General features: G+C 60.0%; 57 protein-coding genes and 2 pseudogenes (2 of these 59 only partly in view). 31 read left to right on the top strand and 28 right to left on the bottom strand.

Annotated elements, in window-relative coordinates; all coding sequences use genetic code 11:
- On the bottom strand, positions 1–529 hold the beginning of the coding sequence (locus AC0L3D_RS01325) for a class I SAM-dependent methyltransferase (protein WP_287061278.1). 725 nt of this gene lie to the left of the window's left edge; only the first 529 of its 1,254 coding nucleotides appear in the window; the start codon lies at positions 527–529; its stop codon lies off the left edge, out of view.
- 90 nt (positions 530–619) lie between these two features.
- Positions 620–805: a hypothetical protein gene (locus tag AC0L3D_RS01320; RefSeq protein WP_287050109.1), complete on the bottom strand. Its 186-nt coding sequence runs from the start codon at positions 803–805 to the stop codon at positions 620–622.
- Between the two features lie 107 nt (positions 806–912).
- Here AC0L3D_RS01320 and AC0L3D_RS01315 point away from each other — a divergent pair, with 107 nt between their 5' ends.
- Complete coding sequence (locus AC0L3D_RS01315) at positions 913–1,137, top strand: PIG-L deacetylase family protein (protein ID WP_473642756.1); 225 nt, start codon at positions 913–915, stop codon at positions 1,135–1,137.
- Positions 1,028–3,922, top strand: coding sequence for an FG-GAP-like repeat-containing protein (locus AC0L3D_RS01310; RefSeq protein WP_473642754.1), 2,895 nt, complete (start codon positions 1,028–1,030; stop codon positions 3,920–3,922). Before AC0L3D_RS01315 ends, AC0L3D_RS01310 begins: the two co-directional genes overlap by 110 nt.
- Before the next feature lie 203 nt (positions 3,923–4,125).
- Here the strand turns inward: AC0L3D_RS01310 and AC0L3D_RS01305 are convergent.
- A pseudogene (locus AC0L3D_RS01305) lies at positions 4,126–5,465 on the bottom strand (nucleotide sugar dehydrogenase).
- 325 nt (positions 5,466–5,790) lie between these two features.
- Here AC0L3D_RS01305 and AC0L3D_RS01300 point away from each other — a divergent pair.
- Positions 5,791–6,753 (top strand): NAD-dependent epimerase/dehydratase family protein, encoded by a 963-nt coding sequence (locus AC0L3D_RS01300; protein WP_128245266.1) that lies wholly within the window; start codon positions 5,791–5,793, stop codon positions 6,751–6,753.
- 23 nt (positions 6,754–6,776) lie between these two features.
- On the top strand, positions 6,777–8,066 hold the full coding sequence (locus AC0L3D_RS01295; protein WP_473642752.1) for a glycosyltransferase family 4 protein: 1,290 nt from the start codon (positions 6,777–6,779) through the stop codon (positions 8,064–8,066).
- 800 nt (positions 8,067–8,866) lie between these two features.
- On the opposite strand, the gene AC0L3D_RS01290 is transcribed toward AC0L3D_RS01295, so the two are convergent.
- From AC0L3D_RS01290 to rfbF, 5 genes and pseudogenes are all read right to left on the bottom strand, one after another.
- Entirely contained in the window at positions 8,867–9,922 is a 1,056-nt protein-coding gene (locus AC0L3D_RS01290; RefSeq protein ID WP_473530622.1) for an acyltransferase family protein, read from the bottom strand.
- 167 nt (positions 9,923–10,089) lie between these two features.
- Positions 10,090–10,335 (bottom strand): annotated as a pseudogene (locus AC0L3D_RS01285) (IS630 family transposase); the annotation flags it as partial.
- Positions 10,336–10,615: 280 nt separating this feature from the next.
- Positions 10,616–10,792, bottom strand: coding sequence for a hypothetical protein (locus AC0L3D_RS01280; protein WP_128245269.1), 177 nt, complete (start codon positions 10,790–10,792; stop codon positions 10,616–10,618).
- A gap of 25 nt (positions 10,793–10,817) precedes the next feature.
- Positions 10,818–11,861, bottom strand: a complete 1,044-nt coding sequence (locus tag AC0L3D_RS01275; RefSeq protein WP_473627441.1) for an NAD-dependent epimerase/dehydratase family protein — start codon at positions 11,859–11,861, stop codon at positions 10,818–10,820.
- Positions 11,797–12,636, bottom strand: a complete 840-nt coding sequence (gene rfbF, locus AC0L3D_RS01270; protein ID WP_077381112.1) for a glucose-1-phosphate cytidylyltransferase — start codon at positions 12,634–12,636, stop codon at positions 11,797–11,799. The genes AC0L3D_RS01275 and rfbF overlap by 65 nt, the downstream gene beginning before the upstream one ends.
- An 89-nt stretch (positions 12,637–12,725) precedes the next feature.
- On the opposite strand from rfbF, the gene AC0L3D_RS01265 reads away from it, so the two are divergent.
- The 4 genes from AC0L3D_RS01265 to AC0L3D_RS01250 all read left to right on the top strand — a co-directional run bounded on the left by AC0L3D_RS01265 (position 12,726) and on the right by AC0L3D_RS01250 (position 17,841).
- Positions 12,726–13,550, top strand: coding sequence for a PIG-L deacetylase family protein (locus AC0L3D_RS01265; RefSeq protein ID WP_473642750.1), 825 nt, complete (start codon positions 12,726–12,728; stop codon positions 13,548–13,550).
- Between the two features lie 548 nt (positions 13,551–14,098).
- The gene (locus AC0L3D_RS01260) at positions 14,099–14,710 is read left to right on the top strand and encodes an FG-GAP repeat domain-containing protein (RefSeq protein ID WP_473627450.1); all 612 of its coding nucleotides are present in this window, start codon (positions 14,099–14,101) and stop codon (positions 14,708–14,710) included.
- A 155-nt stretch (positions 14,711–14,865) separates the two neighbouring features.
- A complete protein-coding gene (locus AC0L3D_RS01255; RefSeq protein ID WP_473530626.1) occupies positions 14,866–15,618 on the top strand; it encodes an FkbM family methyltransferase in 753 nt (250 codons plus the stop codon).
- Between the two features lie 138 nt (positions 15,619–15,756).
- Complete coding sequence (locus AC0L3D_RS01250) at positions 15,757–17,841, top strand: oxidoreductase (RefSeq protein ID WP_473627439.1); 2,085 nt, start codon at positions 15,757–15,759, stop codon at positions 17,839–17,841.
- A 155-nt stretch (positions 17,842–17,996) separates the two neighbouring features.
- Here AC0L3D_RS01250 and AC0L3D_RS01245 read toward each other — a convergent pair whose 3' ends face one another.
- The 3 genes from AC0L3D_RS01245 to AC0L3D_RS01235 form a co-directional block, all read right to left on the bottom strand.
- Positions 17,997–18,131 carry a glycosyltransferase gene (locus AC0L3D_RS01245; protein ID WP_473627449.1) on the bottom strand — a complete coding sequence of 45 codons (135 nt, stop codon included), beginning with the start codon at positions 18,129–18,131 and terminating at the stop codon, positions 17,997–17,999.
- A gap of 945 nt (positions 18,132–19,076) precedes the next feature.
- Entirely contained in the window at positions 19,077–19,271 is a 195-nt protein-coding gene (locus AC0L3D_RS01240) for a hypothetical protein (protein WP_287327481.1), read from the bottom strand.
- An 11-nt stretch (positions 19,272–19,282) separates the two neighbouring features.
- Entirely contained in the window at positions 19,283–20,863 is a 1,581-nt protein-coding gene (locus tag AC0L3D_RS01235; RefSeq protein WP_473627438.1) for a DUF4214 domain-containing protein, read from the bottom strand.
- A 272-nt stretch (positions 20,864–21,135) separates the two neighbouring features.
- Between AC0L3D_RS01235 and AC0L3D_RS01230 the strand changes: the two genes are divergently transcribed.
- Positions 21,136–22,302: a glycosyltransferase family 4 protein gene (locus AC0L3D_RS01230; RefSeq protein WP_084833738.1), complete on the top strand. Its 1,167-nt coding sequence runs from the start codon at positions 21,136–21,138 to the stop codon at positions 22,300–22,302.
- A gap of 93 nt (positions 22,303–22,395) precedes the next feature.
- Positions 22,396–22,851, top strand: coding sequence for an NUDIX hydrolase (locus tag AC0L3D_RS01225; RefSeq protein ID WP_023799568.1), 456 nt, complete (start codon positions 22,396–22,398; stop codon positions 22,849–22,851).
- 58 nt (positions 22,852–22,909) lie between these two features.
- Here AC0L3D_RS01225 and phnF read toward each other — a convergent pair whose 3' ends face one another.
- Complete coding sequence (gene phnF, locus AC0L3D_RS01220; protein ID WP_023799567.1) at positions 22,910–23,695, bottom strand: phosphonate metabolism transcriptional regulator PhnF; 786 nt, start codon at positions 23,693–23,695, stop codon at positions 22,910–22,912.
- The gene (locus AC0L3D_RS01215; RefSeq protein ID WP_287227135.1) at positions 23,692–24,873 is read right to left on the bottom strand and encodes an alpha-D-ribose 1-methylphosphonate 5-triphosphate diphosphatase; all 1,182 of its coding nucleotides are present in this window, start codon (positions 24,871–24,873) and stop codon (positions 23,692–23,694) included. The genes phnF and AC0L3D_RS01215 overlap by 4 nt, the downstream gene beginning before the upstream one ends.
- A gap of 120 nt (positions 24,874–24,993) precedes the next feature.
- On the opposite strand from AC0L3D_RS01215, the gene AC0L3D_RS01210 reads away from it, so the two are divergent.
- From AC0L3D_RS01210 to phnE, 3 genes are all read left to right on the top strand, one after another.
- The gene (locus AC0L3D_RS01210; protein WP_473627437.1) at positions 24,994–25,851 is read left to right on the top strand and encodes a PhnD/SsuA/transferrin family substrate-binding protein; all 858 of its coding nucleotides are present in this window, start codon (positions 24,994–24,996) and stop codon (positions 25,849–25,851) included.
- Positions 25,852–25,930: 79 nt separating this feature from the next.
- Positions 25,931–26,680 (top strand): phosphonate ABC transporter ATP-binding protein, encoded by a 750-nt coding sequence (locus AC0L3D_RS01205; RefSeq protein ID WP_023799564.1) that lies wholly within the window; start codon positions 25,931–25,933, stop codon positions 26,678–26,680.
- Complete coding sequence (gene phnE / locus AC0L3D_RS01200) at positions 26,673–27,467, top strand: phosphonate ABC transporter, permease protein PhnE (RefSeq protein WP_287227132.1); 795 nt, start codon at positions 26,673–26,675, stop codon at positions 27,465–27,467. The genes AC0L3D_RS01205 and phnE overlap by 8 nt, the downstream gene beginning before the upstream one ends.
- 69 nt (positions 27,468–27,536) lie before the next feature.
- Here the strand turns inward: phnE and AC0L3D_RS01195 are convergent, their stop codons facing one another.
- On the bottom strand, positions 27,537–28,646 hold the full coding sequence (locus AC0L3D_RS01195; RefSeq protein ID WP_473642748.1) for a calcium:cation antiporter: 1,110 nt from the start codon (positions 28,644–28,646) through the stop codon (positions 27,537–27,539).
- Between the two features lie 395 nt (positions 28,647–29,041).
- Here AC0L3D_RS01195 and AC0L3D_RS01190 point away from each other — a divergent pair, with 395 nt between their 5' ends.
- Positions 29,042–29,698 (top strand): TerC family protein, encoded by a 657-nt coding sequence (locus AC0L3D_RS01190; protein ID WP_128167821.1) that lies wholly within the window; start codon positions 29,042–29,044, stop codon positions 29,696–29,698.
- Between the two features lie 110 nt (positions 29,699–29,808).
- Here AC0L3D_RS01190 and AC0L3D_RS01185 read toward each other — a convergent pair whose 3' ends face one another.
- A complete protein-coding gene (locus AC0L3D_RS01185) occupies positions 29,809–30,939 on the bottom strand; it encodes a site-2 protease family protein (RefSeq protein ID WP_128167820.1) in 1,131 nt (376 codons plus the stop codon).
- A 446-nt stretch (positions 30,940–31,385) separates the two neighbouring features.
- Entirely contained in the window at positions 31,386–31,823 is a 438-nt protein-coding gene (locus AC0L3D_RS01180; RefSeq protein WP_287138799.1) for a CBS domain-containing protein, read from the bottom strand.
- A 220-nt stretch (positions 31,824–32,043) separates the two neighbouring features.
- Here AC0L3D_RS01180 and AC0L3D_RS01175 point away from each other — a divergent pair, with 220 nt between their 5' ends.
- The gene (locus tag AC0L3D_RS01175; protein WP_473627435.1) at positions 32,044–32,454 is read left to right on the top strand and encodes a DUF427 domain-containing protein; all 411 of its coding nucleotides are present in this window, start codon (positions 32,044–32,046) and stop codon (positions 32,452–32,454) included.
- A 59-nt stretch (positions 32,455–32,513) separates the two neighbouring features.
- Here the strand turns inward: AC0L3D_RS01175 and AC0L3D_RS01170 are convergent, their stop codons facing one another.
- Both AC0L3D_RS01170 and AC0L3D_RS01165 read right to left on the bottom strand, forming a co-directional pair.
- On the bottom strand, positions 32,514–32,927 hold the full coding sequence (locus AC0L3D_RS01170; RefSeq protein ID WP_287244669.1) for an HD domain-containing protein: 414 nt from the start codon (positions 32,925–32,927) through the stop codon (positions 32,514–32,516).
- 149 nt (positions 32,928–33,076) lie between these two features.
- On the bottom strand, positions 33,077–33,331 hold the full coding sequence (locus tag AC0L3D_RS01165; protein WP_023799556.1) for a hypothetical protein: 255 nt from the start codon (positions 33,329–33,331) through the stop codon (positions 33,077–33,079).
- Between the two features lie 251 nt (positions 33,332–33,582).
- On the opposite strand from AC0L3D_RS01165, the gene AC0L3D_RS01160 reads away from it, so the two are divergent.
- Positions 33,583–33,924, top strand: a complete 342-nt coding sequence (locus AC0L3D_RS01160) for a hypothetical protein (RefSeq protein WP_128167818.1) — start codon at positions 33,583–33,585, stop codon at positions 33,922–33,924.
- Positions 33,925–33,986: 62 nt separating this feature from the next.
- On the opposite strand, the gene AC0L3D_RS01155 is transcribed toward AC0L3D_RS01160, so the two are convergent.
- The 4 genes from AC0L3D_RS01155 to AC0L3D_RS01140 form a co-directional block, all read right to left on the bottom strand.
- Positions 33,987–35,393, bottom strand: a complete 1,407-nt coding sequence (locus AC0L3D_RS01155) for a PAS domain S-box protein (protein ID WP_473642746.1) — start codon at positions 35,391–35,393, stop codon at positions 33,987–33,989.
- Positions 35,394–35,562: 169 nt separating this feature from the next.
- On the bottom strand, positions 35,563–35,727 hold the full coding sequence (locus tag AC0L3D_RS01150) for a DUF3309 family protein (protein WP_023799553.1): 165 nt from the start codon (positions 35,725–35,727) through the stop codon (positions 35,563–35,565).
- Positions 35,728–36,089: 362 nt separating this feature from the next.
- Positions 36,090–36,311, bottom strand: coding sequence for a hypothetical protein (locus AC0L3D_RS01145; protein ID WP_023799552.1), 222 nt, complete (start codon positions 36,309–36,311; stop codon positions 36,090–36,092).
- 8 nt (positions 36,312–36,319) lie between these two features.
- Positions 36,320–36,502 (bottom strand): hypothetical protein, encoded by a 183-nt coding sequence (locus AC0L3D_RS01140; RefSeq protein ID WP_084646754.1) that lies wholly within the window; start codon positions 36,500–36,502, stop codon positions 36,320–36,322.
- A gap of 170 nt (positions 36,503–36,672) precedes the next feature.
- Between AC0L3D_RS01140 and AC0L3D_RS01135 the strand changes: the two genes are divergently transcribed.
- The 5 genes from AC0L3D_RS01135 (at position 36,673) to AC0L3D_RS01115 (ending at position 40,245) form a co-directional block, all read left to right on the top strand.
- The gene (locus AC0L3D_RS01135) at positions 36,673–37,104 is read left to right on the top strand and encodes a hypothetical protein (protein WP_023799551.1); all 432 of its coding nucleotides are present in this window, start codon (positions 36,673–36,675) and stop codon (positions 37,102–37,104) included.
- Positions 37,105–37,441: 337 nt separating this feature from the next.
- A complete protein-coding gene (locus AC0L3D_RS01130; RefSeq protein WP_023799550.1) occupies positions 37,442–37,648 on the top strand; it encodes a hypothetical protein in 207 nt (68 codons plus the stop codon).
- A 63-nt stretch (positions 37,649–37,711) separates the two neighbouring features.
- Entirely contained in the window at positions 37,712–39,118 is a 1,407-nt protein-coding gene (locus tag AC0L3D_RS01125) for a Do family serine endopeptidase (protein WP_473627434.1), read from the top strand.
- 174 nt (positions 39,119–39,292) lie between these two features.
- Positions 39,293–39,730, top strand: coding sequence for a DUF2267 domain-containing protein (locus AC0L3D_RS01120; RefSeq protein WP_287171980.1), 438 nt, complete (start codon positions 39,293–39,295; stop codon positions 39,728–39,730).
- Positions 39,731–39,780: 50 nt separating this feature from the next.
- A complete protein-coding gene (locus tag AC0L3D_RS01115; protein WP_287227103.1) occupies positions 39,781–40,245 on the top strand; it encodes a YbhB/YbcL family Raf kinase inhibitor-like protein in 465 nt (154 codons plus the stop codon).
- Between the two features lie 26 nt (positions 40,246–40,271).
- Here the strand turns inward: AC0L3D_RS01115 and AC0L3D_RS01110 are convergent, their stop codons facing one another.
- Entirely contained in the window at positions 40,272–41,747 is a 1,476-nt protein-coding gene (locus tag AC0L3D_RS01110) for an FAD-dependent oxidoreductase (RefSeq protein WP_473642744.1), read from the bottom strand.
- A 79-nt stretch (positions 41,748–41,826) separates the two neighbouring features.
- Positions 41,827–42,036 carry a hypothetical protein gene (locus tag AC0L3D_RS01105; RefSeq protein WP_473642742.1) on the bottom strand — a complete coding sequence of 70 codons (210 nt, stop codon included), beginning with the start codon at positions 42,034–42,036 and terminating at the stop codon, positions 41,827–41,829.
- A 65-nt stretch (positions 42,037–42,101) separates the two neighbouring features.
- Here AC0L3D_RS01105 and AC0L3D_RS01100 point away from each other — a divergent pair, with 65 nt between their 5' ends.
- Positions 42,102–42,746, top strand: a complete 645-nt coding sequence (locus tag AC0L3D_RS01100) for a hypothetical protein (protein WP_473627431.1) — start codon at positions 42,102–42,104, stop codon at positions 42,744–42,746.
- A 143-nt stretch (positions 42,747–42,889) separates the two neighbouring features.
- Here the strand turns inward: AC0L3D_RS01100 and AC0L3D_RS01095 are convergent, their stop codons facing one another.
- Complete coding sequence (locus AC0L3D_RS01095; RefSeq protein ID WP_128167811.1) at positions 42,890–43,948, bottom strand: LacI family DNA-binding transcriptional regulator; 1,059 nt, start codon at positions 43,946–43,948, stop codon at positions 42,890–42,892.
- 211 nt (positions 43,949–44,159) lie between these two features.
- Between AC0L3D_RS01095 and AC0L3D_RS01090 the strand changes: the two genes are divergently transcribed.
- The 7 genes from AC0L3D_RS01090 (at position 44,160) to AC0L3D_RS01060 (ending at position 51,747) form a co-directional block, all read left to right on the top strand.
- The gene (locus AC0L3D_RS01090; protein WP_023799541.1) at positions 44,160–45,149 is read left to right on the top strand and encodes an autoinducer 2 ABC transporter substrate-binding protein; all 990 of its coding nucleotides are present in this window, start codon (positions 44,160–44,162) and stop codon (positions 45,147–45,149) included.
- 89 nt (positions 45,150–45,238) lie between these two features.
- Entirely contained in the window at positions 45,239–46,753 is a 1,515-nt protein-coding gene (locus AC0L3D_RS01085) for a sugar ABC transporter ATP-binding protein (RefSeq protein WP_473627429.1), read from the top strand.
- Entirely contained in the window at positions 46,746–47,747 is a 1,002-nt protein-coding gene (locus tag AC0L3D_RS01080; RefSeq protein WP_023799539.1) for an ABC transporter permease, read from the top strand. Before AC0L3D_RS01085 ends, AC0L3D_RS01080 begins: the two co-directional genes overlap by 8 nt.
- The gene (locus tag AC0L3D_RS01075; protein WP_473627427.1) at positions 47,744–48,739 is read left to right on the top strand and encodes an ABC transporter permease; all 996 of its coding nucleotides are present in this window, start codon (positions 47,744–47,746) and stop codon (positions 48,737–48,739) included. The genes AC0L3D_RS01080 and AC0L3D_RS01075 overlap by 4 nt, the downstream gene beginning before the upstream one ends.
- A 5-nt stretch (positions 48,740–48,744) precedes the next feature.
- Complete coding sequence (locus AC0L3D_RS01070) at positions 48,745–49,593, top strand: sugar phosphate isomerase/epimerase family protein (protein WP_128172184.1); 849 nt, start codon at positions 48,745–48,747, stop codon at positions 49,591–49,593.
- A 4-nt stretch (positions 49,594–49,597) separates the two neighbouring features.
- The gene (locus tag AC0L3D_RS01065; RefSeq protein ID WP_473642740.1) at positions 49,598–51,058 is read left to right on the top strand and encodes an FGGY family carbohydrate kinase; all 1,461 of its coding nucleotides are present in this window, start codon (positions 49,598–49,600) and stop codon (positions 51,056–51,058) included.
- Positions 51,055–51,747, top strand: coding sequence for a class II aldolase/adducin family protein (locus AC0L3D_RS01060; RefSeq protein ID WP_287175330.1), 693 nt, complete (start codon positions 51,055–51,057; stop codon positions 51,745–51,747). The genes AC0L3D_RS01065 and AC0L3D_RS01060 overlap by 4 nt, the downstream gene beginning before the upstream one ends.
- Positions 51,748–51,821: 74 nt before the next feature.
- Here the strand turns inward: AC0L3D_RS01060 and AC0L3D_RS01055 are convergent, their stop codons facing one another.
- Entirely contained in the window at positions 51,822–52,295 is a 474-nt protein-coding gene (locus tag AC0L3D_RS01055) for a phosphatidylglycerophosphatase A family protein (RefSeq protein WP_287175328.1), read from the bottom strand.
- Between the two features lie 325 nt (positions 52,296–52,620).
- On the opposite strand from AC0L3D_RS01055, the gene AC0L3D_RS01050 reads away from it, so the two are divergent.
- Positions 52,621–53,247: a CDP-alcohol phosphatidyltransferase family protein gene (locus tag AC0L3D_RS01050; RefSeq protein WP_353682297.1), complete on the top strand. Its 627-nt coding sequence runs from the start codon at positions 52,621–52,623 to the stop codon at positions 53,245–53,247.
- Between the two features lie 66 nt (positions 53,248–53,313).
- Here the strand turns inward: AC0L3D_RS01050 and AC0L3D_RS01045 are convergent, their stop codons facing one another.
- Entirely contained in the window at positions 53,314–53,988 is a 675-nt protein-coding gene (locus AC0L3D_RS01045; RefSeq protein WP_473627424.1) for a protein-L-isoaspartate(D-aspartate) O-methyltransferase, read from the bottom strand.
- Positions 53,989–54,557: 569 nt separating this feature from the next.
- On the opposite strand from AC0L3D_RS01045, the gene AC0L3D_RS01040 reads away from it, so the two are divergent.
- Positions 54,558–55,550: a glycosyltransferase family 2 protein gene (locus AC0L3D_RS01040; protein WP_473627423.1), complete on the top strand. Its 993-nt coding sequence runs from the start codon at positions 54,558–54,560 to the stop codon at positions 55,548–55,550.
- Between the two features lie 176 nt (positions 55,551–55,726).
- Here AC0L3D_RS01040 and AC0L3D_RS01035 read toward each other — a convergent pair whose 3' ends face one another.
- Positions 55,727–55,914, bottom strand: partial view of a polysaccharide biosynthesis/export family protein gene (locus tag AC0L3D_RS01035; RefSeq protein ID WP_287279774.1) — the end only. The gene runs 1,111 nt beyond the window's last position; only the last 188 of its 1,299 coding nucleotides appear in the window; the start codon falls outside the window, past its right edge; its stop codon occupies positions 55,727–55,729.

Genomic DNA, 55,914 nt, shown 5'->3' with positions numbered 1-55,914 from the left:
TGTCCGCGCGCATGCCTTGCGCGCGCAGCGTTTCAGCGAGATCGCGGGTGAAGAACGCACAGCGCGTGGGCACGCCGACCCTCTCGGCAGCGGCGGCAGGTCCGTCGGCGGGATCAATTCCGAGCACCCGGATTCCCGCTTCGACGTAGTTCTTCAGCAGATAACCATCATTGCTCGCCAATTCGATGACAAGGCTCTCCGGGCCAAGACCGCGACGGTTGATCAGATCAAGCGCATTCGCACGCGAATGCTTCAAGAGAGCAGGGGAGAAAGAAGAATAATATGGATAAGAATCGGCAAAAAGGATTATCGGATTCACCGTCTCGGTGATCTGGACGAGGCTGCAGTCTTTGCAGAACGCGACGCGCAGCGGAAAAATGGGCTCCGGTTCGCTGATGTCGCTGCTGGTGAGAAGGCGATCGGCCAGTGGCGTTTTACCGAACTCGAGAAACGTCTCAATGCCACTTCCACCGCAAGATCGGCAGGCCCGCTCGGTCACCGACTTCGCATCTAGGCACATCATGTCCATATCGTCCCCCTTAGCCCGGCTCAGTCTGCTTTGGCTAGAACGGGAACGAGACCAGGTGCTCGTCCAGTTCGCAATCGCGGATCAGCTTTTTCACGTGGGCGATGCGCTTGAAGCGCTCCCCTCGAACTCTTCAAGCAAAAGACCAACAGTGCCGAATGCCTCGTGGAGCTGCGCGACGCCGCGTCGGGCCGTCCATTGCGGCTTGAACGCGTGCAGGCTCTCGGTTTCCTCGGCCAGCCGTGTCCCAAATCCTCCCGCGAGGGTACCCACTTTCATAAAAGTCTTCCCCACCAACAAACACAGGCCTCGAACGCCAGTGAGTTCTGTTACCATGGGCGATCGGCGTTCAACAATGCGAGCGAACGGATGATGGAAGCGCACCAATGTGGATTAGGCGGACCTTCAGCACCATGCTTGCTAGTCAATTCCGACTGCGACTTAGGCCGTTTGAGGTAGGCGACTGGTCAGCGTCGGCTGACGTTGTTGTGCCGCATCCGGATGATGAGATGCTGGGTTGCGGTGGCGTTGCGGCCAAAAAGATTGCCTCGGGTGCCCAGGTCCGTTTGTTTTTTGTCACCGATGGCGCCGTCTCCTCACCGCGACCTTAGGCATCCTGAAACCTTGCGGACACGCGAGGCCGGAGCCATAGAAGCAGTGCATCGTCTGGGCGCATCCGAAAGTATTACATTCTTACGCCTTCCAGGCGGGGCGGCCAATCATCACGTTCATGAGATAACAAATGCGGTCGTGTCGATGTTCAAATCATGGCGGCCGCGGAGCGTTTTCGTGAACTATGCAAAGGATCCGACTTCTGATCATGTCGCCGTCAATGCAGCAGTTCGCGCGGCGCTTCGTGCTTATGGTCGCCCTGTTGCGGTATTAGAGTATCCAGTCTGGATTGGTACCATTGCGTCGTCCACCTTCAATAGCCTCGCCTGTCTTGGCGACGTTATCGGCGTAACGCGGGAAGCGCTGGCGGCGCATGCGCGCAGATGCAGCGCCTGGAGAACCAAGATGAATGGCGGACGCTGTCGGACTTGTCAGGGGGAGATTTCGTCGGGCGGTCGCTGGCCGACTACGAAATGTTCACACGCTGCGAAATCAACATTTAGCATGTTCGGCCGCCTGATCGCGGTCCTGGTGATCGGGTACACCCTCGCAAGTTGCGAGGCCGCTCGGGGACAGGGGCCTCCCGAAGAAATTCTACAGTCGGGTCTTGTTTTTGAACGCAAAGAGATTGCCCCCTATTCAGGAGACGTAAAGCTTGTTGGCGATATAGACGGCGACAGTCGACTAGATTTCGTCCTTGGCGGCTTCCCCGAGGATGCGATGTCTTGGTGGCGGTGGCCCGATCTGGTTCACACCGTAATCGCGAGGCCTCGCGTCGAGTTCACCACCGACGGAGTGCTTGCCGACATCGACGGGGACGGTGATCCCGACATCGTCACGGCCGATGGGCCCGATGCTGTCAATCTCGTCTGGTTCGAGAACCCGCGGCCGAATGGTAACCCGACCCACGGTCCCAGCTGGAATCGTCGGGAAATCGGTGCAGTCGGCAGCTGGGGCAAAGACATTAAGGCGGCTGATTTCGACGAGGACGGCCTCGTTGATATCGTCGTTCGGGCGCCTGGCCAAGTGATGATTTTCTTCCAAGAAAGCCCCAACTCCTGGGCCCGCGTGGGCTTTTTCTTCAACCTTGGCGAAGAGGGAATGGCAATTGGTGATATTGACGGCGATGCTGATGTCGATCTCGTCCTGCACGGAGTATGGGCGTCGAATCCGGGCGCAGCGGCAGCACGCGATGCAGCACTATGGCGCAGCTATGAGCTTGGTCCGTTCAATCCTGCATTCAAGGCGCTCGTCACCGACCTTGACCAGGACGGCCGCGCCGACATTCTGACTTCAAGTTCAGAGCACACTGACGACGTCGCCTGGTTCCAGCCCCTCGCCGGACCGACGGGCCGCTGGATCCGCCATGTCATTCAGCCTTCTGTCGCGGGCGCCCATACGCTGCAGGCCGCCGACATGGACGGAGACGGGGACAACGATGTCGTTGTCGGGCAGATGCATACGACTGAGGAGCGCAAGCTCGCGATTCATTACAATGTCGACGGGCGAGGAACGCGCTGGGCCCGTCAAGTGATCGACGATGTGGGTCTCCACAACGGCGTCGTCGCCGATGTCGACAGGGACGGCGATTTTGACATCTATGGGGCGAACTGGGTGGGCAACCCGCCTGTCAGAGTGTGGATCAATCGGCTGGATCCGCCTGCATCGGTCCGCCTCGACCGCTGGACCTATCATCGTATCACGAACGGGCACGTCCGCTCCTTTGGGGTCGCTTTTTCCGCCATGGATGGTGATGATCTCACTGACATCATCTCGGGTCCGTTCTGGTACCGTCAACCGTCCGAAGCCTGGAACACAGAATGGGAACGGACACCGCTTGCCGAGGGTGTGGACGCGGTCGCAGCCCTGGATCTCGACGGTGACGGGCGCGGGGAGGTCATAGCACAGCGCGGCGAAGGCAGGGCTCTGCACCTGGTGTGGCTCCATGCCGAGGACATTGAAGCGCACCGCTTTGAAGAGCACGAGATCGGAGAGGTTCCCGCCGCCAGTCATGAGCTCGGCTCTCAGGGCCATGCCCTAGCCCAGGTCGTAAAAGGTGGGAAGCCGGAGCTGGCGGTCTCGAGTGGGGGTGGGGTTTTCTATTTTAAGATTCCTGACGATCCAACAGTCGAGCCATGGCCGCGCACCCGCATCTGCGCCGAAGCGTCTGATGAAGGGATCGCATTCGCCGATATCGATGGCGACGGTCTACTTGACCTTGTCGCCACGACCGGCGATGCAAAGACGGCCGCATGGTGGCGCAATCCAGGTGACGGCTCGCCAGACTGGGAGCTTCGGCATGTTGGAAAAGTTCCTGAAATGGTCTATCCCGACCGCGTCGCGGCCGCCGATCTTGATGGCGATGGACGTGCGGACATCGTCGTGACCGAGGAAAATGGCAATGCCGACAGCGCTAAGGCGTATTGGTGGCAAAACCCCGGCGACAGCTCCTCCGACTGGGAGCAACACGAAATCACCTCGCGCGGTTCCCTTAATAGCCTTTCAGTGTCCGATATGACTGGGGACGGCAGGGCGGATCTTATCATGGGCGAGCATCGCGGCGCACTTCGCCTCTCGAGCTGGCATAATCTGGGTGGGGGACGGTTCATCGAGCAGCTGGTCGGCGAAGGGATGGAAAGCCATCTCGGAGCAAGGACGGTCGACCTCGACGGTGACGGGGATCTCGACATTGTGTCGATCGCATGGGACGCATTCGAAGCGATCCATGTCTGGCGGAATGACGCGGTCGGCAAGGATGCTGATGGCGACCAAAAGGCCCGCTGACGGTGGGAGCATCGGCCGGCGCAGCATGAACCGTAGCGAGCTCGGCCGGCTCCACCTGTTTACACGGCTGCGCCGGCGCTCATGCCTCGACGCTCAAGTCCGGGAAAATTGCGCTGCGCTGAATGAATTCATTCGCTCGGCGTGTTAAACTATTCGACGTTGTCGCTAGCAGGTTGACCAAGCCAGTGCGCAAGTCGGGACGCTCATGCCTTTACGACGTTGTCGGTGCGTGACTGACTGCGCGCACAAGCATTTCTGGTATCGAGCACCAGCTTTGCGTGCTTGGTGATGTTGTGCCAATCAATCGCATCATGATCTGTCGAGATGACAACGGCATCATACGATGCCAAACTGCTAGCGCAGATGTCCACAGAGGGGCGACCTGCCAGGTTGGCGTACTCTCTTGTTCCGGGTATCTCCGGTACGTAGGGGTCGTGGTAATCAACGACTGCCCCGCGTCGCTCCATGATGTCGATCAGCTTCAACGATGGGCTTTCTCGTGTGTCACCCACGTTTTTCTTGTAGGACATCCCGATCACCAAGATCCGCGAACCGCTCAGGCCGCGGCTCGCTCGCCGGTCCAAGGCCTCCACAAGGCGGTCAACCACATAATGCGGCATGTTCGTGTGATTTCACCGGCAAGCTCAATGAAGCGTGTTGTTACTTCGTACTCTCTTGCCTTCCAGGTCAGGTAGAATGGGTCGATCGGGATGCAGTGCCCGCCGAGGCCGGGGCCTGGATAAAACGCCATATATCCGAACGGCTTGGTCTTGGCGGCTTCGATGACCTCCCAGACGTCGATGCCCATCCTGTCAAAAATCACCTTTAGCTCATTGACCAACGCAATGTTCACAGAGCGGAATATGTTCTCGGTCAGCTTCACAGCCTCTGCCGTTGCGGTGGAGGCAACGGGAACGGTTTGCACGATGATCTGATCATACAGTTCCTTTGCAACTTGTAGGGACGATGGATCGTCGGCGCCTATCACCTTTGCAACTGTGGCGGTGGTGTGTACGTCGTTGCCTGGGTCCACCCGTTCGGGCGAATAGGCGAGGAAAAAGTCCTTTCCCAGAGAAAGATTCGTCGCCTCGAGCAACGGCTGCACGACCTCCCGCGTCGTTCCTGGCCAGGTCGTCGACTCCAGAACGACAAGTTGACCAGGGCGCAGCCGCTCCGCGATCGCACGTGCGCTGTTTTCGACGAACGACAGGTTCGGCTCCCGGTTTTTGGTAAGCGGCGTTGGCACCGCTATCAAGATCGCGTCAGGTTCGCTTAGGTCGGCGAAATCGCTGGTGGCGCGAAACCGCTTGCTGTCGACAGCCACTTTGATGGCAGCACCAGGCAAATGATCTATGCCTGTTTCTCCGCGGTTAAGAAGTGCAACCCGAGACGCGTCGATGTCGAAACCGATGACTTTGAACCCCGCGTCCAGCGAGATCATGGCGAGCGGCAGGCCAACGTAGCCAAGGCCCATGATGCCAATGGTATAGTCCCGCGTTCGGATGCGGTTAACCAGTTCCTGAAGATCTGGAGCAGTTTGCATGAGATGCTGGCAACTTTCGCTTCAATGTCGACAATAAAGGATCGCCTCAATTACCGCGGGGAAGCAGTTCACAGCAATCAGCAAAATGTATGTGCTTAGCCAGCCCCAGAGCTGAAAATAGCATGGATTGCACCATTGGGAGAACAGCCGAAATGCTTACCCCAAGCCACGTTGTCAAATAAACCTGGCGCTGCCACATTTAACTTTCAAGCGACGTCCTAAAGGATCTAGGAGCCACCTTCGCTCGCGAGATCGAAGATGTCGCGTTTGGCGAAGGGACGCACACTGCGTCAGACGATTAAACTGTTCTGTTGAGGTGGGGAATATGATGCAATCGATCCTGGTAACTGGTGGAGCGGGCAATATCGGCAGCGCCCTCACTCGCGCGTTGGTCAAGCTACCTCAGACCCAGGTGGTCGTCGCTGACAACCTGTCGACCGGAAGTCGAGACAAGGTACAAATAGACGCGGGCAATCTGACCGTAGTAAAGGCGGATGCGAACGATTTCGACGACATCTCGTCGTTGTTCTACCGTTTCCATTTCACCCACGTCTTCCACTTCGCAGCCGTGGTCGGTGTGCAGCGGACTTTGGCAAATCCGTTGCTCGTGCTGCGCGACATCACCGGTATCGAGAACGTGCTGAGGCTATGCAAGAACACCGGCGCCGAGCGTGTCTACTTCGCTTCGTCATCGGAGGTATATGGCGAGCCTTTCGAGATTCCTCAAAACGAGAGCACCACGCCGCTTAACTCTCGTCTGCCATATGCAGTGGTGAAGAATCTTGGAGAGGTCTATCTGCGCACTTTTCAGCGTGAGTTTGGACTGCCATTTACCATTTTTCGCTTCTTCAACACCTACGGACCACGTCAGAGCGAGGATTTCGTTCTGCCGCGATTTGTGCGTGCCGCCCAGCGCGGCGAGCCCCTGACGATTTACGGGGACGGTTCGCAGACCCGCACCTTCTGCTATGTCGACGACACGGTTGACGCTTGCATCGCGGTTCATCGAACGCGCGCGCACGAGAACGAAGTGATCAACGTGGGCAGCGACGTGGAAATGAGCATTCGACAGCTGGCCGAGTTTGTCATCGAAGTGCTGGGCTCGTCATCGAAGTTGGAATTCCGACCGCCCCTTGCGGAGGGCGACATGACGCGCCGCTGTCCTGACACGAACAAGATGAAGGCCATATTGAACCGTCCCCTGGTGCCGCTCGAAGAGGGCATTCGCCGCCTCGCCGACCACCTCTCCCGACCCGAAGACCGCCCTGCACTTAGAAGAGTCGCCTGAACGAGCTGACGGTGGGGAGTGACATGAAGCTCGTATACGTCGGTCAGCCGTACGATAGACTTTTTCCGCCTGTTCAAAACTCAATCGGTCTGATCGTCTACAATACGGCGCTGCGGCTCGGCGAAGGCCTGCAGATTACGCTCTATGGCAAGCATTATCGAGACGATACGGTGCCCGCGGACCTGCCGTTCGCGGTGCGGCGGGCTGCGGCGCGGCGCGACCGCGCGCTGCAGCGGATCATCCACCAGTTTCCGCGCCTGGCGCGCTGGCTGCGGCTGGATCGGAAGGCCGATGACCACTCGCAATATCGTAACAAGGTTCGTCGCTACCTCGCCGTCGATCAACCAGATATCGTCCATTTGATGAATTACTGGGCATGGTGCCGGGAACTGAAAGCAGCCAGCTCATCTCATCGGCTCGTGCTTGAGATGCAGTGTGAGTGGCTGTCACAGCGTGACCGCGATCAGGTGGCCCGTCAGCTCAAGGTGGTGGATGCTGTGGTCGCCGTCAGCGACCACATCGCAAGCACCTTTCGTTCTGCATTCCCGGACTATCCTGGCGTCGTTGCCACTGTCGGTAATGGCGTGGACGTTTCTTACTTTCGGCCGAGCGAGCAGCGGGCTTCCGCATCCACCAGAACCCGACATGTCATCCTGTTCGTTGGGCGGGTGTCGCCAGAGAAGGGGCTACACACACTGATCGAGGCCTTCAGTGAGGTTGCGACCAGGTTCGCGGACGTGGAACTTCGGATCGCAGGGCCGCATTCTCCGCTCCCGGCGGACTTCCTGACCAGCCTCTCGTCGGATCCGCGGGTTACCGCGTTGAGCCGTTTCTACGATCGCTGGGGCAATTGCAAATATCGGGAACACTTAGAAGAACTTATCGAGAGCCACGGGTTACGTGATCGAGTTCACTTCGTGGGCAACGTGCCCCACAAGGACCTCGTAGCGACGTACCATGAGGCCAACATTGTGGTGAATCCGTCACTCAGCGAGAGCTTCGGAATATCGGTCGTGGAGGGCATGGCCTGCGGGATACCGGTGGTTGGAACGCGCGTGGGCGGGATGTGTGAATCCATTCTAGCTGGCAGCACCGGGATGCTGGTCGAAGTCGATGCTCCTGGCGAACTCGCCCAGGCATTGATCACGATGCTGGAGGATACCGTCCGGGCAAGCGAAATGGGAAACGAGGGGCGCAAGCGTGCCGTCGAGCTGTATTCGTGGGAGGCGCGCGCAGAACGGCTCAAGTCCGTCTATCAGAAACTGCGCCCAGGCACGCCGGTCCATGTTTCCACAAAGATCGTGAGCCATTGAGCCTTAGCGGTGGGCGGCGATCGCCAAGTGCCTCGCAGCTTGTAGGCCGATGTGATGCTCATGCGGCGACCCTCAGTGTAGCGCTCAACCCAGTGAGCGTATCGGTCTACGGCCAACCCATGTCGGATTGAAATAGGCCCGTCAGGCCCCGCCGTTCTCTTCCGTAACGGGCGTCAGGGGCACCCAGCCCAAAGGGCGGAGAGAGGCCGAGTGAACCTGGCTGTAACGCTCCGCAATCTGTTCTCCAAATCGCAACGCATTGCTGGTGGCGAGGCGGGTGGCCTCAGGATCGTAACGAGAGGCGGCGACCCAGATTTTGCGCGGGGCGCCTACGAGCCGCCGGTCCAGCAGCTACTTGCATCGAACCTGAACGCAGGTGACGTTGTCTACGACATCGATTGCGGCGCGCCCGCGTGGGGGGCGGCAGGGCGCGCCTACGCATCTGAACCGGTGCGCAAAGCGCTGCCGCGATTGAGCAGAGCGCTCGGCCCAACAGGTCGACACCATCTGCGTGTTCGCCGAAGCGGTCGGTCCTAAGTGCGCACCGCCCACAGGTGATCTATGAACTCGACGACGCCAGGCGCGAGGGGCTTCAGCTGAAGGTCCCGGGCGATCGCGTCGTTTATGGCATCGATGGACTATGAGTAACCATTCTGCCCGCCTCCTACGCCAATGGGAACCGGCACGTCGAGCATGTGATGGCGGTCCGGCGAGCGAAACCGCGTCTATCCGACGGGCGGAGCCGTCGCCTTCGACCGAGGTCGTCTTCAAACATGGGCACCGGCCCAACGACAGCCGAACTATGCAGTGCGGAGGATCGGCAGCCGCATATGGATCGCGCGTTTCTCAACAAGATGCCAGCTGAGAAAGCCCGCGCAGACTGCTATAGGCAAGGTCAAGATCGTTAGCTGCGTAGGCGTGATTGCCGGAACATACATGATCAGTAGCTTCTGAATCGGCCATGCGTAGAGATACACGCCGTACGATATATCATTCCTTCGGTTAATCGAATTTAAGACGCTGTTCTCGTTTAGAAACGCCAAATACAGGACCAGATAACCTCCAAACACGCCCACTGCGAGTGGCGCTAGCCGTTCCGAGCACATCCCGCCTATGAGAAGGAAACAGCACAAAAGCGCTACCCGATTGCTCCTCCTCACATTCTCCTTGAGCAGCTGAAACAACGCCCCAATGGAAAATATCATCGTAAAACGTACGGCATCGTCCACGTTACCGATGGGCTCAAAGTTTCCAAGGTCGTAGCGAAAGTAAACACCCTGCGAAATGGAACTAACAAGGATTATGGCCAGTGACATTGACATGATCGAAAAGACAAGCGTAACGCGACCGAGACAGAATACCACAATTGCCACAAGCACATAACAGCGAAACTCGTATGCAATAGTCCATAGTGATCCATTAACATCTGGTGCATGGGACCCGGCAAACGCCGATCCTACCTGCGCCGGATTCAGCAAGAGCGCCATTTTGGAAAGCTTAGCCGCCCACTGGCTCGGAGATAGTTCATCAAAGTCACCGCCTCCCAGCCAGAATACCAGACTAATGCTGATCAAGTATGCCACAACAAATCCAGGAACTATACGAAGTACACGTCTGGACATGAAGGCGTAGATGCTGCTTCGCATCGCGCTGTCGAGCACGAGGAATCCACTAATGAAGAAAAATCCGTAAACAGCTACCTGGCCGGAGGTCAATGTACCGAAGATGTTCTTCAGCACCTCGCGATTCGAGTTCCCATCTATAAGTTCCGGCGAGTGGGATATAATAACAAGCGACGCAAAGAATAGCCGGAAGAAGCTCAGAGTGTTGGGCCTTCGTAAGTCGAAATCACTCATTTGATAGCCTTCGAGAAGTGATCTCTTGCGTCGGGCATTGCGATCTCAGCAAGGAGACCAGTTTTTGGGCAGAGCGCGTCAAAGTGAGCTTAGAGGCCGCCGATGGGCATTGTAAGTTCGTCCTTTGAGAGCCGAATTCATCCTTTCGAAGGTACGTGCCTCACGACCTAGTGGATTGATTCCAACGTTTGGAACCTGCGGTTTCGGGCGGCGATGATGTCATCGGGGTTGGCTTTCCAGATGAATGGTCGCGGGTTCTCGGCATTGTATTCGCAGATGAAGCGGTTAATGGCGGCCTGAAGATCGACAACGGAATGGAAGACGCCGTGCTTGAGCCTGCGCCGGGTGGGTCTGGCGAAGAAGCCCTCGACGGCGTTGAGCCAAGAGCAGGATGTTGGGGTGAAATGGACGCGGCGGCGCAGCATCTTCGCTGCCATCTGACGCAGACGACTGCAAGACTTCTTTCCGTTCCGACAAAGGATCAATTCGCAACACATGCTGGTGGCGAGGCGATGGCGTCGGGATCGTAACGCGACGCGGCGACCGGATTTTGCGCGACGCATCCAGAAAACCGGCGAAAGCCGGCGTATGGCTGGTCGGAGTTCGAGACCCTGACGGCGCGCGGGTCGGGAAGAGCCGGCTTCGGGAAAGCCGCACGCCCGGATCTCTGACGGCGAAAGCCGAATTGCTGACCTACTCGACCACGACCACACTGAGCGGAAAGACAGGCTCGTCCTCGCCGTCGTCGACCTTGAGGGAAAGCCGATCGGCAAAGGGCGTCGTGCCGAGCTTCAGGAAAGTGTCGATGTGACTTCCGCCGCAGGAGCGGCAAACCTGCTCGGTTACAGAGGCTGCACCAGCAATCATCATGGCCATGGCTCCCGGCTGTGTTTGTTCAAACCGCTACCGCTAATTGCGGCGTGCGACGCAGATCGGTATCCAGTTCACCATCTTGGATCAGCTTCTGCACATGGGCGATGCGCTTGAACCGCTCGCCCTCGAAATCCCCAAGTGCAAGGCCTTCCGCTCGAAATGTGTGATAGAGCTGTTCGATACCGCGCCGCGCTGTCCATTGCGGCTTAAACCCGTGCAGGCGGCGACCAATATAGGTGCAGTCGACGCGATAGCACCGTCTGTCAGGCCCGGCGTCGGGCGCGAACTTCACCCGGCTATCGGGAACGATCCTTTGCACCAACTCCGCGATCTCTCGAATCTGATAGTTTTCCGTGGTCAAGCCGACATTGAATGCCTCGTTGTGGACCAGCTCTCGCTCGGCTTCGAGTACCGCGATATAGGCCAGCGCGATGTCCTCCACGTGGACGATCGGCCGCCATGGCGAGCCGTCGCTCTTGAGGTAGACCAGGCCGGTCGTGTAGGCCCAGGCGGTCAGGTTGTTGACCACGAGATCGAAGCGGATGCGAGGCGACAGGCCGTATGCAGTCGACGCACGCAGGAACGTCGGGCTGAACGATTGATCCGCCATCGGGGCGACCGCTCGCTCCACATTCGCCTTCGAGGCGCCGTAAGGCGTAACCGGGTTGAAGGGAGCATCTTCAGTTAGAAAGCTGTCGCCGGCCGCGCCGTAATTGCTGCAAGAGGAAGCATACAGGAACCGCTGGACGCCGGCGGCCTTGGCGAGTTGCGCGAGCCTGACCGAAGCGCCGCAGTTGATTTCCTCGGTAAGCAGGGGTCGGTAGTCCCCCAACGGATCGTTTGACAGTCCGGCGAGATGGATGATCGCGTCGAAGCCGGCGACGTCGTCGATTTCAATGTCGCGGATGTCTTTCTCGATCGTCGGCACTTCGGCCAACGTTCCTACGAAAGTGCATGACCGGAAGATGTCGCTGTCCAGGCCCGTGACGTCATGGCCGCGTTCAAGCAGCATCGGAGTCAGGACGGAACCGATGTAACCGAGGTGGCCTGTAACCAGAACTTTCATCGATCAATTCCCATGTTTTCCAGGGCGCTTGCCCGCTGTCCCACAATTTCTGAAGGAGATGCTTTTCGCGGATGGTGTCCATGCATTGCCAGAAGGATTCGTGGCGATATGCCATCAGTTGGCCGTCAGTCGCGAGCCGCTGCATTGGCGCGTGTTCGAACATGACATCGTCGCCGTCGATATAGTCCTTTATACCCGGCTCGAGCACGAAGAAGGCGCCATTGATCCAACCCTCCGAGGCCTGTGGCTTTTCCGTGAAGTCGACAACGCGATGGCCATCGAATTCGATGTGCCCGTAGCGTGCTGGCGGACGCACCGCCGTCATCGTTGCAAGCTTGCCATGCGATTTGTGAAAGGCGATCAGTTTATCAAGGTTGACGTCCGAAACGCCATCTCCCCAAGTGAGCATGAATGTCTCGTCGCCCATCCAGTCGATCAGGCGTTTTATGCGGCCGCCCGTCAGCGTATTCAGTCCCGTCTCCACAAGATCGACGGACCAGTCAGGCAGCGAGTTCGAGTGGCGCTTGACGCTTCCCGATGCAGCATTGACAGTCAAGCTGCCATCGAATGCGACATAGTCGCTGAACCAGCGTTTGATGTATTCGCCTTTGTACCCCAACGCGACGGCGAACTCGCGGTGGCCGTAGGCATAGTAATGCATCATAATATGCCAAAGGATCGGCTTTGCTCCGATTTCGACCATTGGTTTCGGCCGGATCTCGGTTTCTTCCGCTAGCCGCGTTCCCAGTCCGCCAGCAAGAATTCCTACCTTCATTGTTTTCTCACCCCAATCGCCTACAGTGTTTTGCTACCATGCGCAGGTCGGGTTGAACCACACCGAAGAAGGGATGTTCGGAAGCATCGATGCATGACGTCAGGCATACGATTGGCGCTATGCTCGATAGAGCGATGCGTAACCGGTCTCATCCTTTCGATGTAGCAGACTGGCAGGCGTCGGCGGTCATCATTGCACCCCATCCCGATGATGAAACGCTGGGATGTGGAGGGGTTGCCAGCAAGAAGTTTAGCTCGGGCGCCGATGTCCGGTTTATTTTTGTCACCGACGGTTCGGCATCCCATGCAAATCGGGTTGACAGGGAGGCGCTGCGGATCGCCCGCGAGGTCGAAGCGATCGAGGCGGTTTGCCGGTTGGGAGGGTCGGCCGATCGGGTGAGATTCCTGCGTGTTCCCGACGGCACGGCAAAGCATCACATCGGCAAGATCGCAGAGGCGATCGCTGAGTTGCTTTTCGTTTGGCAACCGCAGAGCGTGTTCGTCACCCATGCAAAAGAGCCGCCCGCGGACCATGTTGCCACCAATCTTGGCGCCCGAGGCGCGCTGCAACTGTATGGCCGGCGCGTGACCGTGTTCGAATATCCCGTCTGGTACTGGTATCAGTGGCCCTGGGTTCGTCTGCACGATCGAGTGCTTGGATTCAATCGCACCGCATTGCGGCAGACGGTCCGGACCCTTGCCGGCTTGCGCGGCGTTAAGATGTTCAACTCCCACGCTTTTATCGGCGACGTGATAGATGCAAAACGTCACGCGCTGGCAGCTCACCGGTCCCAGATGGAGCGGCCAGCGGGACTCGACGACTGGCCTATCCTGGCGGATGTAGGTGGGGGCGATTTTCTGAATCGGCTGCTGAGCGAGCACGAGATATTCACGCGATACGAGCTTAATGCGTGAACATAGGCGGCCTGAAGCGTCTCGGGAGGAAGTCGGCGGGGCGGCCATGACCTCTTCGGGGTTCGAGCCAAAGCTGCGGTGCGGCTTCGATCCCTCTGCGACTTTACTTGCCGCCCGTTTTGGATGAACCGCCGTCCCATCCAAGACGGAGCCTCGGGTCCGTTCTGGTATCGCCGGCCGGCCGATCCCTGGCAAGGTGAATGGGAACAGGCCGGCTCGGCGAGGGAGTGGATGCGATCGCGGCAATCGATGTTGACGACGACGGACGCGGGGAAGTGATCGCCCAGCGCGGCGGGGGCGAGACACTGAACCTGGCGTGGCTTCAGGCGCAGCAGGCGTCAGCGCGGGGCTTTGAGGAACATGAGATCGGCGAGGTTCCCGCCGCCAGCCACGATCTCGGGGCAGGGCCATGCACCGTCGCAGATCGTCGAAGGGGGCCGGCCGAGCTTGCGGTCGCAAGCGGTCTCGGAGTGTTCTACTTTCCCATCCCGGCGACACGGCGGCGGGGGGCCGCTAACCCGCATTTGCCCTGAGGCCTCTGACGAGGGATCGCGTTCGCCTATATCGACGGCGACATCCTGCTTGACCTTGCGGCCACTACCCGCAACGCAAAGGAGATCGCATGGTGGGGCAATCCGGGGGATGGCTCTGCCGACTGGCAGCGCCGCGACGTCGCCAATGTCCCCAACATGGTCTATCCGGACCGCGTGGCGGTCGCCGATCTGGACGGCGAGGGACGAACCGACATCGTCGTGAGTGAAGAAAACGGGCAGGCCGACCACGCAAAGGCCTATTGGTGGCGCAATCCCGGCGACATCAAGCAAAACTGGGAGCAGCAGGAGATCACCTCGCGCGGCTCGCTCAACAGTCTTTCGGTGGCCGATATGAATGACGATGGCCGGCCGGACCTCGTCATGGGCGAGCACCGCGGCGCCCTGCGCCTTTCGCTCTGGCGCAATCTGGGAGGCGGGCGGTTCATCGAGCAATTGGTCGGCGAGGGCGTCGAGAGTCATCTCGGCGCCCGCACGGTCGACCTCGACGGCGACGGCGATCGTGAGATCGTTTCGAAGGGGTGGGATGCTCCCCAGGCCATCCATGTCTCGCGCAACGATGCCACCGTTCCATCGGACCGGGAGGCCGGGCAGGTACCCCCAAGATGAGATATGGCCCACAATCGGAGTAGCGATCAGTCGGAGGAGGTAGGAGCCGGCCAACCGGTTGTCGGGCTCGATCCCGGGCGCGCAATCTGTCACCTTCGCGGCGAGCGGCACGGGCTGGCCCCGTCCCCGAGGCGTCGAAGAATGGGAAAGAGCGCGTGACATTGACGGCAAGGTTCCTCAGCGTGTTCAGCGACGCGCGCGTCATAGCCAAGGGAGAGGCCGCCGGTCTCAAACTGGTGGCGAAGAGCGCCGACCCGAACTTTGTTCGCGGCACCTACGAGCCGCCCATCCAACAGGCGATCGCGGCAAACCTGGCGCCTGGGGACGCCTTTTTCGACATCGGCGCGAATATAGGTTTCTTCAGCCTCATCGCCGCGCGCCGCGTCGGGCCGCGCGGTCAAGTCTATGCGTTCGAACCTGTTCCCCGCAATGCCGCAGCTGTCGCAGAGAGTGCACGGCTTAGCGGGTTCGACACAATACGGGTGTTCGCCGAAGCTGCGGGCGCCACATCCGGCCGTGGCCAGCTTCTGCTCGCCCATCACATCGGCGGCGCCGCGCTTGCCTCGGCGGGAGCACCGCCGGACATCAGCGGCCGCCTGGAGGTCAGCATAGTCGCCGTCGACGATGCCATCGCCCAGCGAGGCCTCAGGCCGCCCTCGCTGGTCAAGATCGACGTGGAAGGCGCCGAAATTGACGTCCTGGGCGGTATGACGGAAACACTGCGGCGACACCGTCCGAAGGTGATTTATGAGGTAGACGATGCAACGCGCGAGGGGCTCGACCGCAAGGCCCGACAGATCGCGGAACTCCTGACTGCTGCAGGCTACGCATTAAAACCGCTGCCAGCCTCCTATGGCAATGGGGAATGGCGGGTCGAACACGTCTTGGCGCGGCCGGTGGGCGCTTAAGAACTATCTTCGCGGGCGTCATGCGAGACAGCAAGCCTGATCAATGGGACAGCGAGGCAGTGCGCGACTTCTGCCCAGGACTGCGAAACGTCATTGATGCCTTGAAGAATCTCGTACGACGACGTGAGGAGGGTCTTGTTGTTGCACCGTCATGACTGGGTAGAAACTGCTGAAGAGGCTGGGTCCGGCGTTGCCCGGCCGGAGGTTCTTGTCGCAGACGATTTTCAAGATAAACGCGCCCGCGGTGCGGTAATTGGCACCTTGGCAGTCAAGGGAGGTGTCAGGCGAGGACGTGACATCGAACGCCAGATCGCGATCGATCACGGCGCACTTCGTTTCCAGCCGCTCGTCAGGCCAGGTTGGGGCCGGCAAGGGATCTCCTATGGTCCCTTTCAGCGAGAGGCTGGTCTGGTGCTATTGGTCTCGATCACCAACGGCCACAACACATCGCAGGGATCGCCATTGCCTGATGACCTCGCCAGGCGGCTCTACCGTTGGTTGCGAGGACCCGGCATTGACCCATGGCCCGGCCGACTGGTTGCCCTGATACGTGCGCCACGAAAGAGGCTCACCCTTCGCCGTTTTTGGTGGTGGACGCTTAGCACCTCCAGAACCTACCGGGGATCGAACATCGACGAGAACCTGGCTGTCGGCTGGTTCCCCAGTGAGGCGCCGATTAATCCCGTGGAAGAGGGCTGCGGCTTTGTCGTGCATGCCGCAGAAGGCGAAAACGGCGAGCTGTGGGCTCGTGTAGGAAAGCAATGCCTGAGTGCGTTTCGGCGCCTAAAGAATGTTCATGTCTATTATGTCGTGGCGTTGCGAGAGCAGGGCGCTGTCTATTATGCGGCCGCCGACCAAAAAGCCCACGGTCTTGCCGCTTTTCCGATGATGCGTCCGATCGCGATCGATCCTTTCAACAAGGACGAAAAGCTGTTTGCGGGTGTTCATTCTTCGGCACTTGGCCAGATCGGTTTTCGGGTCGACACACGCGTCCAAGCGGTCCAAGTCGGGCGGATACCTCAATTTTCGACGCTGTTTGGCACCGCCCACGCCGCCGATGCACTCGTCGAAGGCTGGCCGGGGCAAATCGCTGCAATCGGGGGGCGGTGGCATTTTTCGCAGGACGCTGGCGATAACCTATCCGTCGTCGATCCTGGTCGCCCTTCAGGATTGATCCACGGGCTGCTGGCAATTGGCGCCGTCTCGGATGTGTGTGGTCTTGTTTGTCGGTTTCGGGACAACGACAATTTCTGGGTGCTGAAACTGTCGACGCTCGGATGGACCTTGGTGCGCAAGCAATCGGGCAAAGAGATTACGATCGCGACCGGTACGGAACACGCTTTGCGCAGCTGTTCTACCCATTCGGTCCAGATTCTTGACTGGAACGGTCAGGTGAGCTGCTTTCTTGACGGGGTTCGCCTTTTCGAAGCGTCTGTCAATGCCGATTCGGTCGAGAACGCTACCGGAGTAGGTATATGGAAAAGCTTCGATAGCGAGCCGCGCTGGCATAATTTCGAGGCTCATCCTTGCGAAGTTCCCATCCCATTTATGGCGCCTCTGGGGGCACCTTGGAACCAACTCGGAGCAACCCTGTCCTATGCCGACGGTTTTACCGGTACTGCCGGCGAACTAGATCGCCGCACGTCGGAGCTGGGCGACGGGCAATGGGCCAGAACACTGGGCACCGGTGTCATTGACGTTGATGGGCTGGGCAGCGCGCGTGTGCGCGCGAGCGTAGACAGACCGAACCCAGGTCGAACATTTTATTCGCTGCCATGGGACCTACCGGGATTCGCCGATCTCGAGGCCACAATCGAGCCTCCTGGGGAGCGCCGAGGACAAGATCAGCGCGGCCGGGCAGGACTGCTTTTCTGGCAAGACAGCGACAACTACGTTTGTGTCACGACTTGGCTCGACGACGTCTACCAGGGTGCATCGATTTCGGTGTTCATCAAGCGGCTCGGCTTTGAGGAACTTTATGACGCGGTTTGGACAAATGTGGCGGACAAGGTCGTTTGGGGAAAACCTTTTCGCATGCGCGTTGCGTTCGACGGAAATCGGTTTGCAATCTTGATCGACGACGAACTGGTGATGCAGCGAAGCCTCACCGATATCTATCCCGACGATGCCGCCCTTCAAATTTTGCGGGTCGGACTCGCCGTCAACTGGGAGTGGGGAGATGACACGGGCTCGGTGTTCACGTCGTTCAAGGCCCGGCGCTGAGCGAAAGAGCGGTTTCGCTTTCCAAGCCATGAACGGTTGGATGACGACGGCCTCATCGTACAGGTCCCGGGTCGACTGGGCTATTTTTTCCCCCGAATAGAGATCGGCGACCCGCGCGGCTTCCTGGCGTCCCAGGTTCGCCGCCCGCCTGCATATCAAGAAAGGCCGATGATATGGGCTGCAAGCGCTTCCGGGTCATTCTTTTCAACCACAACGCCATCGCCAGTCGATTCCACGATTTCGGTCATGCCGCTGACGCGAGTGGCTACGAGAGGAGTACCATTCGACAGCGCCTCGACAGGCTCATTCCGAAGGACTCGCTGAGAGATGGATTATCAGAAGCGTTGCTTCGGCATATCGCGCGGCCATTCTTCGTAGGGCAGGGTGCCAACGAAGCTCAGAGTGGGATCACGCGCAGCGCGGCATAGTAGGGACCGGGGTATGCGCTACCGTTGTGGTAGAAGCGAGCGAGATCGCAGACTTCGCGGTCCACTCAGGTCAATCAGGAACTCACGAGGAAGCGTTGCCGATGGGGCCGACGATCTCGCGGCGGGACTTCAGGACAGGCCGCGATAACGGTCTGCCAAGCTTCAATCAGCGTGTGAATGCCTTTTCGGGCGACACACGGCCAACGAATAATACTTTTCCTGGTATTCGCGCTACGGCGACGTCCTGGTTCGCGGGGGCGCTCCATTCGGCAGGACTGCGAAAATTGTGCCCATTTCAGCAAAGCACGTGCGCCGCCGTCACGACATGTTCTGAGCACCGACGGTGAGATCGCTGGCGCGAGGGCTCGGTTCATCGCGTGGCGGTCAAGTTCTGCAAGCCAGTCACAATGCATGTGCAACACGATTGCTGCTTGCGGCGCCCCCTATCGAATGGCGGGCATGCGGAAAATTCTGGGTGTGGACCACGTCGGGCGATAGACGGCGTATTGTCCGAATGGCTTGGGCGAGAAAGTCGAATGCGTAGAGACTTTGTGCCACCAACGGCGACCGCGGCCAGGGGCGTGACCGTGTCAAAAGGCTAGCTCAGGATTACGACTTTCATCGAGCCCGCAGCCTATGGCGCTGGTCCATTTTTACGAGCGTCTCCAAATGCAGTTTGTCCAACGCGGCCGCGATGGCACCGGCGGATATCCAGATTGTGCAGTAATCACAACGCCTGTCGCCGCAAGGAGGCAGAAAGCCGAATCAAGATGCATGGGATCGATTTCCTCCCGCTGGATAATGGCGTCAGGTAGACCCCTCGTTTACCGGAGCAGCCAGAATATTGGGCACCACCATGGCGAGCGCCGCAATCCCGAACGCCTCGGGGCCAAGGTGCCGCGCCAGCACCACAAATACACCGAGCATAGCGATCTGTCGGCCCCAGCTATCGACTGCGGCCCAAACAGCGCCAGTCACGACCTGTCGGCCAAAAAAAATCATTGGACCGCCAGCTAAGGCTCGTTGGCAAACAGAACCGTGTGTCTGGAGCGAAACTCATACGAATGGATCAATTCCGCCACGATCTGTTCTCCACTCGCCTTGTCGCTGTCCAGTTTCGACACGTAAGCAGAAAGTCCCTGGCCGTCTGGCTCCCGTCCCAGCAATGTCCGATAGAGAAGGGCCACGTATTGCGCGTTTCCAAGCCCAACCGGCTGATTGTCAGTCCTGAATTCGACCGAAAGCAACATCTTCGTCAGTAATGGAACGATCGATGGATCCTTCTTCATCGCGATGACCTCGCGCCACTGCTCGGCCGGAGACGGCATGCGACGCAGGACCAGGCAGTAAGCATATGCAATCTGGTTGGCGTGGTTGAAGACAGACTTGTCGAACGCATCAAGCGAACAGGGGTGAAATGCCCCGATGCCGGGAACGCGGGGCACCGACATCTGGTCAGCAGGCGGCAAGCTCTCCGTCGCGGCCATTGACGAGCTCGAGCCTGCATTGCCGTTCGCAATGGTCCTCTTTACGGCATCGTATGCCGGCTTTCGCCCGCTCGGCGCCCATAGCCCTTCGCCGCGCTTCTTCAGGCGCACGAGGCCCATAAAGGCCTCGTAGCTTGGCGCCCAGTACGGCTCGTCGAGCAGTTCGTAGATATGGGCAGCTTCCAATCCATATGGAGATTGATATCGGCGCAGCAGCGTCATCGTCTGGACTAGAGCGTCCGCCTGCTGCTTTTCCCCTCGTTGGCTGCCCCCGGCATAGTTGAATTCGGTCAGCCAGATTGGACGACCGAGAGTGGCCAGGAACTTGAATGCTTCCTCGGGGTCGCCCTCGTAAAGGTGCCAGACCGAGATATCCCATCTGATGCCGTCCTGCAGCATGCGGGTGAACGCTGCGCGGTGGCCCCAGCCGGCCGTTCCCATTGCTTTTCGTATGGTCGGATCCACTGCGATGGTTGCATCCGACAGGCCGCGCAGCACTGCGCTTGCCTTTGCCCAGCGCGGACTGAAATAGTCGGACGTCTCGGTGCCGCCGGCAGGGCCCCAGGAGCAGTTGTATTGGATTCCGTTGTCCTGCATCTCGCAGGGCATCAGGATGGCGTAGTTCTCCATCTCGTTGCCAAGCTCCCAAACGCGGATGTCGTCCTTGAAGCGGGATACCAGTGTCGACGCGAGATCGTAGGCTTGCGCATAGAGGTCATCGACGGTCCCATTGTCGAGGTCCAGGTCGGGCGTGATTACCGGCAGGATCTGGACTCCGCGCTGCTTGCCCGCCTTGACCAGTTCGGCAAGTTTGTTGGCGCTGTCGGCGCTGGAAATGTTGACCCGATACGACTTCATGCCGAGGTCGCTGACATAGTCGAGTTGCTGTTCGATCGATATCCCGGGATAGGCGTTGAAGGGATGGCCGTTGACCCCCCAGAGCAGATCCGCTGCGCCCGAAGCTGTCATGCCAAGCAGGCATGCCAGGGCTGTCCAAAGACGTCTGGTCGCGGCGACGGCCCGTCCAACGGAGCCTGGTTGCAATGGATTGGTCGGGCGCTGCATCAGCGCGAACTTGCCTGTTTTGCGCCGGACATCATGCGGCATCACTCCACTCGCTCAACTCGCCTGACATCCATCCGAGCACGACGATTGAGATCTGCCGCGCTGCCCAACGCAGTCTATCAAAACCGCGCCACGCAGAACCTCACACATTTGGCGTAAACGCCGATGATTGGCCTCGCCATTCGGATGAGAGCTGCCGGGAAGCCTTTTCGGGCAAACGACCGGGTACGTCCCAAAGGCCAGGATGACCCTGCTGTCCTGGTCGTCCAAAGTCGTGCAACTGAGGCATGGCGCTGGTGACCAAAAACCCTGTGATGGCACGACATTGGACAATCAACGGCCGTTTTCTCGCGCAACCGACCACCGGAGTTCAGCGGTACGCACGCGAGATCGTTTCGGCGCTGGACGCCTTGATCGTGGGCCAGGCTGCCTTGACACGGGATCTCACGGTCGAGTTGCTGGTCCCGCCGGGGGCGCTTGACAAATTGCCCCTGGCAGCGATCCGTGTCCGGACTGTCGGCAGCTTTGGCGGGCATTTATGGGAACAGGCTGTGCTTCCGGCCTGTCTTCGCGGCGGGCTGCTTAGCCTCTGCAATACGGGCCCTTTGACGGTTCGTCGACAAGTGCTGTGCATTCACGACGTCAATACACGGGCATGCCCGCAGAGCTATTCATTTCCATTTCGGCTTCTCTACCGCACCTTGGTTCCTGCCTTGGGCCGGGCCGCGCATAAGATTACGACGGTATCGAAATACTCTGCGGGTGAACTGGCGCGCAATGGCGTGTGCCCGGCGGCAAAGGTCGAAATTGTAGGCAATGGGCATGAGCATGCGTTGCGATGGGCTCCTTGCCACTCGGAACAAACACTGGCAGTGGCCGGCCCTGGTACGATCGTCGTGCTTGGCAGTTCTATCCCGCACAAAAATGTCGGCTTGATCATCGGCATGCACGAGCGTCTTGCCGCGGCGGGGCTGCAGATTGTTGTTGTCGGCGCTTCAACGTCCCGCGTTTTCGCCAGCAGCGGCGACCAGAAATCGCCGAACGTCATTTGGCTGGGAAGAAGGTCGGACGCAGAACTCGGCGCGCTTCTGCGCGATTGCCTATGCCTCGCGTTCCCCTCCTTGGTCGAGGGTTTCGGGCTGCCGCCCCTCGAAGCTATGGCACTGGGATGTCCGGTGGTCATGTCGGACCGTGCCAGCCTCCCCGAAATCGGCGGCGATGCGGTCTTGTACGCATCACCTTGCGACGAGAATGCGTGGTTCGATTGTTTTATGCGCCTGGTCCACGAAGAAGGCCTCAGAACCAAATTGATCGCACGCGGTCGCGCCAGGGCGGCGCGATTTCAGTGGGCCGCGTCAGCTCAGCGCTATCTGGAGCTGATGGCCAGCGTGGATGGATTTCCAGAAGTGCCGCCACCACCGCCTGGGGTAGTCGAATGCAATCCGAATGAGCGACTTGCGGCGGCGGCTAGTATCAATTGAGGTATCTCGAGTCTAACGGCATCTGCCATTCAGGCGCATCATTCCCGTTCAGCCTGCCTGCGATGACAGGCTGGATTCCGGAGGCATGAGGCGATGGCGAAAAGAAGTGCGGGCATCCTGCCTTACCGCAGATCGACCAACGAATTGCAGGTGCTGCTTGTCCATCCGGGCGGGCCGTTCTGGCAAAGCCGCGATCTCGGCGCATGGTCGATCGCAAAGGGCGAGTATGGTGATGACGAACAGCCGGAAGCCGCGGCGCGTCGCGAATTTGAGGAGGAAACCGGCTGGGAGCTCTCGGGAGCACTGCTTCCGCTAGGGGAACTGCGCCAGCCCGGCGGCAAGCTTGTTACGGCCTTCGGCGCCGAAGGCGATTTCGATGCCGGCACCTTGCGCAGCAACATGTTCGAGATGCGATGGCCGCCGCGCAGCGGCCGCATGCAGACTTTTCCTGAGATCGATCGCGCAGGGTGGTTCGGCCTCGAAATGGCCCGGGAAAAGTTGCTTGTCGGCCAGCGGCCTTTTCTCGACCGGCTTGTGGTGTCTGTCTAAGGGTCGACCCAATTGCCCGACTGACGTCCTCAACTGGTCGTGTTGACATGCGCCATAATCAGAAGACGAATTCGACGGATGTCAGCGGCCAGCAGCCGCGGGTCCATTCGATTGGTACGCCGCTGCGGTCCTCGTTGACAGCATTGATGCGGAATACTGGCGTTCCGGGCGTCAGCCGCAGGATTTCCGCTTCATCGGGGGATGCAAAGCCGCCACTGATGCGCGTCTCGGCCCGCCGGTAGTTGTCGATGCCATGCGCGCGGAAAACATCGGTCACCGACTGACGCACATCGTATCTCTGCTCGAAGTCGGGGAAGAGATGCGCCGGAAAGAACTTGGTATTGACGTAAACTGGCTGCTTGTCCGACGTTCTGATCCGGCACAGCCGGATAATGGTGGTGTCAGGTGCGAGACGCAACCGTTCCACCACGGCCGCTTCGGCCGGTTCCCGGACGATCAGCAGCGTATTGGTGCCGATTTCCTGGCCGTGGGCTTCGAAATTGTCGAGAAAGCGCTGTCCGTCGCGAACAGTGAATGTCGAGGGCAGGTTTCGCACGAAGATACCGACGCCCTTGCGGGCGGTGAGGTGGCCCTCATGCTGTAACTGCTGCAGCGCCCGGCGAAGCGTAATGCGGGTGACCGCGAATTTCTCTGCCAGATGCGTTTCTCCGGGAAGCTGGCTGCCCGGCGCAAGACTGCCGCTCTCGATCAGATCGAAGATGTGATCGTAGATCTGCTGCCAGATCGGCGTATCGTTGCGTGGCCGAAAGACCAGCCCGTCAAAGGCCAGAAGGCGATTGCCATTGCGCTCGTGTGGTATTGAAATTTTCGTGTCCAAGTTCATGAAACCTTATCCACCGGCGACCGCTGTGCAGACCATCGGTCTGTGCGGGACAGCCCGGAGCTATAGACAATTTGTCCATGGACCATGGTGGCCACCACACGCGGATGCTCTGGATCGCCAGCATCGACCAGGATCAGATCCGCCCGGCGGCCGGCAACAAGCGAGCCGCGATCGTCGAGGCCGGCCACCCGGGCCGGGTTTGCCGAAACCAGATTCCAGATCGAGGGGAAGTCGCCGGCGTCTGGCGAAGACAGTCTGAAGGCCGCATGCAGAGGCGAAGGGTAGTGGTAATCGCTGGTCAGCACCGTGCAAAGTCCGGCTCTGACGGCCTCGGTGGCATTTAGCGCTCCATTATGGCTGCCGCCGCGCACGACGTTGGGCGCGCCGAGGATCACGTCCTCGCCCATTTGCCGCGCGGCCTTGGCTGTTTCGAGCGTTAGCGGAAATTCCGAGGCCTTTGCGCCGAGGGCGCGAAAATACATGCGTTCCTCGGGAGACGCTTCGTCATGGGCAAGAAGCACATTGCCATTGGCCCGCGCAGTTGCGGCCAGCTTCCCGATCGCGATCTCAACCTCGGCGCGGCGGGACCAAATCTGGCCGAGCAACGTCATGTATTGCTCGCGGCTCAAGCCAGACCGCTCCGCCATCTGACCGATCTTGCGGGCAATCGTGCCGTTCAGCACCGACCCCGTCGTGTGATCGTTGACGGCGATGATCGGCCGTGGCCAAAGCGAGAGCCATCGTACGACCTGCGCCATCTGATCAAGCGCGAAGGTCTCCCAGCGCAGATGCAGACGCGTATCGCAGCCAAGGCTATCGCGGAGATCGCAGACCGCGCCGATCAGCTGTTTGGCAGCGTCGAGCGACCGAAGTCCAGGCTCCCACGACACCGTGACGCCGTGAAAGGCCGTGGTTACGCCATTGGCGACAAGCTGGCGGTCCGTATCTTTCAGCGCCAGCGCGGTGTCGAAGCGGACACCGGGCCGCGGCATGATCTGGCGCTCGAAGCCGTCGCCGTGAATATCGACGATCCCCGGAAGCACGAGCAGACCATCGGCATCGATTGTGGAGGCATGGGCCGCTCGCAGCTCTGACAGGGCGCCGCCGGTGACGCTCAGGTCCGCGGTTTCAAGTCCCCGTTCGGTTAGGATGCGACCACCCTGGATGTGCCAGTTCACTGTATCCCTCAAAAAAGCAAAGGCTGCCGGTGGCGCCGGCGAAATGTCACGAGCACGTCATCTGCTGCGTATACGGATTAGCGGGTAACAGTTTCCTGTCTATACAGCAAAGGAAAAACGATGATCCGCAGCATCGCAACCGCACTCGCCCTGACGCTTGCCTCCGCCGTTCCAGTGTTTGCGGAGCCAGTGAAATTCGCGGTAACCGACATGGAGGGACTGGAGGCTCTTCAGCAGGAATTCGGTGCTTTCCAGACCGCTCTTGAGGAGGCGACCGGCCTGGATGTCGAGCTGTTTCCGGTCAGTTCGCGGACCACCGCCGTCGAGGCGATGAATTCCGGGCAGGTCGATCTTGTCCTGACCGGTCCTGCAGAATACGTCGTCATGAAGGAATTAAGCCAGCCGAAGATTGTTGTCGCCTGGCAGCGCCCCGACTATTTCGCTCAGATCGCCGTGCTGGCGAATGGACCGATCCGCTCGGTCGAAGACTTGATGGGCAAGAAGGTCGCATTCGGCTCGGTCGGCTCGACCTCCCAGCACCTCGGCCCCGCGCAGGCGCTGGCCGATTTCAACCTGAAATATGCCACCGATTACGAACCAGTAATCATATCGCGCAACATCGCGGCTGAGGCTCTCATCCGCGGCGACATCGCCGCTATCGGCTTGAATTTCGGCTATCTCAACTCGGTCCGGGAAGCATTCCCCGACGTTGCCTTCTCGGTCATCGCACGGGGCCGCGATCTGCCGAACGACATTCTTGTCGCCCGCAAGGACATTTCAGATGACGTGTTCGTCAAGATCCGCGATGCCTTTGCGAAGAATGGCAATGAGCTGATGAAAGCGATCCTGACCGGCGAGGACAACCAGAAATTCAAGGGCGGTTTCTTCCTGACTGATGTCAGGGACTCGGACTACGACTATGTCCGCTCGATGTACCGCACGATCGGAATCGAGACCCTCACCGACTTCGTAAACTGAGGCTCGCTCCTTTTCAGCGACAACGCCGGCGGCTAACCGCCGGCCTGTTTCGCAGTTCGGTCTGGGCCAAGAGGTCACTATGACAGCGATCATTCGGGCGCACGATCTTGCGAAGAGCTATGCGAACGGAAAGGTCATTTTCTCCAGTATCGGCCTCACCATAGCATCGCGCGAACGGGTTGCCCTGATTGGCTCGAACGGTGCTGGAAAATCCACCCTGCTCAAATGCCTCATTGGTCTTCTACCGTCGAGCGGTGGCGAGGTCGTCACCCTCGGCGAGAGCTTCCGCTCGGCGCCGTCCGTCGCCCAGCTGCGGCGCATACGCAGGCAGATCGGATTTGTCTTCCAGCACCACGGACTGGTCAGCCGACAATCGGTTCTTACAAACGTTTTGCAGGGCAAGCTCGGGCTGCCCGGCGGCTGGCGCGGCTGGCACCATTCCATCGCAAAGCAACACTGGCGCGAGGAAGCAATGCAGGCCCTCGCCGAAGTGCGGCTTCTCGGCAAGGCGGGCGCCCGCGCCGACGCGCTTTCTGGAGGGCAGGCGCAGCGGGTGGCGATTGCCCGTGCGTTGATCCGGCGTCCGAAGCTTTTGATAGCAGACGAACCGGCGGCAAGTCTCGACCCGGCGGCTGGACATGATGTGATGCGCGTCTTCTCCGAGCTGACCCAGGAACAGGCGATCACTTTGGTCTACACCACGCACGACATGGAGCATGCTCTCGACTACTCCGACCGCTTGATAGCGCTCAAGGCGGGCAAGGTCTTCTTCGACCGACCGACGGCGCAGGTGACCCGCGCTGATCTGAAAGACGTCTTCGATGCATGACCGCCTTTCGCTGAGCCGGATTCCATCGATCTCGCCAGTCACTTTCAGCTTTGCCGTCGCTTTGGCCGCTCTCGTGATCGTTTCCGCCGGGCAGGTCGCACCTTCGCCGGAACAACTGGCAGGCGGGGTGCCCCGAATGGTCCGTCTCGTCGGCCGCATGATACCCCCAAATGTCGAGCCAGGGTTCCTCCTGAGGGTTTTCTGGCGCATGGTCGAAACGTTTCAGATAGCGCTCGTGGGGACAGCAATAGGTGTCGTCCTCAGCTTGCCGTTTGCCTGGCTCTCGGCCAAGGACATAACCCCGATCGGCCCGTTCCGGCATATCTCCAGGATGCTGGTCTCGTTGTTCAGGACTGTTCCAGATTTGGTCTGGGCACTACTTTTCGTGTCAGCCGTTGGTCTCGGGGCGGTTGCCGGCACCATGACCATCGTCGTCGATACGATCGGCTTTTGCGGACGCTTCTTCGCCGAGGCGATGGAGGATGCCGACGAAAGACCTCAGGAAGCGCTGTTTGCAATCGGCGCCGGACGATTCTCTGTTCTGTGCGGGGCAGTACTGCCTGACGCCATGCCGTCCCTGATAAACACCACGCTCTTCGCGCTTGAAAAGGCAGTGCGCTCGTCCGTTGTTCTCGGCCTCGTTGGAGCCGGTGGCATCGGACAGGAGCTGAAGGTCGCGTTCGATCTTTTCCAATACAGGAATGCCTCGACCATCATTCTCGTGATCTTTGCCATCGTGGTGTTGATGGAGTTCGTGACGGATCGCTTGCGCTCGAAGGTCCAGTAGTTGCAGGCTAGGCATGTGCGCCGCAAATCGACAGGACGCAGCGATGGCCGAAGACGGAGGGTCGATCACCTACGGCACGAAGATAAGGAACAGATAGGCGACAAATACGACGAGATGAACGAGCCCCGTCAGCATCGTTGTTCGGCCCGTCCCAAAGCTCACGATGCTGATGGCAAGCGCGAGGATGAGAAGCACGGTATCCCCCGGACCCAGACCAAGAGTCAGGCTTCGTCCGGTGAGCAGGCTCGCCGCACAGATCGCCGGGATTGTCAGGCCGATTGTGGCGCAGGCCGAGCCGAGGGCGACATTCAGCCCTCGCTGAAGCTCGTTATTGAGCGCTGCCCGAACCGCCGATAGCGCCTCCGGCATAAGCACAAGCGCAGCGACGAAGAAGCCCACGATGGCGTCCGCCTGGGTAACTTGAAGAAACTTGAGCCCATTCTCGATGCTGCCGGCCACCTGCTCGGTCAGAAGAACGATCCCTGCCAGTCCGACAAATAAGAGGAGCACATTGGTGGTCACTTTCTCGCCCTCAGATACATGCTTGTCATGTTCCGCGCTGGACGTCAGGTCTTCGATAAAATCGCCCCGATGGCGCACCATCTGGGCAAAGACGAAGGCACCATAGAGGAGGATTGAAAGAACGCTCACGAAAGCGAGCTGCGAGGCGGAGAACGTACCGGGGCTTGTTGCAAGCGTGTAGTTTGGAAGGATCAGCGTAAGAACTGTCAGCGCCATAATGACGGCAAGCGAGGCGTTGGTGCCCTGTCGTTTGATGTCCTGATATCGATGCTTCAGCCCACCCAGAGTGAGGCAGACCCCGACGACGCCAGCGCAAACGATCATGACCGTCGAAAACACAGATTCGCGTGCCAGCGTCGGATTGTTCTCGCCGTGCAGCATCATCGAAACGATGACCGACGCTTCGATGGCCGTCACCGAAAATGTCAACAGCAGCGTGCCATATGGTTCACCGAGCCGCAGTGCGACGGCTTCTGCATGATGCAAAACCACAAACACTGTCGCGAAGATGAAGATAGCGACGACGATCAACGCCAGGATTTTGATCGAGAGCGGCGAATGCTCGATCGACGCGGCGCCGAAATGAATGAGTGCGGCCAGGCCCAAGGAGCCGATTGGGAACAGATATTTGCCGATCGGTCGCCGATGAGCAGCCAAGACGGAATTCCTTCATCGCCATCGACGGTCGCAGATCGGGTGTTGGAGAAATTTACCGAAGCGCACTGTATCAGTCTACTTGCGGCTGCCGGCCCGTTCAATGGCCGCGTGGCCGATCGACCTGGCTTAACCAGCTTGCCGAACTCGATGCCGCATATGCGGATCACAATTAAGCCTTGAGTTTTTGCGCTTGGGGCAATAGCTAGGTGCTGCCAGGCCGGGCCCCTCTGGCAGTCCATCAGGACTGCGATGTCGGACTGGAATTCCAATCCGGGTGGCCTGGCTTTGAGTTTTCCTCAGCTGTAGCGGCATTTCTCTTGTCACACGCGGTGTCCGCGTTGCTCTACGGTTATACTCGCAAGCCGCGTCACCCTAGCTGAACGCAAGGGTGCCGTATGACAGATTTTTTCAGTCCCGAAGCAATGACCGCTCTCATGCAGGTCATCATGATCGACCTGGTGCTGGCCGGCGACAATGCCATCGTTATCGGCCTTGCCGCGGCCGGACTACCCAAAGAGCAGCGCAGAAACGCAATCGTCGTTGGCATAATCGCAGCGGCCGTTCTGCGCATCGGCTTTGCGGCCGCGACAACCCAGCTCCTGCAGATCGTCGGGCTGCTGTTCGCCGGCGGTCTTTTGCTGTTGTGGGTCTGCTGGAAGATGTGGCGCGAACTCCGGCAAAACCATGCGCAGGAAGCACAGGCGATCGAAGCGCTTTCGGAAAGCGACGTCGACTACGATGGCGTCGTAGCTGGCAAGGCTCCGCGCAAGACCCTGGCCCAGGCAACCTGGCAGATCATCATCGCCGACGTCTCCATGTCACTCGACAATGTTCTGGCGGTAGCCGGTGCTGCGCGCGAACATCCGAACGTGCTGATCTTCGGCCTTGTCCTCTCCGTCGCGCTGATGGGCATCGCTGCAAACCTCATTGCCAATCTGCTTCAGAAGCACCGCTGGATCGCCTATGTCGGGCTGGTGGTCATCCTCTACGTAGCTGGCGACATGATCTATCGCGGTGCGCTTGAACTTCTGCCTCACGTTCCGGGCGCTTGAGACACAGAAAAAGGGCCGGGACGACCTTCGTTCCGGCCGATTTCTGCTTATCGCTCCGCTACGATTTAGAGCGCACTCACCCGATCCGGCGGTGAAAAGAATCCTCGTGCTCAGATCCGTGTGAATCGCGGCTTGGCCCCACGCAAACGACCAAATCGGAAGGCATCCGACACGGCTGAGCGGATCATGAGCATCTCGCCTATGGTTTCGTGTGTCATGAGCCCGACCAGCCGGTCGGAACTGTCGACGACGGCTACAGCAGGCACGTCTGCCTGCTGCATCAGCCGCAGGCTTTCCTCGAGACTTTTGCGGTAATGTATTTTCGGGATATCGTGCCGCATTGCGCTCGCGACCGGTGCGGCGGGTCCCTTTTCCTTCAATGTCCGGATCATGTCGTTGCGTGTCACCAATCCTTCAAGATGGCCAGCGGAGTCGACGACAGGGAATTCGTGCTGCGTCGTCGCGAGCAGCATCTCGATTGCCTGGTCGAGCGTCGCCGACCGTTCCAGCCGGGCGAACTCGGTGATCATCACATCCGCGACAAGGACGCTTGTGGCTACCTCCCGGATCTGTGCGTTTTGCGCTTCCGCTGCCGCGGCGAGATAGACGAAGATGCCGATGAAGATCAGTAGCGGATTGTAGAACAGCCCAACAAAACCGAAGACGAAGGCCAATCCTTGCCCGATCATGGCTGCGATCTGGGTTGCGCGCGACCACGACAGGCGGGCGGCGAGTGCGGCGCGCAGGATACGGCCGCCATCCATCGGGAAGGCTGGGATCATATTGAAGATGACCAGGAAGACATTGACCCCGGCAAGCCTGGCGAGAAAACTCATACGCGGATCCTCGATCCCGGCCATCTGTTCGACGCCCGCCGACCCGCCGAGCAGGACGAAGATCAGCGCGGCGATCGCGACATTGACCAGCGGCCCCGCGACCGCGATCACGAACTCCTGCCCCGGCTCTTCGGGCATGCGTTCGAGCCTGGCGACGCCGCCGATCGGGAAAAGCGTAATGTCCGGCGTGTTGATGCCGAAATACCGCGCAGCGGCGATGTGGCCGAACTCATGCAGGACCACGCAGGCAAAAACCGCAATGATGAAGGCAACGCCTTGCCAGGCCGCTGGCGTGCCGCCGATCTGATAGTGCGTCAGCCAGATCCAGACGAGCAGAAGCAGGAAGGTAAAGTGAACGCGCACGGTGGTGCCGGCGATCGTCCCGAGGTTCAGCGACCAACCCAAATCCGTCCACTCCGAGAGGCCCGACGTTCGCAAGAGGCCCCACCTTGGCAACAGGCCCCACCTTCGCAACAGGGTTTGGCAGGACGCTTGCAATCGTTCGAGAACATCAGGTGCTCAAGCTCATCGTGTGCGACTAAGGGCTGCCCGGCCGCGAGATGCCCGCCTCGGTGTCGCGCGGTCCCGTCGCAAGAACAGCTTATCACGACACGACATCCGGGTGAACGTCTCGGCGCGTGATCTGACGCGTCCGCGCCTGCACGATGATTTCGCCCTGCCGCGCTTTTTTCGGCGCTGAAGGACACGGTGCTTCGGATCGTTGTCATGGATGCTCCTGAACCTTTGCCGAAAACATCGCAAATGCAGAAGGCTCCGGCGGGGCGCCGGCGTTAGCCGACGCACCGCGAAACAAGTGATGTTGACCTTGCGCCGACATGTCGCGGCGTTAGTCAGTGAGCAGTCTGCGAATGCTCGCCGCCCGGCTTCGAGATGTCGCTTAAAGCTTCTCCCGCTTCTGCCGCTTCGCCATTCGTCGCGAGATCGCCAAGCGAGATGATGCCGACGAGCCTCTTGTCGCGGTTCAGAACCGGGAGCCGACGTACCTGCAGGTCGCCCATGTTTTCAAGCACATGCTCGACGTCTTCGTCATCGAAGCAATATTTGACCTCCGGGCTCATGACATCACGCACCTTCGTGTCAGGTCCCTTGCCCAATGCTACGCCGCGGATCGCGATATCTCGATCGGTGATCATCCCGACCAGCCGGTCGTGGTCGCCCACGGGCATCCCTCCGGCGTCAAGCCTGCCCATCATCTCAGCCACTTCGCGGATCGACTGTTCGGGGTTAGCGACTTGTACATTCCTCGTCATGCAGTTGCCGACCTTCATGGCAATCTCCCTTAACTTGCGAAGCCCCGCCGCCGGTTCCGGTGTCAATCTAGGAAACGAACTCTTCGGCGGTAACGTTCCCTTGAATCTGAATGCCCCGCGGGAGGTTTTTCATCTGTCGCCGGCTCCCCCGATGTCGCGGCTCCAATGAGCCTAAGCGGTTGGAACCCTGACGGGCGATACGACGTTCCAGGAGATCGGCAGCCAACGGAGAAGTCGAATGCAGCCCTTAGCCGTAAATTCCACCAGCCGTCCCGGCGCGCTGACGATTACCCCGTTCAATGGAACCGTGACGGTCAGGTTCTCCGACGCGATCATTGCCTCGACAGAGCGGGCAAAAGTGCTCCATGAAGAGGGGCAAGCTCCGGTCTTCCATATCCCCTTCGAGGATATCTATTTCGACCTTCTGGAGAAAACCAACACCACAACCCACTCCCCGCTGAAGGGCACGGCCAGTTACTGGCGGGTCCACGCGGTCGGCGGAGCGGCCGACGACTTCATGTGGGCCTACGAGACGCCCGACACGCCGGCATTGGCCATCGCCCGCCATGGCGCCTTCGATCCCAGCAAGGCGCGGATCGATGCCGATCCTGCCGAGGACAAGCGACATACGCCTCACATCCCCGAATAGAGCCTCGCATGAAGGTCGCACATCGGCCGATCACGCCACAGGCGACAATCCTCTCGTCATCAGGAGAATTCTTCGTCGAGGATCCGCAGTCCGTCTTCATATTTCGATGTCGACGCGCCAATCTGCTGTGCTTGCCATAAATTGTCGGCAAGATCGGCGCGCTTGACCGGCAGCGCCAATGGGTTGGCTGCTGCTCTGCGCACGAAAGCGAGGTCGTCCTCGTGCGGCCTGCGTGTCATCGCATCGACTGCCGACACGATGGAGGTTCCGAAACCTGCCGCCTCGAGCCGCTCGCGATCCCAATCGTCGCTTTTCTCAACAACGTCATGGAGGTAGGCAACGGCCTTCTGGTCGAGCGTTTCGACGGCATCAACGACCCGGCGGCAATGCTCAATATAGGGCCGTCCGGTCTTGTCCGTCTGCCCCGCATGAGCTTGTTCGGCGATTTTTGCCGCGCGGTAAAGGAAGCTCACTGCCTCGATCCTTGCTGGCCTGTGTGATGCTGCAACCGGCCTTGTTCCGGTCCACAACATGCCTCACCGAACGCGCGACGATTGCCTGAAGTTCCACAGAATGGGCAAGGCTCCGGCGCCGAAACATCTCCAGCGCCGCGAGGGCAGCCTTACAGCTTGCTGCCGCCCTGGTCGCGGGACGCTCCATCGACAATGCCGGAACTGGGCAGAATTCCAAAATCCTGCGACTTGGCACCTTGTGCCGCTGTCAAAAATCCGTCCGCGTGGAGACCGCGCCGCAGCAACTCCCTCACGGCCGCAGACCGGCTTGGCATGCGCCTTTCGAAGCGCCAGTTTTCCAAAGCAGCCAATTCCTCCGAGGTTAGCATGATCTGCAGTCGTTCGGGTCTTTCCAGCTCGGCCATTTCTGCCCTCCAGCCGCTCAAAGTTAATATTTGTCTAAGAAGTAGGAAAAGCCTCGTCAGCCGTCAAGACCGGCTCATTGGCCATCGGCGTGAAAGGTTCACAGTTACTGTCAAGCGTCGATCGTGTAGCCTGAGCGGTATGCTAACTTGTTGATTTTGTGTGTTGTTTGATGGATTACGCTTGTCATTCGAGCTGCTATGGCACATGCTGATCTTGAGGGACAAACCGCTCCTGAAAGGAAGGGTTTTCCATGAGAGACGGTTATTCGGCCCATTTGTGTCACGACGTTGACCTGCAAGTTTGGGCAGCCGCCCGGGATAAGGGGATACTCAATGTCACTGCGGTGGCCGAGGCTGTGCGGCTGCGAAACCTCGCAGAAAACGTTGCGCTTGAAGACGTCGAATGCCTGGTGTTGCAAGCCGCCCAGTTCTACGGGGCGGCCATGGAATTCGACAGCCTGACCGTGTTTGAACCAGGTAACGTCGATCGGCACTCGCTTGGCTGCGATGCCCTGCCTGGAAGAGGCGACGTCGATGTTCTGGAGGACAGGGCTGTTTCGCCTTATTTTCGCCCGCCGGACCAAACGCAATAAGTCTGGCCGAACACAGTCGGTCGCGGGGAAGGGCTCAGCTTCACGAGCGCGGCGAAATTCCTTCAATCGGCCGCGATTTCGGCCAGTGATGTCTGGACGAAATGCAGCGGCGCCTCGAGCGTCCAGGTGATGCCTCGGGCGTGGAACTCCAGCCGCCCGCTGCCGCTGAGAGCCTGCGGCGCCACTCGCTCGAGCACGACCAGTCCGAAACCGCGCGCCCTGACAGCGTCCAGGATTGGCCCGTCCAACTCACGCCAGACCAGTCGAAAGGTCTCAGCGCCGTCGCCCGCAGGGACCACGTGCCAATCGATCTCGACGCGTCCGCCGTTGCACGACAGCGCTCCATGTTTTGCCGAATTGGTGGCGAGTTCGTGAAAGGCTATGCCGAGATACTGGACGGCGTTCGGCTGCAGTACCACCAGTGGCCCGGCCATCGACACGCGGGACTGCGCTGCGAAGGCCTTGAGCTGTGCCTGGATGAGCTCGCCGACCGTCGCGCCGCGCCATTCGGCATTGACCAGGAGATCATGGGATTCCGAAAGCGCCATGATGCGCTCTCGAACTTGCCCGAGGAAAGCCTCAGGTGTGCTCGTCAGCTTGCTTGTCTCGCGGATCATCGAGATGATGACCGAATACTGGTTCTTCACCCGATGGTTGACCTCGCGCATGAGCAGTCGGATGCGCCGTTCGTTCTCCTTGTGGGAACTGATGTCGCGCGCGATCTTGGAGGCGCCGACGACCCGCCCGATCCCGTCGCGGATCGGTGAGACGGTGAGCGAGACCGAAACGAGCGTGCCGTCCTTGCGCAGGCGCATCGTCTCATAGGAGGGGACGCGTTCGCCGGCGCGGATGCGGCTGATGATCGAGACTTCCTCGTCGAGACGGTCAGGCGGAATGAGCATCGTCACCGGCCGGCCGATCGCCTCGGCAGGCGTGTAGCCGAACAGGCGTTCTGCAGCATCGTTCCAGCTGGTGATGATGCCATTCATGTCCTTCGAGACGATGGCGTCCATCGACGACTCGACAATGGCGGCAAGACGCATGCGGGCTTCATCGCCCAGCGTCTGCGTGCGCAGGTCGAGCAGCGTGTTGATGGCACCGACTACATTGCCCGCTTCGTCGCGAAGCAGGCGTGGGTGAGCCCTGAATGGGACCAGTTCGCCATTCGGCCGCTCCGCAATCGCCTGGTCCCAGGAGACATCCCGCCCTTCGCGCAGCGCCACGGCCATCGGACACTCGCCATGCGCCATATCCCGACCGTCCAGATGACGAAGCTTCCACGAGCCGCACCATAGGTCCCGACCGATAACAGGACGATGGCCCCAGAGTTCAGCTGCGGCTTCGTTGAAGAAGGTGATGTGTCCCTGCCCGTCGACGGTGTAGATGGCGACCGGCAGTGCCTGCATCAGATCGGCAGTGGGAATGCCCGGAACTCCGAGGCCGACATCGGCTTGTTCAACGAAGTTCACTTATGGCGCCATTCTCGTGGATTTCTGAGCGGCTATAATGCCCTTGAGCGGTTTCGGTTCCGTCCGGACAATCACGTGCGGCCCCCTTTGCCCGCAGTCGCGGCGACATTCCTGGGCAAGGCATCAGGCCCACACAGGATCATCGCCAAATTGTCCGCCTAATCGTGTACTAAATGCGCCCGAGAAGGACCAGGATAATAACGATCAGCAGCACGAGACCGAGGCCACCGCCACCATAATAGCCGGTGCCGTAGAACGGTCCACCACCCAAACCGCTGAACCCGCCAAGCAAGATAAGGATCAAAATGATGATGAGTATGGTTCCGAGGCTCATGGTGGTTCTCCCATTCGTGCGCTGCCGCGCCGTACAAGGGCACGTCCATGCGCCTGTTGATGACGGTATGAACTCCCAGAGGGGGCTTCCTGTTCCACCGGAAGTAGCATCGCTGTCGCTCGTCTAGCGGGAAAAGCCGGTAGGCTGACGAGACAGCCCGCCGGCCGGGAGCCGCGGGCGACAGGCTTTCTCAGCCTCGGACCGCCTGGAGGAACGGCGATCACAGCAAAAATGCCTGACGCAGTCGGAAGTTGCGGCGGTAGGCCAAAGAAGGCCACAGCCACTGGCGGTGCTCACAGTCGACGGCCGGATGATGCTTGGCACCTCCATGCCGCACGCTTCGCAGGGGACGTGAATACAATTCACCTTCCTTTGTTTGCCGGCCGGGTGCCACCGCCCTTCTTTTCGGGGTCATGAGTATGGTGGCTGTCGCGTTCGCCTCCGCCGCCTGAGATCTTGCTGCGGCTGCGCAGATCGGAATCGGCTGGCGGCTTTTCTATCACCAGCGGCTCCTTGGCGTTTTCGTGCGATGCGCCAGGACCGCCATGGCGAATACTGGCGCGGGTCTTCTTCGACGTGGACATGAAATCACCTAACGGTCCTGCTGGTGGCCTTGATGGGTCGTATTGACCTTCGTGTTGCCCTGCTGGCCCTGTTTGTCGGGATTTGGGGCGGAATGGCTGTGCTGCGTTTGGTCGACAGGAACCGACTTGTTATCGCCCGGACCCTTTGGGCTCTGGTTCTCTGCCGGAACGGGTGGTGGTTTTGTGCTCATGACCGTCTCCTTTCACTAGCCAAAACAAGCAGGCCCCCCGGAAGGTTCCTGATCCGAACCGGGCGAGGGGCAAACTCCTGACATTGTCAATTCCGGCCTTGTCGGCGCGTCGCAGCGCAATAATCTTCTGTTAGGGCGTGGGCACTTCCACCTGTTGAAAGGAGCCGACCATGAAACACCAAACACTCGACCAACTGCAGACAGTTGCGAAAGTTGAGCCCTCGGCGACATACCCGACCATGACTCGGGCGCAGCGGATCGAGCGTTGGGCAGAGCTTCTCGAACAAAATCCACGGCGTTGCCTCGGAGCCCTTTCAGGCACCGAATATCTCAGTCCTGAAGCTCGTGACGTAGCGCGTGGCGCGGGGTCGCCGATCACCGTTGCCTATGAGGATCCGGTGCTGCGCGCCATGGGTCTGAAAGATGATACCTACGGTGAGGCAAAGCGCTTCTTCGAGCTAAGTGACTGGCAGTTGCACAACATCGTCTGTCACTGTCACGTTGGTGCTACGATGCAAGCGCGATGGGCTGCCGCCAGAGTCCGCCGGACGATTACCGGGAACAGACTTCTGGCCTGGCTGAGGGCAAGGTTTGTGCATTGAGGCCAGCCCAGAACGGTGACGACAAGTCTTGATCGTTCTCGTTAGCGGCTGGCCGGCAAAAGGCTGGTGGCATCGCCGGCGCCGCAGTGTTGATCGGGCCGACGCCTTGCATTCAGGGCGGCCGGACGAAGGCTCATGGCCGGGTCCCTTGTCCGGGGGCAGGAAGCTCGATTCATGTGAACACGGCCCGCGCCCCTGATCCATGCCACCACCGATGCATCGTTGGCGGAATCTCGTCCCTGTGACATGCCTGCAATCGCGTCTGGGAACTTTTCTGGAGGCACATGGTTGGAATGTGCGGCTGAAAGAATCCGGGCCTGTGCCAAGGAGGTTCGCCATGAAGCTTCGCGAGTTGATGGACCAAGTGAAGGATCTGCCCCCGGATACCCTCGTCTGTGCCGCCGAGATTGACGAGGCCTTTGCGGCCAACATTGCCGGCATAGAAACGGTAGAAGGTGCCCGGATCGAAAGCCGGAAACCGGACGGCACCGAAGCTGTCGAACTCGCCAACGGGAACGACAGGGTTGTCGTAATCCGCTGGTGAACCGCTGGCTCATGCCGGAGCGGCCGCATGCTTGATCACTGAACGCTGGAGGCGTCGCAGGCCATGTTACCGGTATTGAATAAAAGACTTTGCGCCGGCCTGATCGCCGGAACTCTGATGCTCTCGGCCGGCGGCTTTGCTCCGCTCGCAGCTCAGGAAATCCCAAACGACTTCACGGCGATCGTGCGCGAGAAAATTCCAGCCGTGGTCGCAATAACGACCAAACAGATCATCCAGGACCAGGCGACGCTGGGCGACTTTCTTAGTCCTTTCGGCAGTCCCGGCCTCGGACCGGCGCAACCGCAGGTGCGAGAGGCCCTTGGTTCCGGCTTTGTGATCAGCCCCGAGGGGTACATCGTCACCAACAACCATGTCGTTGCCGATGCAAGCGAAATTCATGTCGTATTCTCCGACAAGGAGACGTTGCCTGCGCAGCTCGTCGGCCGCGATCCGGCAACCGACCTCGCGGTGCTGAAGATCGACCCGCGGTCCAATATGACAACGACCGCCTGGGGTGACTCCGATGCAGTACAACCCGGCGCATGGACGATCGCTATCGGCAGTCCGTTCGGGCTCGGTGGCACCGTTACCGTCGGCGTGCTTTCGGCCCGTTCGCGCGACATCAATGCCGGTCCTTACGACGATTTTCTCCAGACCGACGCCTCAATCAATCGCGGCAATTCCGGCGGCCCGCTGTTCAATGCGCGCGGCGAAGTGATCGGGGTCAATACGGCCATCGTATCTCCCACAGGTGGCAGCATAGGGATTGGCTTTGCGGTACCATCCCGCACCGCCCGGAACGTCGTCGACCAGTTGATCCGCACTGGCCGGATCGAGCGCGGTTTCATCGGGGTGCGTCTCCAGGAGGTCACCCCGTCGATTGCCGAGGCGCTTGGAATATCCGGCAGCAAGGGAGCGCTGGTCGCCTCGGTCGAACCCGGCAGTCCGGCAGAGCAGGCAGGCATACAGGCGGGAGACGTGATTACACGCTTTAACGGCAAGGACATCCAGAGCGTCCATGATCTGACGCTCGCGGCTGCGAGCCAAAAGCCGGGAACAAAAACGACGCTGACACGGAACCGCGGAGGCAGCCAACAGGAAATAGCTCTGACCATCGGACAACGCAACGATGAGGAGCAACAGACCAGCGCCGTTCCGAAGTCGGAAACGGCCGACACGCGTCTTGGATTGTCGCTCAGCCCAATCCCGGATGAGGCACGCCAGCAGCTCGGACTCCAGCCGGATACTACAGGCGTGTTCGTCCAGGAAGTGGCTCCAAACAGCCTCGCCGCCGAAAACGGCGTTCAGCCCGGCGATGTGATCGTCTCGGCCAACAACCGGGATGTGACACAGCCGTCGGACATCCAAGAGGAGTGGGCGAAATCCCGCCAGCTGAACAAGCCGATGTTGTTCCGCATCAGCAGGCAAGGGCAATCTCTTTTCGTTGCCGTGGCCACGGCCAAATCTTGACGGGCCAAATCTTGACGGGCCAACTCTTGACGGGAACGCGTTAAGTTTGGCGAACGTAAACTTGGCCGAATAGATCACCCGCCTTCGCGAGAGGCGGCCTTTAGGGACGGGAACAACAGCCGACCAAGGCCGTTTCGTCCAATGAGTCATTCAACCTGTTGAAAGGAGGCTTCGATGAGCGCCACCGGACTCGAAGTATTCGACAAGACGCTGCAGATAACAAACATCTGGCTCGACGAGATCATGACCGAGATTGGACCGGATCGGCAGGTCGCATGGCATGTGCTTGGAGCGGTGCTCCACGCCCTGCGAGACCGCATGCAGCCGGATCTTGCCGCCCACCTGGGCTCGCAGCTGCCGATCCTCGTGCGCGGCGCCTACTACGACCAATATCAGCCCTCCAAGACTCCCGAGAAGTTGCGGTCGCTCGACGAGTTCCTGGCCAAAATCAAGGCGGAGCTGGAATTCACCCGACCGGTCGATTCCAAGGATGCATTCAGGGTCGTATCCCAGGTTCTCGCTCACCATGTGGGAGAGGGGCAGATGATCAAGGTTTGGGAATCCTTGCCAGCAGAAATCAGGCGCGTCGCGGAAGCTCAGCAAGCGGCGTGAAATAGCGCCAGATATAGCTGGCTGTAGCGCTTGTTCTTGGGGAGATGGAAATGCCACTCACCCTTATCAGCCCGGCGTTCCCGGCGGCCGGGAAAATCCCTGAAAGGTATACCCGCGACGGCGAGAACGTCTCACCACCGCTAAAATGGTCCGGTGTTCCGAACGGTACCAAGAGCCTTGTTCTTGTCGTGCAGGATCCCGACGCGCCGAGCGGGATTTTCGGGCACTGGGCGGTGTTCAATATCCCGCCCGATGCGAGCGAACTCACCGAGGCGCAGGATGGCAAGCCAGGCCCGTCGGCACTCAGGCAAGGCACCAACGATTTCGGCAATGCCTATTACGACGGCCCGCAGCCGCCGGTGGGACATGGCGTCCATCATTATCATTTCCGGCTGGCCGCGCTCGACGTGCCGAGCCTCAGTGTGCCGGGACAGGCGGGCGTGCAGCTCGTCTGGAAGGAAGCCCAGAAGCATGCGCTGGAGCAGACTGAGCTGGTCGGAACCTACGCACGGTAACACCGGGCCGCGCCAGTCGCTGCCTCTTATAGCGCGGCCGGCGCAAGCGGCTTTCGAGCTGGGCCATGGATGACCGAACCGTCGGCGGCGAAAATCGAGCCATGGCAAGGACAATCCCAGGTGTTGTCCGCATTGTTCCAGGTCACCGTGCAGCCCTTGTGGGTGCATGTCGCCGAAACCGGGTGGAGCACCCCTTCAGCGTCTCTCCACGCCGCGATCTTTTCGTCACCCCTGACGATCACACCGCCCATGCCGGGCACGATGTCGTCAAGGCTTGAGACAATCGATTGGCTGCGGCCATTCCTGTGAAAGTCCTCGGGATAAGGCCGCGCCGGATCATAGAGCTTTTGCCATGGGCTCGGCCGCGCGCAGATCAAATCCGCGATCATCATGCCTGCGGCCGTTCCATTGGTGATGCCCCAGGCGTTGAAACCCGTGGCAATATGAAACCCGGAGGCTTTGTCCGGATCGGGCTCGCCGGCATGCGGAACCCTATCGGCCGTATCATAGTCCTCATTACACCAGCGCCACGCAACGTCCCCAACTGGAAGGCTCATTCTTACCCATTGTTCCAGCTCGACAAACCGTTTCGCCACGTCGCCGTCCTGGCCCGTGTCAAACTTGGGGCCGAGCGCGACCAGCAGCGGGCCTTCGGCGTCGCGGCCGGTGCGGATGGAATGCGTCGGATCGTCGATGCCGATGAACATGCCGTCGACAGCACGAGGGTCATCGATCCGAAACGCCATGGCAGTGTGGCAGCGCGGCTGGGTCCGGTTCGCCATGCCGACGGGGCTCTTCAGCGTCATGTTGGTGGCGACGACCACATGCTCGGCGTGAACGGTGCCGCTGTCGGTAACGACGCGCCAGCGGCTTGCCTCGCCGATCGAGATCGCGCGGCTGTTTTCGAAAATCCGTCCGCCACGGGCCGTCACTGCTTGAGCCAGGCCAACCAGATACATCGCCGGATTGAACTGCGCCTGGTCGGAAAAACGCAGAGCGGCGGCCGTTTCGAAAGGCAGCGGCGCGCGCTCCAAAACATCGGCGTCCAGCCCAACCTGGCGCGCGGCCTCCGCCTCGGCCACGATCTCCGCGCGCCGGCTTGCATCGCAGGTGTAGGTATAGGCGTCCTTGGCCTCGAGATCGCAGGCGATGGCGTGGTCGCGAACCCATTCCCGGATCTGGATGGCGCCGGCGGAATTCGCATCGGCATAGGTCTGCGCCAGGCCCCGCCCGAACGTGTCGATGAGATGGCGATAGATCAGCGCGTGCTGCGTCGTGATCTTGGCCGTCGAGCGGCCGGTCACCTGGCCGCCTGTCCGCAGGCCTTCGATGACGATCACCGACCGACCGGCCTCGCAAAGGCGAAGCGCCGTCGTGAGCCCGACAATCCCGGCGCCCACAACAACGGCATCGGCATGGATCGAGCCCTCGAGCGGGGGATAGTTCGTAGCGGTGGCTGCCGCCACCCAACAGCTTCCCGGTTTTCCCGAAAGAATGGCCATTTCACCGGCGTCCCATGCGTTCGATGCATCTCCATCGACAACCCGCGCCGGCGCGAAAAAGTTCCGAGATCTACGGTCTTCAATGGTGGTTTCTTTGGAACTTCAGCAGATTATCGGGGCAGTCGAACGCAGCAACGGACGTGAATTGGTATAGGCAGATGCCATTACTGTTAGGCTGGCGGCCGAAGACTGCGCCGTTACGGCCTGTGGCGAAGGTCACCTGCGCGCGCCCGGCAAAGCCTGAAGAATGGTTCGAGCCACCCGCATCCAGTATTTTGGCGATAAACAATTCGTACCTTGTTTTTCCCCATTGCAATTGCCAACCATGGAAATGGATTGATTCGGAGCTTGTCTATGCGTGGACTGCAAGTGGCCCTGGCTGCGGTGATCTTGGGCATTTCAGTCAGTTCTGGACTTGCCGATGACAATTCTCCCTTTATCTATTTTGCGACCCAGGACGCTTTCGCAGACGGTTTGCCGACCAAGAATGATGTTTATGTCTTTGGTGGCGTCTTTGCGCACGGGGCCTTCGGGGACGCGATCAATGTTTTGGGTGCCGACTACACGGACAACTATATAATCGGAGCTGCATACGGTCGCGATTTCGTCGATATCGGCGCTGGCTTCGTTCTTGGTGGCGTCGCCGGCGCGGCCATAAGATTTGGCGAGGACGATGATACGACTGGCGAACTTTGGGCCGGAGCGCGACTGCGCCACCACGGCCTGGTCATTGGTGATTTGGCGATTGCGCCCGCACTGACTGCTGGATTCAGTGCCGTTACCGGCCCTACCGAGATCGAGCGCGAACGCGAAATCGTCCACGATGGCGATGCATCATTCCTCGGCTTCGTTGGTGCGGAGCTTTCGTTCAGAGTGAGGCAGGCTCCCAACGTCGAACTCGTCTACCAACTCCACCATAGATCCGGCGCCGATGGTACGTTTGGAGATATGACAGAGGGTTCCAATGCGAACGCCCTTGGAATCCGTTATCGCTTCTAACGCTCGGTGCTGTAGACCTTTTTACAGGCGCCTACGCACCCACCCGTTGGCTCGTGCTGAGGACGGCGACTCTCTCGTGAGAGTCGGCACGATGAACCACTGAAAATCTCAAGGCGGTTTCGCCCTATAGCGCCGGGTCACCCTCAGGCTATATCCTTCAGCGTGTCCAGCGGCCCTTTCAATGCAGACCTGGGCTGGATCAACTCTGGCGCGATCAAGAAGGTCTGCGGTGCCGTCGGCGGTTCATCGATCAGCTCGAATGCCTTCGTGATCATCGCCTCAACATTCTGCCGCACCATGATTACGGGGAAGGGCAGGAAGGAGCCGAAGGGGTCATAGTCGTAGCAACCGACGACGAGTTCGCTGAACATTTCCGCCGGCCGGCCGGCCATGAAACGCAGCAGACCTTCCATATTGATCGACGAATTGATGAACAACGCGCGCGGCAGCTTGCCACGGCATTGGTAAAACGCCTCGAAGGCACGCAAAGTTATATCAGGCGAATAGCCGGAGGACTGCACACCATCGTCAGGGTCGGCGCCCAGCAGCGCCTTCTTGGTCGCATGGAAAGCGGCGATGCGTTCGCGGCTGGCGTGGTCGTTGCGGCCGCCAAACAGAAACAGCTCGTCCGGCCGCAGAGGATCGTCGTTGCCGAAGTGGCGGATGATTGCTTCCGTCAGCATCCGCGCGCCCTGATAATTGTCGCTGATCACCGAATGCGCCTTCGCTCCCGGCAGGTCGATGTTGATATGCCTCAGCCCCGCCAGTTCGCAGACCTCGTGCACGCCATCGGGATCGGTGGCGCCGACGATGAAGAGCTGGTCGATTGAATAGGAGATCAGCGTCTCCGCGGTCCGCCGTTCCTCTTCGGGGTCGCGGCTGGCGCTAACCACGACCGGGCATTGGCCGCGGCTGCGCACATGCCCCTCAAACGTCTGCGCCATGGAGGAGAAGTAGCGATTGTCGTGGACGGGCAGCATCAGGCCGACCAGGCCCGATCGCGAGCGTCGCAAGCCTCGCGCTTGCAGATTGGTGGTGTATTGGTGGAGTTCGGCGAGACCGAGAATTGTTTGCGCCGTACTTTCCTTGATGCGGCGCTTGCGCCAAGTGCCGTTCAGGACGGCACTCACGGTCGACGGCGAACTGCCCGACAGCACGGACAGGTCATAGATCGTCGCCTTCTTCTTGACCCGCTGATCCATCTGGCGCCTCCGGCGCGTCTATTTAGAGCAATATCCCGCTTGACGAGAGCTTCTCGATGCACAATAGTTTCTGCACCATCGATTGTGCAAGCGAAAACCGGTGGATGATCGATGGGGAAGTGCCCCGTCTCTTTCGGGGAGGTTTCTAACGGCCGCCGTCGTTCGACGGCTCGAGTGTGTTCCCACTAGGAACGTTATGGGAGGAGTACAGATGAAAAAGCTCTTGATCGCGGCGCTTGCCGTGACCCTTATGATTGGCGGATCATTCGCTGCGATGGCACAGCAGGCCGGCAAGGTCGGCGTCGTCGTCAAGATCGGCGGCATTCCGTGGTTCAACGCAATGGAGGCGGGTATCAAGGAGCGCGGCGAGAAGCTCGGGATCGACGCATTCATGGTCGGCCCGACCAGCGCTGATCCAGCACTGCAAGTTCGCGCCATCGAGGATCTGATCGCGCAGGGCGTCAAGGTCATCGGCGTCGTGCCGAATGACGCGAAAGTGCTTGAACCGGTCCTGCAGAAGGCCAAGGACGCCGGCATCATCGTCATCACACATGAATCGCCTGGCCAGAAGGGCGCCGATTGGGATTTCGAACTCGCGTCCGCCACCGGCTTCGGCGAGGCTCACGCCAAGCTCCTGGCGGAGAAGATGGGCGGCAAGGGTGAGTATGCAGTGTTCGTCGGCTCGTTGACGGTGCCGCTGCACAATGCCTGGGCCGATGCGGCAATCGAGTATCTGAAGAAGAATAATCCCGACATGAAACTCGTCGGCGAACGTTACGGCGTCGCCGAGGATGTAGACAAGAGCCGGAGCACTGCGCTTGATCTGATTTCCGCAAATCCCGGCCTGAAGGGCTTCCTCGCCTTCGGCAGCCAAGGCCCGATCGGCGCTGGCCGCGCAATCGAAGAGCGCCGGAAGGTGGGCGAAATTTTCGTGCTCGGACCATTCTCGCCAGGCCAGGGCCGGAAGCTCATCAAAAGCGACGCGATCTCCGGCGGCTTCATGTGGAATCCGAAGCAGGCGGGCGAGGTTTTCGTCACGCTGGCCGATCATCTCATGAAGGGCAAAGAGATCAAGGATGGCGATACGATCGAAGGGCTTGGGACAGTTAAGCCCGACTTCGAAAACCGTAACATCATCGTCGATCAACTCGTCCCCATCAACAAGGATACTGTCGACGATCTCGCGGCGATGGGCCTGTAAAGCCTCCCAAGGCTAATGGCAGTCGGGCCCGGCCTCGAACCGGCCCGGCTGCAGGATTGCAAACGCGATTGGATCCAGGTTTCGACTCGATGGCTGATCAGGCACTCGATGGCGCCGCACCACGGCCGCTGCTGTCGCTCCGCAACGTCAACATGACGTTCGGCGGCGTGAAGGCGCTGAAGAATGTCAGCTTTGAGGTGTTGCCGGGCGAGGTGCATTGTCTTGCCGGCGAGAACGGCTCCGGCAAGAGCACGCTGATCAAGATCATTACAGGCGTGTACAAGCCCGAGGCGGGCGCCGAAATCGATTATGATGGCCAGAGCTACTCCCATATGTCGCCGGTTACGGCGCAGGCCAGCGGAATTCAGGTCATCTGGCAGGACCTCGCCCTGTTTCCCGAGATGACTGTCGCCGAGAATATCGCGTTCCAGACCGTCATCGGCCGCTGGCCGCGGCTGGTGAACTATGCCGAGATGCGTCGTGTCGCGATCAACGCCTTGCAACGTCTTGGTGTTACCTTCGATGTCGATCTGGCACTCCACCACTTTCCCATCGCACAGCGGCAGATCGTAGCAATCGCCCGCGCCCTCGTCGGTGAGGCCAAGCTCGTCTTCATGGACGAGCCGACGGCGTCGCTCACCCAATCCGAAACCGACTATCTGCTGGACGTTGTGCGCAATCTGTCGGCGTCGGGCGTCGCCGTTGTGTTCGTCAGTCATCGCCTGGCGGAGGTTCTTGAAATCTCCACCCGTGTCACCGTGCTGCGCGACGGCGCCCTGGTTGGCGTCTATCCAACCAAAGGCCTGACCCAGTCGCGCATCACCGAGTTGATGACGGGCAAGACCTTCGACTATTCCGTCCTGCATCGGGATTTAAGCAGGAGCCCGGTCATGCTTGAGGTCAAGGGACTGTCGCGGCCCGGCGAATTCGACGACGTGTCCTTGACAGTCCGGCGCGGCGAGACGCTCGGCATCACCGGGTTGCTCGGGGCAGGGCGCACCGAATTGGCGCTGACATTGTTTGGCATGCGCAAGCCGAAATCGGGCTCTGTCGCCCTGGATGGCAAACCCGTTCGCTTCGGTTCCAACCGTGACGCGATCGCCGCCGGCGTCGCCTATCTTTCGGAAGACCGGCTGTCGCTCGGTCTCATTCAGCCCCAGGCAATCGCCGACAACGTGGTCATCGCCTCGCTGGACAAGATCCTTACAGGCGGTTTCATTTCGAGCGATCGCAAGCGATCTCTGGTCAATCGCTGGATAAGGGACCTCGGGGTCAGGATCGGAAAGCAGGACGACGCGATCTCGACCCTGTCAGGGGGAAATCAGCAACGTGTCGCCATTGCAAAATGGCTGGCGACCGACCCGAAGCTGCTTATCCTCGACGCACCGACCGTCGGCGTCGATGTCGGCGCGCGCGCCGGCATTTTCGACATCGTTTCCAAGCTGGCGGACAGCGGCCTGGCCATTATCCTGATCTCGGACGAGGTGCCTGAAGTCTATTTCAACGCGGACCGGGTGCTGCACATGGCTCAGGGGCGCATTGTCGGCGAATTTACGCCGGGCGCTACGACCCTCCAGGCGATGGAGGAGGCGGTCTATGCGTAGGTTTGTCCGCTCCCACGCAACGGAACTGGCTTTGCTCGCCGTTATCGCAGTCATCTGCGTTTTCCTTTCGTTCGCGACGGACCGGTTCTTCACCCTCGGCAACGCGTTTGACCTTCTGAACACCAGCTCGGTCAACATCATCTTCGCCGTTGGCCTGCTGGTCGTGCTGATCGCCGGCGGCATTGACATCTCCTTCGCGGTTGCTGCCTCGGTTGTGCAATATCTGACCGCGACCGTCCTCGGCTGGATCGGCGGTGGGAATTGGATTGTCGGCTTCATCATCGCTGGCGCATTGGGCGTGGCGTTGGGCTGCATCAACGCCTTCCTGATCCACGGGTTCAGGATCATCTCGATCGTCGCCACGATTTCGACTTTCAACATTTTCTTCGGCTTGCTGATGTTTTTCACGGGCGGCGTGTCGATCTACAACCTGCCGGACTGGCTCACCACCCGCGTCGTGTTGTTCGAGCGAGAGATGGCTGACGGGACCTGGGCGGAGATCACCCTTCCTGTGCTCATTATGGCCATATGCGTGTTCGCTACCTGGGCGTTGATCACGCGCACCACCACCGGCCGCCAACTCTACGCATTTGGCGACAATCCGGAGGGCGCGCGCCGCTTCGGCATCAATATCGGTGCCATGCAATTTATCGCCTTCGGCTGGCTTGGCCTGATGGCGGGTATCGCCGGTCTCGTCCAAGCGCATTACGCGCAGGAGGTTGTGCCGAATGCCCTTTATGGGCGCGAACTCGACGTCCTGGCAGCCGTAGTCCTTGGCGGTGCGCGGCTCGGCGGCGGCAAGGGCAGCGTGCTCGGCTGCATTCTGGGCGTTCTGTTGGTCTCGATTACCCAGAACGGCCTAAATTTGATGGGCGTGTCGCCTTTCGCGTTCAAGATGATCGTCGGCGCCATCATTCTTGCCGCCATCACCCTGTCGAACACCAGCATCGAACGCCTGCTGCCGTTCCTGAAAAGCCGACGGGTGCCTTCATGACGGTTTTGATTGAACGCGTCCGCAACGCGCTCGGCCCCGAACTTGCAGGTCCGTTTGCCGCGTTCGTAGCTGTCATGATCGTGTTCGGTTTTGCGGCGCCGAACTTTCTTTCCCGCGCTACCTTTGGATCCGTTGCCTTCCAGCTGCCGGAACTCGGCCTCCTCACACTCGCCATGCTGCTGCCGATCCTGACCGGCGGCCTGAACCTGGCCATCACCTTCACGGCCAACATGGCCGGCCTGACGCTGGCTTGGGTACTGCAAAGCCAGGGAGGCGTCGAAGCGGGCATCGGCGCCTTCCTCCTTGGCTCGGCCCTTGCCATCGCGGTCGGCGCACTGAGCGGGCTGATCATGGGGCTCGTCATCGCCTACACCAAGGCTCACCCGATCCTGGTCTCGCTGTCGATGATGATCTTCCTGCGCGGTCTCGGCGAATTCCTGACGCGCGGCGGCGACGTGTCCGGCATTCCCGGTTTCCTGGCGCCGATCGGCTACGGTTCGATTTTTGGCATCCCGGTGCCGTTGCTCATCTTCATCGCTTGCGTGCTGATCTGGCACGTCTTGCTGACGCGCATGAAGCTAGGCTTCAACACCTACATGATAGGCTCCAATATCGAGGCCACACGCTATTCCGGTATCAATACGCGCAAGGTGCAGGTTCTCGTCTACACATTGTCCGGCGCGATGTGCGCGGTCGCCGGCATCATCATGCTGGCGCGCTTCAATTCGGTGCGTGTCGGCCACGGCGAGTCTTACCTGCTGATCACCGTGCTTGCCTGCTTCCTTGGCGGGGTCAATCCGTTCGGCGGCTTCGGTCGGGTGATCCCGGTCTTCGTTGCGCTCGTCGTGCTCCAGCTTCTGTCCTCGGGACTCAATCTGATGGGCGCAAGCCAGCACCTTGCGACGGCAGTCTGGGGCATCCTGATGATCACGGTGATGATCCTGCGCTGGCTTGCCGGGCGCCTCAAATTCCTGAACACAAACAGAGGGTGAGTTAGATGCATGGTTTTGGGGTCCACACCTCGATGTGGACGATGAACTGGGACCGGGCCGGGGCGGAGAAGGCGATCGCGGCTTCCGTCAAATACGGGATGGACTTTATCGAGATCGCGCTTCTGAACGCGCCGGCGGTCGATGCCGCGCACACACGCGCCTTGCTCGAAAAGCACAATCTTCCTGCCGTTTGCTCGCTTGGCCTGCCGGAGCGCGCCTGGGCCTCGGTGCGGCCGGATGCCGCCATCGAACATCTCGAAGTGGCGATCGACAAGACTGCGGAAATGGGCGCGCTGGCGCTTTCCGGCGTGATTTTTGGCGGTATCGGCGAACGCACCGGTCTGCCACCGACCGAAAAGGAATACGACAATATCGCCCACGTGCTGACCGTCGCCGCCAAGCATGCCAAGAAGCGCGGCATCGAGCTCGGAATCGAGGCGGTGAACCGCTACGAGAACCATTTGATCAACACCGGCGAGCAGGCCGTCTGGATGGTCGAGAAAGTCGGGGCCGACAACATTTTTGTTCATCTCGACACCTACCACATGAACATCGAGGAGAAGGGGGCCGCCAACGGCATTCTGGCTGCCCGCGACCACCTGAAGTACATCCACTTGTCTGAGAGTGATCGCGGCACACCAGGCACCGGCAACTGCCCCTGGGACGAGATTTACGCGACGCTGGCGGCGATCGGCTTCAAGGGCGGACTGGCCATGGAAAGCTTCATCAACATGCCGCCGGAAGTCTCCTACGGCCTCTCGGTCTGGCGGCCGGTTGCGAAGGACGAGGCCGAAGTGATGGGCAATGGCTTGCCGTTCCTGCGCAACAAGGCTCGCCAATACGGTCTGATCTGAGACGATGGGTGACGGGCAGAAGGCGGACGGCGCAAGGATCGCCGTCTTCGATGTCGGCAAGACCAACATAAAGCTCTCCGCAATGACGCTCGACGGCGTGCTCGTGGAGAGCCTCTCTGTCCGCAACGAAGTGCGGCCCGGTCCACCTTGGCGGCGGCACGATCTCAACGGCATTAGCGACTGGCTGTTCGGCTCGCTCGCCACTTTGTGCCGACACCATCCGCTGGAAAAGCTGGTCGGCACCGGACATGGCTCCGCGGGGGTCTTGGTGAACGCAGATCCCGACGAGACTTGTGCCTTGCCGATGATTGACTACGAGCAGGATCTGCCGCCTGCAATTCGCGAAGGCTACGCGCCGCTTTCGGGCGATTTCTTCGATCGCGGCAGCGCGATCATGCTAAAGGCCGCTCACCAGGCGCGTCAGCTGTACTGGATGCAGCAGGTTGATCCGGAGCGCGTCGCTCAGGCTCGTTGGTATCTGGGCTTGCCTCAATATTGGGCCTGGCGGCTGTCAGGCGTGCCATCGGCCGAAACGACGGTCCTCTCGGCGCAATCCCATCTGTGGAACAATGTGCGCAAGCAGTGGTCGCCCATTGTGGCGGGGCAGGGACGGCAGCGCCTCATGCCACGATTCCATCCGGCCTGGGAGAGGCTGGGGCCAATCCGGCACGATTTGGCGCGCCGGCGCGGCATACCGGAAAAGCTGTCTGTCCTGACAGGCGGCCACGACAGCAGCCTGAACCTCTACCGCTACCAGGCGGCAGGCATGCGCGACGCCTGCGTGATCTCTACCGGAACCTGGATTGTCGGAATGTGCGCGGCGACACCTCTCGACCAACTCGATGAAAATCGCGGAATGGTGCTGAACAGCGACGTGACAGGACGCCCGGTCGGCGGCGTTTTGACCATGGGCGGACGAGAGTTCAGTCATGTGGCAGGGCAGGGGCAAGAAGGAACTGCAGCCGACGCTGCGCTGGTCAGCTTGCTGATTGAGCGCGGCACTTTCGCATTGCCGTCGTTCGGCGACGATGACGGCCTGTTTCCAGGCAGCGCTGGGCTCGGCCGGTTTGAAGGGCCGCCTGCAGAAACCCCTGCAGAGCGCAAGGCGCTCGCGGTGCTCTACGCTGCGCTGTTGACGGTGGAATGTATCGATGCGCTGAACGAAACCGGGCTGGTTGCATTGGATGGCACCTTCCTGCGAGACCCGCTCTACGCCACACTGGTTGCGGCGCTGCGGCCAAACGCCGAAACGGTCTACAACCTCGACTCCTATGGCACCGCCTCGGGTGCGGCGCTGCTTGGCGAACACGAAACGCGTGACACGCCGGCTCCGATCGCGCTCAGCCTGCCGACTGCCTTTGCCGGCGATCGTGAGACGCTCGCAGCCTATGCACAGCGGTGGCGCGACCTGGCGAAGCGAAACAACCTGCAACGGGCCAAGACCAGCAAAAGGAACGATCGATGACTGATGACAGCGCTCTGCGCCGCGAGATGGTGGATGCTTGCCGCCGGATGAACTCAAGCGGCATCAACCAGGGCAATGCCGGCAATTTGTCGGTGCGCTCTAGCGACGGTTTCCTGATCACGCCCTCGTCGCTGCCCTACGAGACGATGACGCCCGAAGACATCGTCGAGATGGGCTTTGACGGCACCTATGTCGGCCGACGGCCCTCCTCGGAGTGGCGCTTCCACCGTGACATTTTGAAAGAGCGGCAGGAGATCGACGTCGTGCTGCATTGCCACTCGCTCTACGCCACGACGCTGGCCTGCCATCACAAGACGATCCCGAGCTTCCATTATATGACAGGGGTGGCGGGCGGTACGACCATCCGCTGCGCGGAGTACGCAACCTTTGGCACGCAGGCCTTGTCCGACAATGCCTTGGTTGCGCTCAAGGATCGCCTCGCCTGCCTGCTCGGCCAGCACGGCCAGATTTCGCTTGGCAAGACCATGGAAGCGGCGTTGTGGCTGGCGAACGAGGTCGAAACCCTGTCGCGCATGTATGTCCAGGCGCTTAGCCTTGGCGAGCCGCCGGTCCTTTCCGACGAGGAGATGGCGCGGGTGATCGAGCAGATGAGGAAGATGAGCTATGGCCAAGCGCCGGACCCGGAGGGAACGAACGACCTGGCGCGGCCACGCGACGCTGCGGTCTAGCGCTGCTCCGGCAGATTTTAGTGAAGGAGGTCTTTCTTCGCGCTGGGTGGCAGGTGAAGACTGAGTTGTCCTCCTTACGGCAAACGGTGAATCAAATCGTTCAGCAAAAGCAGCGACGCACCGGCGAAGACAGCCGCAGCCGCGTCGTCCAGCATGATGCCGAGTCCACCCCTTACCTTCTCATGCACGATGCCGATGGGCCAAGGCTTGGCGACGTCGAAAAACCGGAAAGCAAGGAAACCTGCTGCCCACCAGACCGGGTCTAGCGGCAGCATGGAAAGCGTTGCGGCGGTGCCGAAGGTCTCGTCAATGACGACGATCTGCGGATCCTCCGTCCTGGTATGGGAGACGACATGCGACGACGCCCATACTCCCACGGCGAATAAGCCCATATAGGCTAGCACGATCAGCCAAGGCGATGCAGGTATCAGGACCGCGGCAACAGCCACTCCGACGCCTGCGCCGGCGGTGCCTGGCCATACCGGAGATAATCCCGCGCCGGCAGAGGTCGCGAGCAGGTAAGCAAACCTGGGCAGAAATCTACGCATGGCGTTTCGGACGGCTTCCCGGTGAATTGCGAATATGCGTTGTATCAGTCTTTCCGGTTACTGCCGCTAATGCATGTCGCGCAAAAGCAGGCCTGACCCGAGGGTGCGCAGCGGTTTTGCGACAACGACGTGCGTAAAAACAAGAACTTGAAGCGCCTCGCATGAATCCATTCAGCCGCGACGCTTAGATCGCCAGTCGATTTGCGACAGCGGACACAGACGGACATTGCGCTGACCACCTCGATCGGCGCCGACCGGCTGGAACGAACCCTCAATTTGCCGGTTAAACGTCGCGGGGCGACATCATCGGAGGAGCCAAGTCATCATGATCGCCGGTCTCATGAAACGCCGTATCGACCCGCTATGGGAGCACGCCGCCTCTCCGCTGATCGGGATCGGCATGACCCCGAACCAGGTTACGTCAGGCGGGCTGGTGCTCGTCGCCCTGTCGTGCGCCGCCTATCTGTACCACCAGTCAAGCCTTGCCTTTGGCCTTTGCCTGGCGTTTGCGTTCACCTTCGACGCGCTCGACGGGGCGGTTGCTCGCCGCAGACATATGAGCACCAAGGCGGGTGGCTATTTCGACGCCATGGCCGACCGTTATCAGGAATTCGCCGTGTTTGCGGCAATAGGCTGGGTCGCCGATATGTGGGCAATCGCCATGATCGCGTTCGCCGGCGGACTCCTCACCAGCTACGCCAAGGCGCGGACTGCGATCGAAATCCCCATAGAAAACCAGGCATGGCCGGATTTCTTCGAACGGATGGAACGCCTGGTGTTCATTTGCGTGCTGTTGGTCGCCGACGGATTGGCGACCGCCATGGGCGCCGCTTCGCCCTGGATTCTGGCGGGCGGGTTCGCGCTGTACGCACTCGTGGCCAACGCGACAGCGCTGCAACGGATCAATCGCGCATTTGCGATGCTCAAACGAGCCGACGCGAAGCAGCCGTGAGACGGCGAAATCCCATAAGGATGAGGCGCCTAGCGCTCCCTGCGTGCCTGTTGTCCGCACCCCTCGTTAGACCGTTTCGAGCCGGCTGAACCGAACCGGGATGATTTTGCGGGTCTTCAGTTGTCCTGCCGAATCCTTGTCGATGACCGTCAGCAACTGCCCTTGTTCAGGGCCTACAGGCATAACCAGGCGGCCCCCCGGCTTGAGCTGCTCGAGCAAAGCCGGCGGCGCCCGCCCCGCCGCGACGCTGACCAGGATCTTGTCGAATGGAGCGTGCTCGGGCCAGCCGCGAGAGCCGTCCCCGACACGAATGCTGACATTGGATAGACCGAGGTCCTGCAGCAGAGCCTCGGCATGGCTTGCGAATTCCTCGATGATTTCGACGCTCCAAACCTGCCCGGCGAGTTCCGCGAGGATTGCGGTCTGGTAGCCCAGGCCGGTGCCGATCTCGAGCACCGCCTCGTGCGGTTGGAGGGCAAGGAGATCGGTCATGAGTGCGATGATGAACGGCTGCGAGACGGTTTTGTCGAAGCCGATCGGCAATGGCATGTCCTGATAGGCATAAGGCGCGACCGAGCTTGGCACGAACAGATGGCGCGGCACCCGCTGCATCGATGCCATCACCCGTTCATCGAGTGCCGCCTTGCCGAGCTCTTCGCTTGCAAGGTCGGTATGGATTGCAATCATCTCGACCATGTGCCTGCGCAGCACTGCGAGGTGCTCTTCGTTCATTGGCTTCATGACCGTCAGGCTTTCTTCAACCAGGCTTGCTGCCTGATACGCTTATATCCTGTTCGTCACAGCAACGCCCGTCATCGTTTCCAGTTGCGGGTGGCCTACGGCGACCGGAGGTAATTTTGGCGTTGCGTCTGGTCGATATCGGCGGCGGCCCGAGATCCGGTGCCATGTAGCCATAACGGTATGTCCTGGCTCGCGGTGATTTGAACCATGAACGGCTGAATTGCGTGCATGCGTGGGCAGCCGGCGATCTCGACCGGGGCGTTGTCGTTGTAGTGGTGGACGCCTGTTTCACCGATGCGACTGCTGCATGGCTTCGGCAGCGGAATGCCGTGACGAGCGGTTCGGGAGGTTCCTCACGCACCTACGCAATCGGAGTTCTTAAATATCCAGCTAAAGTCCGGAGGCCGCTACTTATCGCCTCCAGGAGTGCTGAGTGGAACTCGCCGGGGGCCTCTGCCTTGCCGCTCGGCCGTCGTGGTTGAATCCTCATCAGCTAAAGTAGTGAAATCTGATGGAACTACCGGCCCTGATGTGCCATTTTACCACGTCGTGAGAGAAGACGAAGGCAAATGAGCCAGCACAATGCCACTGTGATAGGCATCGTGGTGCCCATGTTCAATGCCGAGAGAACCATTCTCCCGACGCTGACCAGCATCTGCCAGCAGAGCCACCAGGCGCTGGACATTATCGTAGTGGATGATGGGTCGACGGACCGGTCCGCGTCAATCGTGGCCGCCTATGCCGAGCAAGATCGGCGTATACGCCTTTTCAGGCAGCCGAACGCGGGTGTTGCGCACGCACGCAACAGCGGCGCCGCTGCCACCGATGCGGAGTTTTTAGCGTTCGTGGACGCGGATGATCTTTGGGCTCCATCCAAAATCACACTGCAACTGCGCGTCCTGCAGGAAGGAGGCTCGTCAGCTGGTCTGGCATATTGCTGGTTTGCGGAGATCGACGAGGACGGTCGGATATTTTCCTTCAAACAGCCCGATGCTGAGGGGCGCGTGCTGCAACGCATGTGCAGAAACAACTTTGTCGGTAACGGAAGTTCGATGCTTGTACGTCGCTCCGCATTCGAGCGGGCAGGACAGTTTGATCCTTCCCTGAGGGCGAGGAACGCACAAGGCTGCGAAGATCTTCTAATGTGCCTCAGAATAGCGGAGAATTACGAGTTTCGTATCGTGCCCCAACATCTTGTGGGTTATCGGAGGACGATCGGCAACATGTCGAGCGATGTCATGCAAATGTTTCGTTCGTATGAAATTGTCCTAGCCGAGTTTCACGAGAAATATCCGCAATTTGGGAGCGATCTCAATGCCCATCTGCTTGACACGATCAATGCGCTTGCCGTGAGAGCTTTGGTTCAAGGGCGGCTTTCCGCAGCCTGGTACCTGTCGAAGAAGCTCTTTGTCCTGGAGCCGCGCACGGCCATTTCACGTCTGCCTCACACGGTCGACGTCTTCTGCCGGGGGCTGGTTCCTCGCTGGATCAAGGTTCGAGTGAACCGGATGCGAAACGCCGAGTTTCGGCCTCTTTATGAAAAGATTTATCTGGAGAGGTGAGCGCGTCCCCTGTTCGGACCTACCGAGCCGGAGCTGTTCAAGCTAGATGCTTGATGCCAGGCTTTGGCGGCGCACGCTGCCCGGACCCTGAGCGGCCACCAGAACGATCTTGGCCCGGACCACATTTCCATAGGACACGTGCAACTGCGCGCCGCCTCTATGCAATACTTAGTTACTTAGTTCGCGACCGCCGCTCCTGGTGCGGCCTTCAGCGTAATTGTGATGGTGTCTCCCGGAGCAAGCAGAGTATCTTCTGTCGCCTCGGTCGTTGCTGCCTGTCCGTCAGTGGAGCGGGTTACACCGATCGTAATTCGGTCCCCTTCGCCTACAAGGTCGCTGCGCATCTGCATCACGTAGGCGATTT

Source organism: Mesorhizobium sp. WSM4837, assembly GCF_055811435.1.
Note: the sequence above shows the minus strand (reverse complement) of the source record. Positions and strands in the feature narration are given on the sequence as shown.

Coding starts and splice junctions, on each gene's coding strand:
- AC0L3D_RS01225 (WP_023799568.1), top strand. CDS start 22,396: ATGGCGAAAAGAAGTGCGGGCATCCTGCCTTACCGCAGATCGACCAAC.
- AC0L3D_RS01145 (WP_023799552.1), bottom strand. CDS start 36,311: ATGTCCACGTCGAAGAAGACCCGCGCCAGTATTCGCCATGGCGGTCCT.
- AC0L3D_RS01080 (WP_023799539.1), top strand. CDS start 46,746: ATGCGTAGGTTTGTCCGCTCCCACGCAACGGAACTGGCTTTGCTCGCC.
- AC0L3D_RS01320 (WP_287050109.1), bottom strand. CDS start 805: ATGAAAGTGGGTACCCTCGCGGGAGGATTTGGGACACGGCTGGCCGAG.
- AC0L3D_RS01160 (WP_128167818.1), top strand. CDS start 33,583: ATGAGAGACGGTTATTCGGCCCATTTGTGTCACGACGTTGACCTGCAA.
- AC0L3D_RS01150 (WP_023799553.1), bottom strand. CDS start 35,727: ATGAGCCTCGGAACCATACTCATCATCATTTTGATCCTTATCTTGCTT.
- AC0L3D_RS01140 (WP_084646754.1), bottom strand. CDS start 36,502: ATGAGCACAAAACCACCACCCGTTCCGGCAGAGAACCAGAGCCCAAAG.
- AC0L3D_RS01095 (WP_128167811.1), bottom strand. CDS start 43,948: ATGGATCAGCGGGTCAAGAAGAAGGCGACGATCTATGACCTGTCCGTG.
- AC0L3D_RS01100 (WP_473627431.1), top strand. CDS start 42,102: ATGCGTGGACTGCAAGTGGCCCTGGCTGCGGTGATCTTGGGCATTTCA.
- AC0L3D_RS01090 (WP_023799541.1), top strand. CDS start 44,160: ATGAAAAAGCTCTTGATCGCGGCGCTTGCCGTGACCCTTATGATTGGC.
- AC0L3D_RS01085 (WP_473627429.1), top strand. CDS start 45,239: ATGGCTGATCAGGCACTCGATGGCGCCGCACCACGGCCGCTGCTGTCG.
- AC0L3D_RS01125 (WP_473627434.1), top strand. CDS start 37,712: ATGTTACCGGTATTGAATAAAAGACTTTGCGCCGGCCTGATCGCCGGA.
- AC0L3D_RS01280 (WP_128245269.1), bottom strand. CDS start 10,792: ATGATGATTGCTGGTGCAGCCTCTGTAACCGAGCAGGTTTGCCGCTCC.
- AC0L3D_RS01135 (WP_023799551.1), top strand. CDS start 36,673: ATGAAACACCAAACACTCGACCAACTGCAGACAGTTGCGAAAGTTGAG.
- phnE (WP_287227132.1), top strand. CDS start 26,673: ATGCATGACCGCCTTTCGCTGAGCCGGATTCCATCGATCTCGCCAGTC.
- AC0L3D_RS01060 (WP_287175330.1), top strand. CDS start 51,055: ATGACTGATGACAGCGCTCTGCGCCGCGAGATGGTGGATGCTTGCCGC.
- AC0L3D_RS01180 (WP_287138799.1), bottom strand. CDS start 31,823: ATGAAGGTCGGCAACTGCATGACGAGGAATGTACAAGTCGCTAACCCC.
- AC0L3D_RS01300 (WP_128245266.1), top strand. CDS start 5,791: ATGATGCAATCGATCCTGGTAACTGGTGGAGCGGGCAATATCGGCAGC.
- AC0L3D_RS01275 (WP_473627441.1), bottom strand. CDS start 11,861: ATGAAAGTTCTGGTTACAGGCCACCTCGGTTACATCGGTTCCGTCCTG.
- AC0L3D_RS01210 (WP_473627437.1), top strand. CDS start 24,994: ATGATCCGCAGCATCGCAACCGCACTCGCCCTGACGCTTGCCTCCGCC.
- AC0L3D_RS01175 (WP_473627435.1), top strand. CDS start 32,044: ATGCAGCCCTTAGCCGTAAATTCCACCAGCCGTCCCGGCGCGCTGACG.
- AC0L3D_RS01315 (WP_473642756.1), top strand. CDS start 913: ATGTGGATTAGGCGGACCTTCAGCACCATGCTTGCTAGTCAATTCCGA.
- AC0L3D_RS01040 (WP_473627423.1), top strand. CDS start 54,558: ATGAGCCAGCACAATGCCACTGTGATAGGCATCGTGGTGCCCATGTTC.
- AC0L3D_RS01110 (WP_473642744.1), bottom strand. CDS start 41,747: ATGGCCATTCTTTCGGGAAAACCGGGAAGCTGTTGGGTGGCGGCAGCC.
- AC0L3D_RS01290 (WP_473530622.1), bottom strand. CDS start 9,922: ATGAGTGATTTCGACTTACGAAGGCCCAACACTCTGAGCTTCTTCCGG.
- phnF (WP_023799567.1), bottom strand. CDS start 23,695: ATGAACTTGGACACGAAAATTTCAATACCACACGAGCGCAATGGCAAT.
- AC0L3D_RS01190 (WP_128167821.1), top strand. CDS start 29,042: ATGACAGATTTTTTCAGTCCCGAAGCAATGACCGCTCTCATGCAGGTC.
- AC0L3D_RS01165 (WP_023799556.1), bottom strand. CDS start 33,331: ATGGCCGAGCTGGAAAGACCCGAACGACTGCAGATCATGCTAACCTCG.
- AC0L3D_RS01115 (WP_287227103.1), top strand. CDS start 39,781: ATGCCACTCACCCTTATCAGCCCGGCGTTCCCGGCGGCCGGGAAAATC.
- AC0L3D_RS01295 (WP_473642752.1), top strand. CDS start 6,777: ATGAAGCTCGTATACGTCGGTCAGCCGTACGATAGACTTTTTCCGCCT.
- AC0L3D_RS01065 (WP_473642740.1), top strand. CDS start 49,598: ATGGGTGACGGGCAGAAGGCGGACGGCGCAAGGATCGCCGTCTTCGAT.
- AC0L3D_RS01130 (WP_023799550.1), top strand. CDS start 37,442: ATGAAGCTTCGCGAGTTGATGGACCAAGTGAAGGATCTGCCCCCGGAT.
- AC0L3D_RS01240 (WP_287327481.1), bottom strand. CDS start 19,271: ATGATTTTTTTTGGCCGACAGGTCGTGACTGGCGCTGTTTGGGCCGCA.
- AC0L3D_RS01070 (WP_128172184.1), top strand. CDS start 48,745: ATGCATGGTTTTGGGGTCCACACCTCGATGTGGACGATGAACTGGGAC.
- AC0L3D_RS01310 (WP_473642754.1), top strand. CDS start 1,028: ATGATGAGATGCTGGGTTGCGGTGGCGTTGCGGCCAAAAAGATTGCCT.
- AC0L3D_RS01235 (WP_473627438.1), bottom strand. CDS start 20,863: ATGCCGCATGATGTCCGGCGCAAAACAGGCAAGTTCGCGCTGATGCAG.
- AC0L3D_RS01120 (WP_287171980.1), top strand. CDS start 39,293: ATGAGCGCCACCGGACTCGAAGTATTCGACAAGACGCTGCAGATAACA.
- AC0L3D_RS01205 (WP_023799564.1), top strand. CDS start 25,931: ATGACAGCGATCATTCGGGCGCACGATCTTGCGAAGAGCTATGCGAAC.
- AC0L3D_RS01075 (WP_473627427.1), top strand. CDS start 47,744: ATGACGGTTTTGATTGAACGCGTCCGCAACGCGCTCGGCCCCGAACTT.
- AC0L3D_RS01045 (WP_473627424.1), bottom strand. CDS start 53,988: ATGAAGCCAATGAACGAAGAGCACCTCGCAGTGCTGCGCAGGCACATG.
- AC0L3D_RS01050 (WP_353682297.1), top strand. CDS start 52,621: ATGATCGCCGGTCTCATGAAACGCCGTATCGACCCGCTATGGGAGCAC.
- rfbF (WP_077381112.1), bottom strand. CDS start 12,636: ATGAAGGTAGGAATTCTTGCTGGCGGACTGGGAACGCGGCTAGCGGAA.
- AC0L3D_RS01230 (WP_084833738.1), top strand. CDS start 21,136: ATGGCACGACATTGGACAATCAACGGCCGTTTTCTCGCGCAACCGACC.
- AC0L3D_RS01055 (WP_287175328.1), bottom strand. CDS start 52,295: ATGCGTAGATTTCTGCCCAGGTTTGCTTACCTGCTCGCGACCTCTGCC.
- AC0L3D_RS01265 (WP_473642750.1), top strand. CDS start 12,726: ATGCATGACGTCAGGCATACGATTGGCGCTATGCTCGATAGAGCGATG.